The following is a 56,645-nucleotide window of genomic DNA, read 5'->3' as shown; positions in this document are numbered from 1 at the left end:
CCACCGCCGATTCCGAGACCATCCTGTCCTGGGAAGCGGGCGTGAAGAGCAGCCTGTGGGACAACCGCCTGCGCTTGAACGCGACCGCGTTCACCTACACCGTCAACGACATCCAGCTCAACGGCAACGATTCGGACGGCAACGGCGTGCTGTTCAACGCCGACAAGGCCAGGGCCTATGGTTTCGAAGCGGACATGGAGCTGCGCCCGATCCCGAACCTGACCCTGAGCGCCGGCCTGAGCCTGCTGCACAGCGAAATCAAGGACAAGCGCGTCTACGCGCAGGTCTGCGGCCTCAACGGCCAGGTGGTGTGCACGGTGAATGACCCGACCATCAAGGTCGGTGCCAACACCTTCGCGCAGATCGACGGCAACCCGCTGCCGAACGCGCCGAAGTACAACGTCAACCTGGCCGCCCGCTACGACTTCCCGGTCAGCGACGCCGGCACCATGTTCGTCTCCACCGACTGGAACAAGCAGGGCTACACCAGCTTCGTGCTGTACGACAGCAAGGAGTTCAACTCCAAGGGTGATTTCGAAGGCGGCCTGAAGATCGGCTACTCGGGCAACTACGGTGCCTACGAAGTGGCGCTGTTCGCGCGCAACATCACCAACGAGAAGAACCTCAAGGGTGTGATCGAGAACTACATGGCTGCGGTCTACAACGAACCGCGCACCGTCGGTGTCTCGCTGAACATGAACTGGTAAGGCGTTGCCACGGTGGCGGGTCTTCCCGCCATCGCACTGCTGGAATGAGAAGGGCGGCCCGGATTACCGGGCCGCCCTTTGCGTTGCTTCAGACCGCAGTGAGGTTGCCGTCCTGGCTGCGCTGGCCGAAGGTCAGGGCCCAGGTGGCGCTGTCCACCTGCTGCCGGTCCTGTTCCTGCTGCTTGCGTGCGCGGCTGGCACCGAACCAGCGGCCTTCGCCGCTGATCAGTGGTGCCATGCGTACCACGTCCACATACTCCGGATCGATCTCGCTGGCACGCTGCAGCCAGGTCAGGGCGAGGAATGCATTGGCCGGGACGCCGTTACCGAAGTGGTAGATGTCGGCCAGATAGCCGGCAGCCCACAGCTTGTCGTCGTCGTCGCCGCGCCACCACAGCGGAATCAAGGCGCGTTCGACCGCTTCGCGCTTGTGCGCGTCGTTCCGGCCATCGAATGCCAGGCAGGCCAGGTTGTGGCAGGTTGGGCCCCACACGCGCTCGCCTGCTTCGGCCTTATCCAGGCAGCGCAGGTACAGCTCGCGCGCACGCGCTTCATTCTCCGCGCCGCCTGCGGCGACGAGGCGCACGGCCAGGTTGTAGGTGGCGATCAGGTCGCCGCCTTCCACCGCACGCTCCTGCCAGTAGGCGGCCTTTTCCGCATCGGCGAACTGCGGTTGGTCGCGGCCGCCGAGGCGGCCCTTGTACAGGTCGCACAGTGCCGACATCGCGCCGGCGTCGCCATCGTCCGCCATGCGCTGCAGCAGCGACAGGCCCGCGGCTTGCGAAACATCACAGAACAGATTGGCGGCGAACGTCACCGCCGAGGTGTCGTCCTGCTGCGCAAGCTTTAACGCGCGCTGCAGCAGGACACTGGCGCGTGTCGGGTCGCTGGCCTGGCCGAGCAGGCCATGCTCGATGGCGGTGGCGGCCCACAGCAGGCCGCTCGCCGAATCGCCTTCGCGCGCGGCATAGTCCACCACCTGTGCGAACAGTGCTCCGGCGCCGTCGACATGGGCGAACCAGGCGCAGGCCTCCAGGTTGCCGAGCCCCTCATGCAGGACCACATCGCGGTCCAATGTCCATGCCTGCTGCAGATCTTCAAGCACCGCCTGCATGTGGTCCGGATCCCACTGCACGGCGTCTTCGCTGTCTTCAACGCGGCCAAGCCGGTAGCGCAGCCCGGCGCGCTGGGCCAGCACCTGCGCGCGCAGGTGGCGGTCCAGGTGCCAGTCGAGGATCTGCGTGTAGGCGCGCTCATGCGCGGCCACGGCGTCGGCATCCTCGCGGTGGGGCAGACCGCCCATCCAGTCCTGCTCCTTGTGCCACCGCAGCGCGTTGCTCTGCGCCAGTTCCAGGCCACGGCACCAGCTACCCTCGATGAAGTTCTCCATCGCCTCATGGCTGCCGCCCCAGCGCGGGTACAGGAAGTACAGGGTGTCTTCCAGCGTGGCCAGATCGTCCGGGCGCTGCTCCAGTACCAGGCGCGTCCAGTACGCCAATGGTGCGTCGAAATCGTCCTGGCTGCGCTCGCGCAGCAACGGGGGCAGCGTATCCGGCAGCGTCTGCAACGGCGTACCGAAGCGCGACAGCAGCTGCAATGCCTTTGGCCAGGCTTGAGGGTAGTGCTCGGCCAGCGTGGCGTCATCGGATGCGGCGGGCTGCCCGGCCTGCAGCGCACGCAGCCAGTTCGGTTCGCGCAGGTAGCTGGTGATGCGCTTGATGCCATCCAGCGCCAACGCAGGTCGTGGCGACAGCGGCATCGCCTGCAGGTAGGCGTGCACGGCATGGTCGCGGGCCAGCTGCGCCGCCAGCCACTGGCTGTCTTCGACCAGTGCGGCAACGTCGGCGCTGCGCAGTTCGCCGGCAGCGTCCTGCCAGCAGGCGCCCAGGCAAAGCCAGGCGTAGTAGCTGCCGGGGGCGGCCGAGGCCCACTGCTGGGCCTGTTGCAGGCGGGCTTCCAGCGTCAGCGTGGCGTCGTGCAGGTTGCGCAGCCGCCAGCGGAAGCCGGGCAGCGCATTCTCTCCCTGCAGCCAGGCCAGCTCATGTGGAGCAATCAACGCATCCAGTTCGGCATAGCGCCGTTCCTGCAGCGCAGTGCGCGCCTGCACGCGCCAGGCAAGGTCTTCGGGGGAAAGCCCGTCTTTTGCAAATCCGTTTGTCATTGCTGCAATCCAGCGAGTACGAGGCTGGACATTAGAAGCGCGGTCGTTAGCGGCGGCAAGCAGGACATGCGGCTGCCGTGTCGATGGCATTCAGCAGGAGGCTTGCTTGAGGCAGAGATTCAATCCGGCTGCGTCATCGTGCAAGGCTTCCCCGTGGACCTGGTAGCCCGCTGCACGCAGATGTTCCGGCCCGGGCGGCGTCGCCATTTCCTCCAGTGCCATCGACAGCCGCGAGGCGAGATGCAGGGGGGGGCGAATCCAGCCAGTCAAAACACGCATCGCTGTGGATGAGTGCGCGCAGCGCGGCGCGGTCGTGCCATTGGGAGGTCGGCAGCGAGGTGAATCCCGTCACCTGGAACAGGCGTTCGCGTTGCGGATCGTCCATGGGCAGCGGAAAGGCAAGCAGCAGCTCGGGCCGGTAGGCGAGTGTGCCGTGGCCCTCTCTCTACGCCTCGATTCCGGGAAATTGCCGTGCATCAGGGCGTGCGGATGCAGCCAGGGTTCGAGACTGTCTTGCGCTGGCAGCGGGGCCTGTTCGATCAGGCGTGCCGAAAGCGCGAGGTAGTGAGCCGAACGGGCCAGATCCAGCCCGCCGGTCAGTGCCGCGTAGGCGTTGAGCTGGCTGCTGGGATCCATGCAGGGGTGCTGCTGGCCAGAAGCAGCGAGCCGATCATCCCTCGTGACATGCCGGAAGAGGGCCATGCAGGCATGCAACAACGTCCTTGTCGAGCATTGGCAGGGCCGCCCGTGAGGCGGCCGATGCGGGTTGCTAGTTCGCCGGCAGCAGCGCCTGCAGTCGCGACTCCAGTTCCTGCTGGCGCCAGCCGGCCAGTGCGGCCGGCCATTGGCGGCGCTCCAGGTAGCTTTCCAGATGCTTGCGCGAGGCCAGCACGCCATCCGGCAGGCCCAGCTCGCGGCTGCGCTCGGCAACGGCGTCCTGCAGCCTCTTCAGTGCCTGCTTGTTGGTGTCGTTGGCGGGCAACGCCAGCGGTGCCTCGGCCTCATCGGCCAGCGGCGTGTCCAGCGCCTGCCACACCGCGCCGGCGAGCTTGCGCGGTGCCTTCGGGAACTGTTCAAACAGCGTGGCCAGCGCGGCGGCATCGGCCGGTGGCGTGCGTGCCAGCGTGGCGGCCAGTTCGTTGTCCAGGATCCAGCTGCGCGGGCGGTCGCTGCTGCGTGCCTGCACATCACGCCAGCGCAGCAGGCGCAGCAGGCGGCGCTGCGCGGGAGCATCGAGAAACTGCGCTGAGCGCATCGCCAGATGCGGCCAGCGGTCCTCGTCATTGGCGACGCTGGCCAGCAGGCGCTCGCCGTCGTCGTGCAGCCACTGCTGGCGGCCCAGCGCCTGCAACTTGGCATCAATGGCGTCATGCAGCGCGAACAGGTGCTCGACGTCGTCGGCGGCGTATTGCAGTTGCGACTCCGAGAGCGGACGGCGCATCCAGTCCGAGCGGGTTTCGCCCTTGGCCAGCGCCACGCCGGTGATTTCCGCGACCAGCTTCTGGTAGCCCATGCCGCCACCAATGCCGGCCAGCGAGGCGCCGATCTGTGTGTCGAACAGCGGTCGCGGCAACACGCCGCAGGTCCACTTGAAGGCAACGAGGTCTTCGCTGGCGCTGTGCATCACCTTGGTGATCGATTCATCGGCCAGCCACGGCGCCAGTGCCTCGGTCATGCCGGGAATCAGCGGATCGATCAGCAGGATGTCCTGCCCGACCGCCATCTGCACCAGAGCCAACTGCGGCCAGAAGGTGCGTTCACGGATGAATTCGGTGTCCAGGCCGATGCGGGCCGGACGCTGCTGGAAGTACGCATCCAGCTCGGCGGGGGTGGTGATCCAGGTTGCCACGGGTCAGGGCCTACTACTCGGGTTTGCTCAGGCAGGGGAGAATAGCCTAACGTCGGTCCGCGTCCGTGCCGAAGGAGATCCTGCTTGCGTTTTCCGCTGTCGTCCGTGCTCTGCACCGTTCTGGCCGTGGCCCTGGCCGGTTGCACACCGTCGCCCTCGGCGACACCGGAGCCGGGGCCGGCTGCTGGCGAGGATGCGCGGCCGCAGGAAGGTTCACTGGCGAAGCCGACACCGGGGACCGGGCAGGGCAGCGTCACCATTGCCGGTGAGGATGCCACCGAGGATGTGCAGCGGTGGACACCGCCACGGGTCGACCGGCAGGGCCGCAGCGTGGCCCAGCTGCGCCGCGCGGCCGAAAAGGCGTTCAGCGAAGGGCACCTGTACGAGGACGCCGACGCGGCGGTTCCGCTGTGGCTGGCGGTGCAGGAGGAAGACCCGGATGACCGCCTGGCCCGCAGCGGCCTGCAGCGTGCTCGCCAGCGCCTGCAGCAGCAGGCCGATGCCCTGCTGGTCCGGCCACTGCGGCAGCGCGAGGCGCTGGCCGAGGCGAGTCGCCAGGCGCTGGTGCTGCTGACCCTGGCGCCGAAGGATGAGAAGGTGCGCGCGCTGCAGGGCCGGGTGGAGCTCGCCCAGCGCGTGGTGGCCTACAACCGTGCCGGCGAGGAGGACCTGCGGTCGGGGCGGATCGGCGAGGACGGTGACGGTGCGATCGGCAACTTCCGTGAAGCGCTGGCTCTGGATGAACACAACAGCCGGGCGCGGCAGGGCCTGGCGGCGGCCGAGAGTGGCCTGATCCGCCGGGCCGAGGACGCGGCGCGCGTGCGCGACTTTGCCAGCGCGGGCACCTGGCTGGCCGAAGCCAGCAAGGTACGTGACTCGTCACCGACCATTGCCGATGCCTTCGAGCGCATCGAGCAGATCCGCGCCGCCGCGTTGCTGCAGCTGCGTGATGAGGGCCTGCGCGAGCTGGCTACGCCGCAGGGGCTGAAGCCGGCGCGCGAAAAGCTGGCCGAGGCCCTGCGCATCGCCTTGCCGGGGGATGTGGTGGTGGCCCAGTTGCGCGAACGCATCGATCTGGCCACCCATTACGGCAGCTTCCGCCCGGGTCAGGTGTTCAGCGACGCGATGCGTGATGGGGGGCGCGGTCCGCAGATGGTGGTGGTGCCGCATGGCGGCTTCCAGATGGGCGCGGGTGATACCGAGCCCGGCTCCACCGACGCCGAGCGCCCCTCCCATTACGTTCGCTTTGACCGCGGCTTCGCCATGGCGATCACCGAGATTACCGTCGGCGATTTCGAGCGCTATGTGAAGTCGACCAATGCACGACCACGTGCGACCCGACGCGGTCACTCGGTGGTCTATGACGAGCGCAGCGGCAATTTCATCCGCCGCAGCGGCGTCGACTGGCGTTCGGATTACGATGGCGCGCGCGCACTGGGCAACTCGCCGGTGATGCATGTCAGCGTGCGGGATGCCGAGAACTACGCGGCATGGCTGTCCGAGCAGACAGGACGCAGCTACCGGCTGCCGAGCGAGGCCGAATTCGAATATGCGCTGCGCGCCGGGAGCAGTGGCCGCTACCCCTGGGGAGACGCCGGTACGCCGCCGCCGGGCAGCGGCAATTTCACCGGCAGCAAGGACGTCTCGCCTTCGGGTCGGCACTGGCACAACGCTTTCATCGGCTATGGCGATGGCTGGTGGGGACCGGCGCCGGTGGCCAGTTTCCAGGCCAATGCTTTCGGCCTGCACGACATGGCCGGGAATCTGAGCGAATGGGTGGCCGACTGCTGGCACGCCAGCTACCGGCGTGCGCCGTCCGATGGTGTCGCCTGGTTCAACCCGGGCTGCCGGTCGCGGGTGATCCGGGGCGGCAACTGGGCCAATGCGCCCGAGCAGACCCGTGCGGCCTGGCGGCAATCGCAGGATTCGGACACCACCAATGCGCGCATCGGCTTCCGCCTGGTGCGCGGCATCTGAGCGGCATCGGGCTTCACCCGCCGCTGGCATCCGCGCACTAAGATTGCGTCGTGCCCGCCAGCCGGCGGGGTCTGCTGGAAGACCACCGATGCGCAACGATCCCTTCTCCCGCTCGCCCCAAGGTCCGCAGCGACGCGGCCTGTTCGGCAACATCCGCTGGTGGGTGCTGCTGCTGGCGGCGGGCTATGCGGTGTTCTACTGGTTCTCCAATCGCACCGTCGATCCCTACACCGGCGAGAAGGTGATGATCGACAGCAGCCTGGATGCGCGCCAGGAGACCGCGCTCGGTCTGCAGGCCTACCAGCAGATCCTCTCGCAGGAACGGCCGATGGATCCGAATGCGCCGATCGCGCGCGATGTGCGCGATATCGCACAGCGCCTGATCGCCAAGGTGGATGTGGTGGAGACCGCGCTGGCACAGGAGCACGGCGTGCAGCCGGCGCATTTCGCGCGGGATTTCCAGTGGGAAGTGAACGTGATCCCGTCCGAGCAGGCCAATGCGTTCTGCCTGCCTGGCGGCAAGATGGCGGTCTACACCGGCCTGGTGCCGGTGGCGCGTACGCGTGATGCGATGGCGGTGGTGATGGGCCATGAGATCGCCCACGCGCTGCTGCGCCATGGTGCGCAGCGGATGGCGCAGCAGAAGCTGACCCAGATCGGGCAGATGGCCGGTGCCGCCAGCGGCATGGATGCGCAGCAGCAACAGATGATGATGTCGGCGATGGGCTACGGGTATCTGCTGCCCTATGCGCGCAGCCACGAGACGCAGGCCGATGAAGTGGGGCTGATGCTGGCCGCAGCGGCGTGCTTCGATCCCCGCGAGGCGGTGCCATTGTGGCAGCGCATGGGCCAGGCCAGTGGCGGCCAGGCGCCGCCGGAGTTCGCCTCGACCCACCCGAACCCGGGTACCCGCATCCAGAACCTGCAGGCACTGATGCCGAAGGCGCTCGAGTACCGGCAGAAGTTCTGCGAGCAGGCAAAGTAGGGGAGGCGGCAGGGCTTGCAGCCCTGCACCCGCTGCGAACCAAGGCAACAGCAACAGCCGAAGCAGAAGCGGGTTTCCTGTGGGTAGGCGGGGTGGGGCCGGTTGCGGGAGACGCCGTAAACCCATCCATGGGGGCTTGGCCGCGGCATCCATGCCGCGGACACTCCCGCCACCGGACCCACCCCGCCTTCGACAGATTCTCGCGATCTGTCGGAATGGCGTGGGGTCAGATCCGTTTTCCTACGGAAAACGGATCTGACCCCGAATTGATTCGATATCTGACAGAGATTCATCCACGCATGGCGTGGATCTACCGATCCGTCGCCGGGAAACTGTCGGGGGGGGGCGGTGTGGCTGTGCAGGACCGTTGGCGCCATGGATGGCGCCATCGAGCCCCCAGGGATGGGTTTACGGCGTGTCCTGCACAGCCACACCGCCCCGCCAAACCATCAGCAATCCAGAGCCGCTTTGGCTGTTGCTTCGGCCGTTGCTTGAAGCGTCTGCAGGTGCAGGGCGCAGCCCTGCCGAACCCCTTTACTTGACCTGCACGTCGATCACGCCGTCGCCGACGCGGGCCCGCAGGGCGTCACCGGGCTGTACCTGATCAACCTTCCGCACCAGGGTGCCATCATCGCTGCGGGTCAGGATGCTGTAGCCACGCGCCACGGTCGCCAGCGGGCTGACTGCTTCAAGTGAACGTGCCAGCCCGCGCAGTCGCAGTGCATCGCGCTCCAGCAGACGCTGCATCGCTGCCTGCGGTCGTCCGCGCAGGGCGGCCAGGCGGCGTTGCATCGTGTCGAGCTGGCGCTGTGGATGATGCCCGCGCAGGACCGCCGCTGCATGGCGAAGGCGCGCAGCACGGCGCTCCTGCTGCTGGTTGAACGCGGTATGCAGGCGCCGGCCCAGATCGAGCTGGCGTCGACGCAGCAGGTCCAGTCGTGCCTGCGGGCTCTGGGCGTTCAGGCGCAACAGGGCGCGGTCGGCGCGCTGCATCGCCTGCTGCATCGCATGCCGTTGCAGCTGCACCATGCGGGCGGCCGTGCGGCGCAGGCGCAGGGCCAGTTCGCGCTGGTCCGGTACCAGCAGCTCGGCCGCCACCGAGGGCGTTGGTGCACGCAGGTCGGCGGCGAAGTCGCTCAGGCTGAAGTCGGTTTCGTGGCCCACCGCCGAGACCACCGGCGTGCTGCTGGCGGCGATGGCCCGGGCCAGTGTTTCATCGTTGAAGGCCCACAGGTCTTCCAGCGAACCACCACCGCGCGTCAGCAGGATCACGTCGTAGCGGCCGCTGGCATCGGCGGCCTGCAGCAGTCGGGTGATCTGCGCGGCGGCACTGCTGCCCTGTACCAGGGTCGGCAGCAGGTCAACTTCCAGCAGCGGGAAGCGTCGGCCGAGCACGCTCAGCACGTCGCGCACGGCAGCGCCGGTGGGCGAGGTGATCACGGCCAGGCGTTGCACGTGCGCCGGCAGCGGCCACTTGCGTGCCGGGTCGAACAGGCCTTCGGCCTCCAGCCGTGCCTTCAGTTCCTCGAAGGCGCGGCGCAGCGCGCCTTCGCCGGCTTCCTCCATGTGGTCCAGCACCATCTGGTACTCGCCACGGGCGTCGTACAGGGTCACCTTGCCGCGCACCAGCACGCGCATGCCTTCGCGCGGCACGAACTTCAGGTACTGCGCCTTCATCCGGAACATCGCCGCACGCAGCTGCGCACGCGCGTCCTTCAGGGTGAAATACAGATGCCCGGAGGCAGGACGCGCCACGCTGCCCAGTTCGGCCTCGACCCAGATCGCCGGGAAGCTGCCTTCCAGCAGGTCGCGGGCCAGGGTGTTGAGCTGGCTGGGGGTGAAAATGTCGTTGTTGCGTGGTTGCATGGAAACGGCGTGCTGCGGGCGGAACGGGGGCTTCAGGATCGCACGTCAGCGCGCCGTGTGCTGGCCCAGTGCCCACTGCACGTGTTCACGCACCAGCGGCGAGGGATCGTCGATGCGGGTCTGCAGGGCAGCCAGCGCTTCGGCCGAGGACGGGGCATTGCCCAGCGCCACGGCGATGTTGCGTAGCCAGCGCTCATGGCCGCTGCGCCTGATCGGGCTGCCTTCGGTGCGGCGCAGGAACTCGGCTTCGTCCCAGGCGAACAGCTGGTCCAGGCGCGCGGTATCGAGGTTGTTGCGCGCGCGGAAATCGGCTTCGTCGGTGCGCCTGGCGAACTTGTTCCAGGGGCAGACCAGCTGGCAGTCGTCGCAGCCATAGATGCGGTTGCCGATCAGCGGGCGCATCTGTTCGGGAATGGCGCCGTCGTGTTCGATGGTCAGGTAGGAAATGCAGCGCCGCGCGTCCAGCCGCTGCGGGCCGGTGATGGCCTGGGTCGGGCAGACATCGATGCAGCGCGTGCAGGTGCCGCAGTGCGCCGTGGCCGGCGTATCGATCGGCAACGGGATGTCGATGTAGATCTCGCCGATGAAGAACCAGGAACCGCCATGGCGGTCGATCAGGCAGGTGTGCTTGCCGATCCAGCCGAGCCCGGCGTTGCGGGCCAGTGCGCGCTCCAGGACGGGGGCGGAATCGACGAACACGCGGTAGCCCAGTGGCGCGACTTCATCGTTGATCTGCGTCGCCAGCTTCTGCAGGCGGTTGCGCATCAGCTTGTGGTAGTCGCGGCCCAGCGCATAGCGCGCCACGTAGGCGCGGCCCGGGTCGGCCAGCGTCGCCCAGGCTTCGGTGTCATCCTTGTGGCTGTAGTCCATGCCCACCGAGATCACGCGCACAGTGCCGGGCAACAGCTCGGCCGGTCGTGCGCGCAGGGTGCCGTGGCGCGCCATCCAGTCCATCGTGCCGTACAGGCCCTGGCCCAGCCAGTCGGCGAGGTGCGCCTCATCCTCGCCCAGCTCGATGCCGGCGATGCCGCAGCGCTGGAAGCCATGCGCACGGGCCAGTTCGCGGATGCGCTGCACGGCCTGGGCCGGATCGACAGGGGTGGGGGCAGGGAACATGTGCACCAGTATAAAATCCCTGCATGGCCAACCTTGCCGATCTGTTCGATTCCGCTGCCGCGCGTGCGCTGGATGCCCAGGCGTCCACCCTGGCGGGGGATGCTGGCTGGGGACTGATGGCGCAGGCGGGCCAGGCCGCCTGGCAGTGCCTGCTGCAGCATTGGCCGCAGGCGCAGCGCATCGGCGTGGTGGTCGGTGCGGGCAACAATGGCGGCGACGGCCTTGTGCTGGCTCGCCACGCGTTGCAGGCCGGGCGCGAGGTGAGGGTGATCGCCCTGCCGGGCAGGGCGCCATCGACTGCGCTGGCGCAGCGTGCAACATCGGAGTTCAGGTCCGACGGCGGCACCGTCACCGAGTTCGACGGCGCGCTGCCCGAGGCCGACATCTGGGTCGATGCCCTGTTCGGGCTGGGCTTTGATCGCGCGCCGGAGGGTGCGGCGCAGGCGCTGATCGTTGCGATCAATGCGCAGGCGGCACCTGTGCTGGCCCTGGATGTGCCCAGTGGCGTCGATGCCGACCGCGGTGCGGTACCCGGCGCGGCAGTACGTGCTGCGCTGACCCTGCAGTTCATCGTGGCCCATCGCGGGTTGTACACCGGCGACGCGCTGGATCATTGCGGGCACAAGGCCCTGGCACCCCTGCAGTTGCCCGCTGCCGCATGGCAAAGCGTGTCGCCTGCCGTGGAGTACTGGACGCAGACACGGTTGCCGGCCCTGTTGCCGCCGCGCCGCGCAAATACCCACAAGGGGGAATCCGGCCACGTGCTGTGCGTCGGCGGCAACCACGGCAGCGGCGGTGCCATCGCCATGGCAGCCGAGGCCGCCTTGCGCGCAGGGGCGGGGCTGTTGAGCCTGGGTACCCGCCGCGACCACGTCGGTCCACTGCTGGCTCGGCTGCCCGAGGCGATGACCCATGCACTGGAAGACGGCGATGTGCTGCCGGCGCTGCTGGACAAGGCGAAGGTGGTGGCGATCGGGCCCGGTCTGGGCCAGGACGAATGGGCACGCGCCTTGTTTGCGCGGGTGCTGGCCAGCGCCAAGCCATTGGTGGTCGATGCCGATGCCCTGAACCTGCTGGCGCAGGATCCGCGCGCGTTGCCCGATGCCATTCTCACACCGCACCCGGGCGAGGCCGCACGCCTGCTCGGCTGCAGCACGGCTGAAATCCAGGCCGACCGCTACACCTGTGCGCACATGCTGGCCGAGCGCTTCCACGCCGTGGTGGTGCTGAAGGGCGCTGGCAGCATCGTGGCGGCGCCTGGGCAAACGCCACGGTTGATCGCTGCCGGTAACCCAGGGATGGCCGTGGGAGGCATGGGCGACCTGCTCACCGGCATCATCGCCAGCCTGCGCGCGCAGGGCCTTGCGGCCTTCGATGCCGCGGCCGCGGGTGCGCTGCTGCATGCGCTGGCGGGCGATGCGGCTGCCGCCGATGGCGCGCGCGGCCTGCTTCCTACTGATCTGCTGGCGCCGCTGCGGCGACTGGCCAACCCGGACCTCTCCCCATGACCGAATTCTTCCTTGCCGACAGCGACGCCACCGAACTGCTCGGGCAGTGGCTGGCGGCCACCCGGCCCCCGCAGGCGCTGATCGAACTGCGCGGCGACCTGGGCGCCGGCAAGTCGACCACGGCCCGCGCGCTGCTGCGCGCGCTGGGCGTGCAGGGGGCGATCCGCAGCCCCACCTACACCCTGGTCGAGCGCTATCCGCTGGCCAGTGGCGGTGAGGCGTGGCACCTGGACCTGTACCGCATCGGCCAGGCCGGTGAGCTGGATTTCCTCGGCCTGGACGAAGGCAGCGCGGTCCTGTGGCTGGTCGAATGGCCGGAACGGGGCGCCGGCGCGCTGCCGCCGACCGATCTGGTAGTAGCGCTGGAGATCGAAGGACAGGGGCGCCGTGTCCGTCTCACCGCGGCCAGCGACGCTGGACAGGAATGGCTGAAACGGCTGCCCAAAGGGGGCGACTTGCAGGCCATTTCTGTCGGCTGACGAGAACAAAGATCGGCAGGTTACGGATTATTAAGGAAAAAGGTGTTGCATTCCGTTCAGCGCGGTGATTGAATCCTGAGCCATGCGCCCGGGGAACCGTCTCATCGCCATCTGTGCCGCCGTCGGACTGGGTCTGGCGAGCGTCAGTGCGTGGGCGGGTGAAGTGCGCCAGGTCCTGTTGAACACCGGCGCGACTGGCACCCGTGCCGAGATCTCGCTGGTCGGCAGTGGCGGCTACAAGACCCTGTCGTTGGCCGGCCCGAACCGCCTGGTGGTCGATTTCCCCGACTCCAGCGCCGTCCGCAACCTGAAGATGCCGGCCGCGCAGGGCGTGGTGACGGCGGTGCGTACCGGACAGCCGGTCCCGGGCACTTTCCGTGTCGTGTTCGACCTTGCCGAATCGGTGGCGCCGTTCCGCCCGCAGATGCAGCGCGAGGGCAATGAATCCAAGCTGGTGATCGAATGGCCGGGTGATGGCCCTGCCGTGGCCACCAGCCGCCCGGCGACGCCACCGGCCGTGCAGCCGCAGGCGGCCGCTGTGGGGGGCTCAGTCGCGCCCACGCCGGCCGAGAACGCGCAGTCACGCACCGATGCTGCGCGGGCCACGGCCCTGTTGACCGCACAGGTGCAGCAACAGGCCAGCGCCAGCGCCGCCGCACCCGCCACGCCGACCCCCGCACCGACCAGCGCGCCGGCCCAGGTTGCTGCGGCGGGCGTCGCGGCCAGCAGCACGCCTTCATCCTCGCCGGCTGCAATCCTCGCCGGCCAGCGCACCGCTGCGGTGGTGACCACGCCGCCGGCAACGGCCCCCACACCGGCGCCGACGCCGGCCGAGCCGCCGCGTCCGGCCATGCCCAGCGATGCATCGCGCATCCGCATGCAGCCCGGCATGCGCCACCTCGTGGTGGCGATCGATCCCGGTCATGGTGGCCAGGACCCGGGTGCGATCGGCCCGACCGGCAAGCGCGAGAAGGATGTCACCCTGGCGGTGGCGCGTGAGCTGGCCCGCCAGGTCAATGCCACGCCGGGCCTCAAGGCCTACCTGACGCGCGACAGCGACGTGTTCATTCCGCTGCCGATGCGTGCGCAGAAGGCGCGTGCGAACAAGGCGGACATCTTCATTTCGATCCATGCCGATGCGGCTGAAAACCGTTCCGCCACGGGTTCGTCGGTGTACGTTCTGTCGACCAAGGGTGCCTCTTCGCAGCGCGCCCGCTGGCTGGCGGACAAGGAAAACGCGGCCGACCTGGTCGGTGGCGTGCGCCTGCAGCAGACTGAAGGCACCCTGGCCAACGTGCTGCTGGACCTGGCCCAGAGCGGCTACATGAAGGCGTCCGAAGATGCGGCCGGCCACGTGCTGGGCGGCCTGAAGCGGATCGGCAACAACCACAAGCCGAACATCGAGCGCGCCAACTTCGCGGTGCTGCGCACGTCGGACATGCCGGCGATGCTGGTGGAAACGGCGTTCATCTCCAATCCGGATGAAGAGCGCCGCCTGACGGACCCGGCTTACCAGCGCAAGGTCGCGGGCGCCGTGCTGGATGGCGTGCACACCTTCTTCAGCCGCCAACCGCCGCCGGGCACCTTGTATGCCGCCCGCGCGCAGGCCGAGATCGACGCCGCAGCCACCATGGCCGGCGGCAGCAAGTAACCCGCCGAAGGCGGGTTACTGCTTTCTGTAGAGTCGAGCCGCGCTCGACTGGGCCTTGTCGGTAGCCCGTCAGTCGAGCATGGCTCGACTCTACCCTCTGCCGCTCCGTTATCATCCCCGCATGACGTCTGCTACCCATCCGCGCCCGATCCGGCCGTTGCCGGAGATCCTGATCAACCAGATCGCCGCCGGCGAAGTGGTCGAACGACCCGCGTCGGTGGTCAAGGAGCTGGTCGAGAACGCGATCGACGCCGGCGCCAGCCGCGTTGATATCGATCTTGAAGAGGGCGGCGTGCGCCTGATCCGCATCCGCGACAACGGCAGTGGCATCGCGCCCGAGCAGTTGCCCCTGGCGGTGTCGCGCCATGCCACCAGCAAGATCGCCGATCTCGACGACCTCGAATCGGTGGCCACCCTTGGTTTCCGGGGAGAAGCGCTGCCGTCGATCGCATCGGTCAGCCGCTTCACCCTGTGCTCGCGCCGCGCGCACGACGAGCACGGTTCGGCACTGCAGATCGAAGGCGGCAAGATCGGCGAGGTGACCCCGCGCGCGCATGCGCCGGGCACCACGGTGGAAGTGCGCGAGCTCTTCTACAACGTCCCGGCGCGGCGCAAGTTTCTGCGCGCCGAGCGTACCGAACTCGGCCATATCGAAGAGTGGCTGCGTTCGCTGGCGCTGGCGCGACCGGATGTCGAGCTGCGCGTGTCGCACAACGGCAAGGCCTCGCGGCGCTACAAGCCGGGCGATCTGTATTCCGATGCGCGCCTTGCCGAAACGCTGGGCGAGGATTTCGCCAACCAGGCCGTGCGCGTGGACCACAGCGGCGCCGGCCTGCGCCTGCATGGCTGGATTGCGCAGCCGCATTATTCGCGCGCGAGCGCCGACCAGCAGTACCTGTACGTCAACGGTCGCTCAGTGCGTGACCGCAGCGTCGCCCACGCGGTGAAGATGGCCTACGGCGACGTGCTGTATCACGGCCGCCAGCCGGCCTATGTGCTGTTCCTTGAACTGGATCCGACCCGCGTCGACGTCAACGTGCACCCGGCCAAGCATGAGGTGCGCTTCCGCGATTCGCGGCTGGTCCACGATTTCGTCTATCGCACGTTGAAGGATGCGCTGGCCGATACCCGTGCCGGCATGTCGGCGCAGGAAATCGGTGCCGGCTCCGCACATCCGGTGGACGCCGCCGCCGTCCCGATGGCATCGAGCGCCGGCGCGTCGGGGTTCGGGCTGGTGCGTGGGGCTGCGCCCGGCTCGGGAGGTGGTGGTGGCGGATTTTCTGGCTGGCGTCCGCAGCAGCCGCTGGGCCTGCAGGTGGCCGATGCACCGGCGGCCTACGCCGCGTTGTATGCCACGCCGGCCGCTGCCGAACGCGCAGCGGCGTTGCCGCCGATGCCGAGCGAGAACGGGTTGCCGGTGACCAGTGCCGACGCGGGTGTACCGCCGCTGGGCTATGCGATCGCGCAGCTGCATGGCATCTACATCCTGGCCGAGAACGCTGAAGGCCTGATCGTGGTCGACATGCATGCGGCCCACGAACGCATCGGCTACGAGCGCCTGAAGAATGCGCACGATGGCATCGGCCTGCAGTCGCAGCCGTTGCTGGTGCCGATCACGCTGGCGGTGGGCGAGCGCGAGGCCGACACCGCCGAAAGCGAAGCCGACACACTGGCGGCGCTCGGCTTCGAGGTGACCCGGGCCGGCCCCGGTTCGCTGCACGTGCGCAGCATTCCGGCACTGCTGGCGCATGCCGAACCGGAAGGACTGCTGCGCGACGTGCTGACCGACCTGCGCGAGCATGGCCAGAGCCGCCGCGTGGCCAGTGCACGCGACGAGCTGCTGTCGACCATGGCCTGCCATGGCGCGGTGCGTGCCAACCGGCGCCTGACCGTGCCGGAAATGAACGCGCTGCTGCGCGACATGGAAATCACCGAACGGTCCGGCCAGTGCAACCATGGCCGACCGACCTGGGCCCGTTTTTCGCTGGCGGAGATCGACCGCTGGTTCCTGCGCGGACGTTGAGGGGAGCATCGATGCGTTATCGGGGAATGGGCGGCCTGCTGGCCGCCGTGGTGTTGGCCGCCTGCAGCCCGGCAACACCGCCGGCGCCGATGGCCGCTGAAGATCCGGCCTACGCGGCCGCGCAGCAGCAGTGGCGGGTAGCGCGCTACCAGGACCTGACCCGGCCGGATGGCTGGACAGCGTTGGTCGGCCTGCACTGGCTGCAGAACAAATCGCACTTCGTCGGCAGCGGCGCGACCAACGGGATCCGCCTAGCGGTTGGACCGGACAAGCTGGGCCTGCTGCGCCGCGAAGGCAGCCAGTGGTGGTTCACGCCTGAAGCCGGTGTCGATGTCAGCCACGACGGCCAGCCGGTGCGTGGCCGCATCCGCGTCGACACCGACAAGGACGCGCAGCCGACGCTGCTGGCCTTCGATGGCGGCAAGGGCCAGCTCAGCATCATCCGCCGGGGGCCACGGGACGCGCTGCGGGTCAAGCATGCCGATGCGCCTGCGCGGCGTGATTTCGCCGGCCTGCAGTACTGGCCGGGCGGCGCGGGCTGGCAGGTGCAGGCGCGCTTCATCGCGCATCCGCCGGGCAAGACCTTGCCGATCGTCGACATCACTGGCCTGACCACCGAGATGCCCAATGCCGGTGCGGTGGAGTTCGAACTTGATGGCCGCAGCTGGCGCCTGGAGGCCATCGGTGCGCCCGGGCAGCCACTGTTCCTGATCTTTGCCGACCGCACCAGCGGCCGCGGCAGCTATCCGGCCGGGCGCTATCTGGATACCGATGCCCCCGCTGCAGACGGCACGGTGCGCATCGATTTCAACCATGCCTACAACCCACCGTGCGCGTTCACCGCCTACGCGACCTGCCCGCTGGCGCCGCCGGAAAACCGGTTGGACCTGCGCGTGGAAGCCGGCGAGAAGGCCTACCACCTGCCTGAAGGAGAAGGCTGACCATGCCGATCAAACACCTGTTCCGTACCGCGCTGTTGCTGGCGGCCTGCGCAGTGGCGCCACTGGCCACGGCCCGCGATGCCCAGGCCAGCCCTGCCGCGGCCGCAACCGCAACGGCAGCCAAGCCGCCGGTACCCCTGTTGTGGAAAGTCACCGGCCCAGGCGATGCACGCGTGTACCTGCTGGGATCGTTCCATCTGCTGAAGCCACAGGACTACCCGCTGTCGCCCGATGTCGAGCAGGCGTTCGAAGCCTCGCAGCGGGTGGTGTTCGAACTGTCGCCGGAAGACATGCAATCGCCCCAGCTGGCCAGCCGCATGGTGCAGGCTGCGACCCGCACCGATGGCAGCGAACTGAAGCGTGATCTGGATGCGGCCACCTGGCAGAAGCTGCAGGCCTTTGCTGCCCAGAACCAGTTGCCGCTGGCGCAGATGCAGGGCATGAAGCCCTGGTTCGTCGGCCTGAGCATTTCGATCGGGCAGATGCAGAAGCTGGGCCTGGACCCGGCGCTGGGCCTGGACCGCCACTTCATGGAGCGCGCGCAGAAGACCGGCCGCAAGACCGCGGGACTGGAAGATATCGATACCCAGATCGGCATGCTGGACGGGATGACGGTGCAGGAACAGCGGCAGATGCTGGCCGAAGCACTGGACCAGGCCGGCAAGGCCGATGAGCAGGCGCGGCTGCTGCATGATGCATGGCGTCGCGGCGACGAGCGCCTGCTGTGGACCAAGATGGCGGCAGAGATGCGCCAGCAGTATCCGCAGCTGTACCAGCGCATCAACACCGGGCGCAACGATGCCTGGGTGCCGAAGCTGCAGCCGTACCTGCAGGCCGGGCAGGGCGGTACGCTGGTGGTGGTCGGCACGCTGCACCTGCTGGGCAGTGACGGCGTGGTCGAGAAGCTGAGGGCGAAGGGCTACAAGGTCGAGCGCGTGTGCACGGGGTGCAAGGCCAAACGCTGACGCACCGTTGGCGCGATTGCAAACAAGACGGCGCGCCAGGGGCGCGCAGTTTTCGTATCAGCCGTTGCTGCAGCTCAGCGGCGGGTCTTGCCGCTGGTGCCGGCACCGGTGCCGGGTTCGCCGGGCTTGTTGCCGGTTCCCGTTCCGGTGCCGCCCGGGCGCGGGCCACCGAAGCCGCTGCCCATGCTGCGCTGGAATTCCTGCCACAGCTCCAGGTTGCGCTCGGTCAGCTGGTTCATCATCGCCCACGGGGTCTGGCCCAGCAGGTTGCCCATCTGCTGGCGGAACTGCTGCTGCTGGTCGAGGAAGACCTGCATGCTGCGCTCCAGGTAGTTGCCCATGAAGCCCTGCAGGGAATCGCCGTAGAAGCGGATCAGCTGGCTCAGCAGCTGGGTGGACAGCATCGGTTCGCCGTCCTGTTCCTGGTCGGCGATGATCTGCAGCAGGACCGAACGGGTGAGGTCGTCGCCGCTCTTGGCGTCGCGGACTTCGAAGTCTTCACCGTCCAGGATCAGCTGGCGCACGTCCTCGATGGTGATGTAGCTGGAGATCTCGGTGTCGTAGAGACGGCGGTTCGGATACTTCTTGATGATGCGGGTCGCAGCCATGAAGCGGTACTCGTCACAGTAGACGCGCAGCATGGCGCAGTGCAGCAGCGGTTGCAACCGCCCCAGGCCCCGCCAGGCTTGGCTTTCAGGAGCGATCATGTTGCGCAGCAAGGGTTTGCGTGCTGCGCAGCATGACCATCGGCAGGGGCCGTCAGCGCATGCCGCAGCGGCCCCTGCGCGACTTACCAGCCCATGTGGTGGCCGCCGTTGATGTCCAGGTTGCTGCCGGTGATCCATGAGGCTTCCTCGGCCACCAGGAAGGACACGCCATAGGCGATTTCCTCCGGCTTGCCGAGGCGCCCGGTGGGGATGTCGGCGATGATCTTGGCGCGCACGTCCTCCGGAACCGCCATCACCATGTCAGTGGCGACGTAGCCGGGCGAAATGGTGTTCACGGTGATGCCGAAGCCGGCGTTCTCGCGGGCCAGCGAAATGGTGAAGCCGTGCATGCCGGCCTTGGCCGCGGCGTAGTTGGCCTGGCCGTACTGGCCCTTCAGGCCGTTGATCGAGCTGATCTGGATCACCCGGCCCCAGCCGCGGCGGCGCATGCCTTCGATGACCGGGCGGGTGACGTTGAACACCGAATTGAGGTTGGTGTTGATCACATCGTGCCACTGGTCCGCGCGCATGCGGTGGAACGTCGTGTCGCGGGTGATGCCGGCGTTGTTGACCAGGATCTCCACCGGGCCCAGCTCGGCCTCGACCGCACGCACCAGCGCCTCGGCGCTGCCCGGATCGGAGACATCGCCCGGGAAGATCGACACGTTGTGGCCGCGCTCGGTCATCGCCTGCTGCCATGCGCGGGCCTTGTCCTCGTCGCGGTAATTGGTGGCGACCCGGTGGCCCTGGTCGGCCAGGCGTTGGCAGATGGCGGTACCGATGCCGCCGGTTCCGCCGGTGACCAGTGCGACGCGAGATGTCATGGAATGCTGTCCGGGAATCAGGTGGGGAAAGGGGGATTCTGCAACATCGGCGCGGAAAGTGCGCCGGCCGGCAACAGGATGTCGGTCCGCGGCAGTCGAGCCGGGTCGAATGCCCGTTGCGCAGCGTGCAGCAGCGCATCCCGGTCATCGGCGCCGCCCAGTGCGGCAGGGGCCTGGCCCAGCAGCTGCCAGAGCGCGCGCAGTACCGGCACCGGCCGTGTACTGTCCACCGGCAGCGACGCCAGCGACTTGGACAGTTTGTGGCCGGGGGCGTCGAGCAGCAGCGGCAGGTGCCAGTAGCGCGGCACGGCCAGGCCCAGCGCCTGCTGCAGCAGGATCTGCCGCGCGGTGGAATCGAGCAGATCGGCGCCGCGCACCACTTCGGTCACCCTCTGCGCGGCGTCATCGACCACCACCGCCAGCTGGTAGGCCCAGCAGCCGTCGGCACGGCGCAGCACGAAGTCGCCGACTTCGGCATGCACGTCCTGCTGCTGCGGGCCACGCAGGCCATCGTCGAAGTGCACGACGCTGCCCGGTGGCACGCGAAAGCGGACGGCAGGGTCCGGTCGCGGTTGCCGCGCAACGCAGCGGTGATGGATGCCGCCGCTGGCAGCCAGTTCGCTGCGGCTGCAGTGGCAGATGAAGGCCTGGTCGCTGGCCAGCAACATATCCAGCGCGGCCTGGTAGGCCTCGCCTCGCGCGCTCTGCCACAGGACCGGGCCGTCGTGGACCAGGCCGAACGCAGCCAGTGCCTGCAGCTGTGACTGCGCGGCGCCGGGCACGGTACGCGGCGGGTCAACGTCTTCGATGCGCAGCCGCCACAGGCCGCCGTGGTGGCGGGCCAGCAGCCAGCTGCCGAAGGCGGCAAGCAGGGATCCGGGGTGGAGCAGGCCGGTCGGCGAGGGCGCGAAGCGGCCGCAGGGAACAATGGCGGTCATGCAGGCTGAATCGTCGGTCAGGTTGGCGCTTGAATTCAAGCTGAGCGCACCGCAAATTGACGGATATCGACCCCTTCCGAGCCGGATTTTCCCATGTTCACCCGTATTGCCCTGTTCCTGGCGACCAACCTCGCGGTCCTGATCCTGGCCGGCATCGTCATGTCGATCCTGGGCGTGGACGCGCGTTCGATGAGCGGCCTGCTGGTGATGGCCGGCATCTTCGGTTTCGGTGGCTCCTTCATCTCGCTGCTGCTGTCCAAGTGGATGGCCAAGCGCTCCACCGGTGCGGTGGTGATCACCGAGCCGCGCAACCAGACCGAGCGCTGGCTGCTGGCCACGGTCGAGCGCCAGGCCAAGGCCGCCGGCATCGGCATGCCGGAAGTGGCGGTCTATGACGGCCCGGAGATCAACGCCTTCGCCACCGGTGCCAACCGCAACAACGCGCTGGTGGCGGTGTCCACCGGCCTGCTGCACAACATGAGCGAAGACGAGGCTGAAGCGGTGCTGGGCCACGAGATCGCCCACGTCGCCAACGGTGACATGATCACCATGGCGCTGCTGCAGGGCGTGTTGAACACCTTCGTGATCGTGCTGGCCCGCGTGGTCGGTGGCATCATCGACAGCGCGCTGTCGGGCAACCGCGAAGGCGGCGGCCGTGGCTTCGCCTACTACATCATCGTGTTCGTGCTGGAGATGGTGTTCGGCCTGTTCGCCACGATGATCTCGATGTGGTTCTCGCGCCACCGCGAGTTCCGTGCCGATGCGGGGGGTGCCTCGCTGGCGGGCCGCCAGAAGATGATCGCCGCGCTGGAGCGCCTGCAGCTCAACCACGGCCAGAGCACGCTGCCGACCCAGATTGCCGCCTTCGGCATTTCCGGATCGACGGCGAAGAAGCTGTTCATGAGCCATCCGCCGCTGGAAGAGCGCATCGCCGCGCTGCGGGCGTCGACGGTGGCGTAAGCCTCCGCGCTTCCACGGTAGTGCAGGAACGCCTGGCCCCGCGCCGGGCGTTTTTGTTTGAATCCGTCGCCGTGTAGATGTGCTCTTGGTTTTTGTCGCAAATGGCACTTCTTGCCCGGCTGGAATGCCGTACTTGGATCCATTGTCCCCTTGCACTGCAAGGGATCGGGTGAGGTGCCTGTCCGTGTGCATTGAACCGCAAACGAGGACCTGGCTTAGTCTGGAGTTGTTTCGCAGAGCGAATGGGAATGCCCGACGTGAATCGAGGAGACAATGAGGCGTTCGATGACCTCAAGGCTGAGTTCCTTGAGGAATTCAATGAGCATACGGTGACCGAGCTGGAGATGTTCAGCGATGCGCTCGAAAGGCGGGGGCATGCCGCACTTCCTGATCCCGAGCATGGCTGGGAGGGGCTCGATCTCACGCTCTACAGGCTCATCGCACTTCTGGATGAAGCTGGCGAGGAAGAAGAGCTGATGCAGTACTCGAGCGCTCGATATCTAGGTGAGGTTGTCAGGCACCGCTTCGGTGGCGAATGGTCGTGTGTCGAACTGAACGAGAATGGCGTGCCCGAGCCCATGTTGGTTGGTCATGAGATGGAATCGAAGGTGCCGTTCAATCCATTTGCTGCGCTGGCTTGTCTTCGAGTAAGCAAAGAAGGGTCCGATATCAGGTCGTTCATCGAGCAACGCCTTAAACGCTGAGCCTTCGTGATGAAAATGGCTGGCAACAGCATCCACGCGTGGCGTGGATCTACTGGGTACAGCTGTGGCGTTTGACCTTGGGTCCGCCTTGAGCGAGCCGAGCACCGCAGGGCACCGGCGCGCAGCGACGGCTCGCGGCTGGCGGAGCGTTTCTTTGGTTACTTTCTTTGCGCGCAAAGAACGTGACACCCCTCCGCAGTCGCGGAAATGACTCTCCGTTCGCACAAACGAAAACGGCACCTTCGCAGATGCCGTCCCCATGAACCGCTTTACGCGAAACCTCAGAACTTCGCGTCGAACTCGGCGGCGTAGCCGGTGTTCACCAGCACCTTCTGCAGCGACTCGGCCACCTTCAGGTTGCCGGCTACGATCTGGTGGGTCTCCGGGCCACGGTTGTCCATGCGGCCCAGGGTCGCGCCCTTGAAGTCACAGACCTTGCCGCCCGCCTCGCGGACCAGCAGCAGGCCGGCGGCGATGTCCCACGCCTTCACGCCGGCTTCGAAGTAGGCGTCGGCGCGGCCGCAGGCCACGTAGGCCAGGTCCAGTGCCGCCGAACCGGTGCGGCGGATGTCCTCACCGTGCACCAGCAGGGCGTCGACCGCCTTCAGCTGGGCGCTGGCACGGCTGCGCTCGCGCGGGGCGAAACCGGTGTGGATCATGGTGCCGTCCAGGTCCTTGCGATCGGCCACGCGGATGCGGCGGTCGTTGAGCACCGCGCCGGCGCCGCGGCTGGCAGTGAACAGTTCATTGCGCAGCGGGTCGAAGATGACCGCGTCGGTCGGCTCGCCGTTCTCGACCAGCGCGATCGACACGCAGTAGTGCGGCACGCCACGCAGGTAGTTGCTGGTGCCGTCCAGCGGGTCGATGACCCACATCTGGCGGCGCTCGCCCTGCACGCCACCTTCTTCACCGAAGATGCCGTAGTCCGGGTAAGCGCGCTTGAGTTCCTTGACGATGACCTTTTCCGCGTCCGCATCCACTTCGCTGGCGTAGTCCATCCGGCCCTTCTGCACCACGTTCAGTGCCTCGAGCTTGTTGATGTTGCGCAACAGGACGTTGCCGGCGAGGCGGGCGGCCTTGACCATGACGGTGACGGCGGGTTTCTGCATGGCGTGGGCTCCCGGAAAGGCAGAAGAGATGGACTGGCGGGGGAAAAGAGCGGGTCCGGCGCAGTGGCCGGCCGCACAGTTTACCATTGGTCATCGTCCAGCTCGACCTTTTCCCTGTTCATGTCCCAGTTTCCCGCCGCCACCCGCCTCCGATTCGTCCTGGTCGGTACCCAGCACCCCGGCAACATGGGGGCCGCCGCCCGTGCCCTGAAGACCATGGGCCTGGCCCGCCTGGTGCTGGTCGCTCCCGAAAAGCCTCTGGACGAGGAGGCCTTCCGCCGCTCGGCCGGGGCCGAAGATGTGCTGGGGGACGCCCCGGTGGTCGCCACCCTGGCCGAGGCCGTGGCCGATTGCCGCCTGGTGCTGGGCTGCACCGCGCGTGCCCGCCGCGTCCAGCTGGAGGAGTACCTGCCGGCCGATGCCGCCGCTCGTGCGGTGGCCAAGGCGGGCGAGGGCGCCGAGGTGGCGCTGGTGTTCGGCCGTGAGCGCACTGGCCTGACCAACGAAGAACTGCAGCTCTGCCATGCAGCGGTGCACATCCCGTCCGATCCGGCGTTCAGCTCGCTCAATCTGGCTGCCGCCGTGCAGGTGCTGGCCTATGAAACACGCATGCAGCTGCTGGGCGCGCAGCCGGCCGTGGACGCCGAGCCCGGTTTCCGCGAACAGGCAGCAAGCCATGAGCAGATGGAGAGCTTTTTCGCCCAGCTTGGCGACACCCTGGATGAGATCGATTTCCACAAGGGCCGCGCGCCGGAATCGGCGATGCGCAAGCTGCGCCGGCTGTTCCTGCGCAGCGAGCCCAGCGAGCAGGAAGTGCGCCTGTTGCGTGGCATCCTCGCCGACACCCAGCGGATGGCGCGGCTGGCACAGGCGGGCAACAAGAACAGCTGACGACGTTCTCATTTTTTCGGGTAGTCTGTCCGGATACCCAGGGGGGATGAAGCCTGTGTCGGGTCTGCGGAGGGCAGTGCAGAGGGGACTGCTGAGCCTGGTCATGATCCTGCTGGCCGGGACGGTGCATGCAGCACCGGACCGGGTGCTGGTGCTGGGCCGGATCAGCGATGATCCCAAGGCCCATTACGAGCAGCTGCAACCGTTGCTGGACTATGTAGTGGCACGCATGCAAGACGTCGGCATCAAGGAAGGGCGGATCCTGATGGCACGCGACCCGCAGCAGATGGCCAGCTATCTGCGGCGGGGGCGGGTCGACTGGGTCACGGAAACGTCGGGTACGGCGGTGGCACTGGGCCAGCGCAGTGGCGCGCGGCCGCTGCTGCTGACCGAGCGCAATGGCGTGCGTGAGTACCAGACCGTGTTCTTCGTGCGTCGCGACAGTCCGATCCAGCGGATCCAGGACCTGCGCGGGCATCGCCTGGCGCTGCAGAACACGGCGTCCACCAGTGCCTACCTGGTGCCGGTGATGACGCTGCTGCAGGAGGGGCTGGCGCCGCAGATCCTGGCCGGTGTGTGGGACGTGCCGGGCCGGGACAGCGTGGGGTACGTGTTCGCGCGTAGCGAGTTGAACATCGCCACGTTCGTGCACAAGGGCATGGTCGAAGTGGGGGCGGTGAGCAGCGTGGACTGGAATGACGAGCGACGGATGCCGACAGCATTCCGGCGCGACTTCCGCGAACTGCTGCGCACCGAACCCTACCCACGGGCGGTGGAAATGGTTCGCGCCGACCTTGACCCGCGGGTACGTGACCGGCTGCAGGACGTCCTGCTGCAGGCGGCCAGCGACCCGCAGGCACAGGGGGCGCTGCATCGGTTTTTCGGCACTTCCGGTTTCCACCGCGTCGATGCGCATGCGCAGCAGCGGCTGGATGAATTGAAACAAGGATTGACGCGCGTGCGGATGGAAGTGGAATGAAGTGGCTCGGCTCGGGAATGCAGGCCCGGTTCCTGCTCGCGATGGGCGGGGCGATGGTCGTGGTGGTGGCGATCCTGGCGGTGTTGCTGGGGCGGCAGGCGGCGATGCAGGGCGAGGTGCGCAACCTCAGTGGTGGCGTCATCCATGAACTGTTCGACCGCAGCGTGCGCAGCCGCGGCGAAGCGATGGCGCGCGAGCTGTCCGACGCGCTGGCCAACCCGCTGTACTACCGCGACCTGGACCAGGTCGGTGCGCTGGTGCGCAGCACCGCACGGCAACCGGTCGTGCGCTATGTGCTGGTGTTCGACGAACGCGGCCGGCTGGTGCATGACGGCTCGATCGAGGTGTCCGGCTTCGGCCAGCCGATGACCGACCCGCTGGCCCCCAAGGCCGCGGTGGCGCAGGCGCTGGTGGTGCAGGAATCGCCCAAGGTGCTCGACAACACCATGCCGATCATGGTCGGCAACCAGCGCATCGGCGGGGTCCGCGTCGGCATGGCGCTGGACGAGGTGCAGCAGCGCGAACAGGCCGCCAATGCCACGCTCGGCGAGCGCCTGCAGCAGGTAGGCAGCCGCCACCTGGGCTGGCTGCTGCTGATGCTGGGCCTGCTGGTGGTGATCGGCGTGGTGGTGATCCTGTACGTGCAGCGCACCCTGGTTGCGCCGATCCGGGACCTGGCCGCTGCGGCGCGCCGCATCGAGGCCGGCGACTACCAGGCGCCGCTGGCCGAGAACACCCGCGACGACGAGGTTGGCGAGCTGGTGCGCGGCTTCGCCCGCATGCGCGATGCCATCGCCCGGCATGACCGCGAGGTGCGGCGCATGGCCTATACCGATGCGCTGACCGGGCTGACCAACCGGCTGGCATTCCGGGAAGCACTGGACCATCGCCTGATGGCCGCGCGCGCATCCAATCATCGGCTGGGCCTGCTGTTTGCCGATATCGACGATTTCAAGCGCGTCAACGACACCCTGGGCCATGAGGCCGGTGACGAAGCGCTGTTGCAGTTCGCGCAGCGCATCGGCAGTGCGGTTACCGAGGCCGGTGGCGATGAAGCTCTGCTGGCCCGCTTCGGCGGCGACGAGTTCGTGATCCTGGTCGGTGATGGCGACGTGGCGGCCAACGCACGGCTGCTGGCCGAAGTGCTGGTGCGCGAGCTGGGCAAGCCGCTGGTGGTGCAGGGCCGGGAACTGTTCCTGGGTACTTCGATCGGCGTGACCCTGTTCCCGGACGATGCCGCTGATGCGACAACGCTGCTGAAGAACGGCGACATCGCCATGTACCAGGCCAAGATGGCCGGCAAGAACTGCTACCGCTATTACAGCCGTGCGATGGACCACGCGGTCGAGCGCCGGGTGCACATGGAGCAGGAGCTGCGCGGGGCCTGGGAGCGCGGCGAGCTGCGCCTGGCCTACCAGCCGATCTTCCGCATGCGCGACCGGCGCATGGTCGGCGTGGAAGTGCTGCTGCGCTGGCAGCATCCGACCCTGGGCACGATTCCGCCGTCGGTGTTCATCGAAGTGGCCGAGCAGAGCGGGCTGATCGAGCTCATCGGCCCGAAGGTGCTGCGTGCGGCCTGCATGGAAGCGTCACAGTGGCCACGCGGGGCGGGCGGCGATGATCTGTTCGTGTCGGTGAATGTGTCGCCGCGGCAGCTGCGCGGCGGTGAACTGCCGGCATTGGTCGCGCAGTGCCTGCATGAGTCCGGGCTGCCGGCGTCGCGCCTGCATCTGGAGCTGACCGAAACCGCGGTGATCGGTGACGAGATGGTCGCCGCGCAGCTGCTGGACAAGCTGCACCGCACCGGCGTGAAGGTCTGGCTGGACGATTTCGGCACCGGCTTCTCCGGGCTCAGTCACCTGCGCCAGGTTCCCGTTGATGGCGTGAAGATCGACAAGAGCTTCGTGGCCGACATGCAGCGCGATCCCGACGACCTGGCCCTGACCACGGCGATCATCGCCATGGCCCACGCACTGGGCATCACGGTGGTGGCCGAGGGCATCGAGCAGCAGGCGCAGTTCGAACTGCTGGTGCAGCGCGGCTGCGATCTTGGCCAGGGCTACTGGCTGAGCCACCCGGTGACCGCCACCGAAGTGGTGCGGATGATCGAATCGGGCCTCTGACCCACACAAAAAGGGGACGGAGGGAATTAAGTCGCCTATGCATTTGCGACTTAATCCCCTCCGTCCCCTTTTTGTTACAGCGGGCGCTTGCTCGGGTCGCCGGGCAGTTCGCGCACCAGCTTCGGAATCAGATAGCCGGACAGGCGTGCGGTCAGGCCGGCAATCAGCGCCTTGGCCTGGGCATCGTCCACTTCGAAGTGGGCCACGCCTTCGACCCGGTCCAGCTGGTGCAGGTAGTAGGGCAGCACGCCGGCGGCGAAGCTGCGCTCGCTCAGGTCCTGCAGGGCCTGCACGCTGTCGTTGACCCCGCGCAGCAGTACCGCCTGGTTCAGCAGCTGGGCGCCGACGCCGCGCAGGCGGGCCATCGCCGCGTCCACGCTGGCGTCGAATTCATTGGCGTGATTGGCGTGGACCACGACCGCCAGCGGCCATGGCAGGCTGCCCAGCCAGCACGCCAGTTCATCGTCCACGCGTTCCGGCAGCACGACCGGCAGCCGGGTATGGATGCGCAGGCGGCGGATATGCGGAATCGCGCGCAGGGCGTCGGTCAGCTCGACCAGCTTGTGCGTGGCCAGTGACAACGGGTCACCGCCGGACAGGATCACCTCGTCGATGTCCGGGTCGGCCGCGATGGCGGCTACGGCCTCCTGCCAGCCGCCCTTGGCAGCGTTTTCCGCGCCATAGTCGAAGTGGCGGCGGAAGCAGTAGCGGCAGTTGACCGCGCAGCTGCCGGTGGCGACCAGCAGGGCACGGCCACGATACTTCTGGATCACCCCGGTAGCCTTCCTGGCGGCACCATCGCCCACCGCGTCGAAGCTGAACCCGGGCGCCGGACGCATTTCCTCGTCGATCGGCAGCACCTGGCGCAGCAGCGGGTCGGCCGCATCGCCCACGCGCATGCGGGCTACGAAGCCCTCGGGCACGCGCAATGCGAACTGGGCCATGGCCGCCTCCGAGACACCCAGCGCCGCCGGGTCCAACTGCAGCCGGGCCAGCAGGGCGCGCGGGTCGCGCAGCGCCTGGCGCCAGAGCTGCTGCCAGCGCGCGGGCGCGCCTGGCGACTGGGGCCGGGGGAAGGCGGAAAGCTGCATGGAGAGGGGGCCTGCGGTTATCATGGGGGCAGAAAAACAGTCGCCCACCGGCATCCGGTGGGCTTTCCATTCTAACGGCTCGCCGCACCCGCGGCGTTTCTGCCACTCAGGAGTTTACGCATGGCCAGCTACGGCATGAACGACGTCAAGAACGGGATGAAGATCCTGGTCAACAACCAACCGGCCGTCATCATCGACACCGAATACGTCAAGCCGGGCAAGGGCCAGGCCTTCACCCGCGTTAAGTACCGCCTGATCAAGGACGGGCGTACCCAGGAAGTCACCATGAAGTCGACCGACTCGCTGGATGCAGCCGACGTCGTCGATACCGACATGAACTTCATGTACAGCGACGGCGAGTACTGGCACTTCATGGATCCGGAGTCCTTCGAGCAGGTCCAGGCCACCAAGGCTGGCATGGGCGGCGCCGAGAAGTGGCTGAAGGGCGAAGAGTCCTGCGTGGTCACCCTGTGGAATGGCGAGCCGATCTTCGTTCAGCCGCCGAACTTCGTCGAACTGAAGATCACCGAAACCGATCCGGGCGTCCGTGGCGACACCTCGGGTGGCGGCGGCAAGCCGGCGACCCTGGAAACCGGCGCCGTGGTCCGCGTGCCGCTGTTCGTCAATCAGGACGAAGTGATCCGCGTCGACACCCGTTCGGGCGAATACTCCGCACGCGTCAAATAAGGTTGCGGCCGCAGGCCGACCTTACTGTAGAGCCGAGCCATGCTCGGATACGCGCCAGCGCATTCGCGCTGGCGCTCCCATGATCTGCTTCGGCAGATCATGGGCCCCGCTTCACGGGTCTCCAGACCCCGCCGCTTCGCGGCAGCCCCTGACTCAGGGGCGTGTTCCCCAGAAGTATCTCGCCGCCCCACAGCCAGTGAGCCCGCATGAGCGATAGCCCGCACCTCCCCGAAGCTTGCGACCTGCTCATCGAAGCCGGTCATGTCGTTCCGATCGAGCCGCATGCGGTGGTGCTGGAAGACCATGCCGTTGCCGTGCGTGGCAGCGAGATCGTGGCCATCCTGCCGCGTGCCGAGGCGCGCGCACGCTTCCGTGCCGCGCAGGTGGTCAGCCGCCCCGAGTCGGCGCTGATGCCGGGCCTGGTCAACGCGCATACGCACAACCCGATGACCCTGCTGCGCGGCGTCGCCGACGACCTGCCGCTGATGACCTGGCTGCAGCAGCACATCTGGCCGGTGGAAGCGGCGGTGATCGGTCCCGAGTTCGTCGCCGACGGCACCACCCTGGCCATCGCCGAGATGCTGCGCGGCGGCACCACCTGTGCCAACGAGAACTACTTCTTCGGCGACGTGCAGGCCGCGGTCTACAAGAAGCACGGTTTCCGCGCGCTGGTTGGCGCGGTCATCATCGATTTCCCCACCGCCTGGGCCAGGACCGACGACGAGTACTTCGCCAAGGCCGGTGAACTGCACGACCAGTGGCGCACCGATCCGCTGATCGGCACCGCGTTCGCGCCGCATGCGCCGTACACGGTCAACGATGCCAACTTCGAGCGGGTGCGGATGCTGTCCGACCAGCTCGACATGCAGGTGCACCTGCACACCCACGAGACCGCGCAGGAGATCAACGATTCGATCAAGCTGCACGGCCAGCGCCCGCTGGCGCGGCTGGATCGGCTCGGCCTGGTCAACGACCGCCTGATCGCGGTGCACATGACCCAGCTGACCGATGCGGAAATCCACCTGTGCGCCGAACGCGGCGTCAGCGTGGTGCACTGCCCGGAATCGAACCTGAAGCTGGCCTCCGGTTTCTGCCCCGCCTGCGCCCTGCAGCGTGCCGGAGTGAACCTGGCGATCGGCACCGACGGCTGCGCCAGCAACAACGACCTGGACATGTTCAGCGAGAACCGTACCGCAGCGATCCTGGCCAAGGCCGTGGCCGATGATGCCACCGCGCTCGACGCGGCGACCACGCTGCGCGCGTCCACGCTGGGCGGCGCACGCGCGCTGGGCTTCGGTGACCGCATCGGTTCGATCGAAGTCGGCAAGCAGGCCGACCTGGTCTGCGTCGACCTGTCGGCGCTGGAAACCCAGCCGCTGCACAACGTGCTGTCGCAGCTGGTGTATGCCACCGGCCGCCAGCAGGTCAGCGACGTCTGGATCGCCGGCAAGCCGAAGCTGGTGCAGCGCGAGCTGGTCGGCATGGACCTGCCGGGCATCATCGCCAACGCGCGCCAGTGGCGCGAGCGCATCCGTCATATCCGCGCCTGATCCCTGGCGCCGCAAGGACCCCTCATGACTGCCCCTCACGCTTCCTCCAATTTCGATCAGGCCGAGCTGGACAAGTTCGCCGCGCTGGCCAACCGCTGGTGGGACGCTGACGGCCCGCAGAAGCCGCTGCATGCGCTGAACCCGGTGCGCCTGAAGTACGTGGCCGACCGCGTGCCGTTGCGTGGCGCGCGCGTGCTCGACATCGGCTGCGGTGGCGGGCTGCTGAGCGAAGCGCTGGCGCAGGCCGGTGCCGACGTCACCGCCATCGACCTGGCCCCGGAGCTGGTCAAGGTCGCGCGCCTGCATGCGCTGGAAAGCGGCGCCAAGGTCGACTACCGCGTGCAGGCCGCCGAGGATCTGGCCGCCGAGCAGCCGGGCAGTTTCGATGTGGTCACCTGCATGGAAATGCTTGAGCACGTGCCGGACCCGGGCGCGATCATCGACGCCTGCAAGCGCCTGCTGAAGCCGGGCGGCCACCTGTTCCTGTCGACCATCAACCGCACCGCGGCCGCCTTCGCGGTGGCGATTGTCGGCGCCGAGTACGTGGCGCGGCTGCTGCCCAGGGGCACCCACCACTACCAGGAATTCATCAAGCCGGCCGAACTGGCGCGCTGGCTGCGCGAGGCCGACCTGCAGCTGGTGGATGTCAGCGGCATGGCCTACGAGCCGTGGCGCAACCATGCCCGCCTGAGCAGCCGCACCGACATCAACTACCTGGCCTACGCGGTCAAGCCGGCATGACCTCCGCCCGCTTCCCGCGTGCGGTGCTGTTCGACCTGGATGGCACGTTGCTGGACAGCGCACCGGACTTCGTCGCCACCTGCAATGCGATGCTGGCCGAGCGGGGTCGTGCACCCATCGATCCGGCCGCACTGCGCCCGGTGGTGTCGAAGGGCTCGCGGGCGATGGTCTCGGCCGCCTTCCCGGACCTGGATGCCGCTGCGCGCGATGCACTGATCCCGGAATTCCTGCAGCGCTATGAAGCGTTGATCGGCCAGCACGCAGTGCTGTTCGACGGCGTGGCCGGCATGCTCGCCGCGCTGGATGAGGCCGGTACGGTGTGGGGCATCGTCACCAACAAGCCGGAGTACCTGGCGCGCCTGATCTTGCCGCAGCACGGCTGGCAGCAGCGCTGCGCGGTGCTGGTCGGCGGTGACAGCCTGGCCGAGCGCAAGCCGCATCCGCTGCCGCTGCTGCACGCCGCGCGAGCCGTCGGAATGGCCGCCGAAGACTGCGTGTACGTGGGCGATGACGAGCGCGACATCATCGCTGCACGTGCCGCCGCGATGCCGTCGGTCGCGGCGCTGTGGGGCTACCGCCTGCACAGCGACGATCCGCTGGCCTGGCAGGCCGACGTGCTGGTCGAGAACGCCGAACTTCTGCAACTGGCCAGTCTCTGGCCGACCCGGCCGGCAGCCCCGGCCCAGCCGTAAGGAATCCCGTAGTGAGCAGTACCGCGCTGGACAGTTTCCTCGACAAGTGGCGCAGCCGTTGGCCGGAATGGTCGGTGGCCGCCCCGTTCGTGGCCGAACCGCAACGCGAGCTCGCAGTGGCGTGGTTTGCGCTGCTGCAGGAGTTCGACGACATGCTCAATACCAGCGGCGATCCGCTGCCGGCCGATGCCAAGCTGGCGTGGTGGGGCGAGGAACTGCGCAGCTGGGCAGGGCATCGTTCGCGCCATCCACTGGGCCGTCTGCTGGAGCCGGTGCGTGCGCCGTGGGTGCAATTGGCCGAAGCGCTGCCGGACCTCGTTGAAGCGCGTACCGTTGCGCTGGATGCAGCCGGTGCCGAGCGTGCGCTGGCCAATTACGCCGAGGCCGTGGCCGCAGTGGAAGCGGCCTTGTTTGCCGACAAGCCGCGCACCGGCGCCGGTCGTGCGGTGCAGCTGCAGACCCTGGCCCAGCGCCTGCAGGACGCCGGCGTGGCCGGTGTGCCGCGCAGCCTGTTGGACGGTGATGCCAGCACTGCCGCGCAGCGCTGGGCGCAGCATCTGTTGAAGGGGTGGGGTACCCGCGTGCCCGGCCCGCGCCCGCGGCGCGTGTGGTCGAGCCTGGCGCGCGCCCGCGTTGCCGCGCAGGCCGCAGGCAAGCCAATCGAAGCCACCCCGGTGCGCACGTTGCTGCGCGTGTGGTGGGCCGCGCGCGGCTGATCCAACTGCCTGGTAGTGCCGGCCGCCGGCCGCTGGCCGGCAGCTCGGGCACTGCAGAATTCGTGCGGTTGCCGGCCAGCGGCCGGCACTACCGTTATTTGCGCTCCAGCACCAGCAACGGGTCGATGCGGGTGTCGAACCAGTTCATGCCCCAGTGCAGGTGCGGGCCGGTGGCACGGCCGGTGGCGCCGACGGCAGCGATCACCTGGCCCTGCTCCACACGGTCGCCAACTTTTACGTCGATGCGCGACAGATGCAGGAAGTTGGAACTGACCCCGAAGCCGTGGTCGAGCAGCAGCGTGCCACCGGTCAGGTACAGGTCCGGGCCAGCGAAGGTCACGATGCCGGCCGCCGGCGCCTTCACCGGGGTGCCGGTCGGCACCGCGATGTCCATGCCGGAGTGACCGGCTCCCGGCTGCCCGTTGTAGACGCGCGCATTGCCGAAGCGGCCGCTGATGCGGCCCTGTACCGGCCAGATGAAGGTCTGGGTGAAGTCGGTGCGGTCGTCATCGCGGGCACGTGCGGCGGTCACCTGCGCCTGTTCGCGCTTGATCCGCTCGGCAATCGCCGCCGGCGGATTGACCGTCTTCGGTGGCACCCCATTGACCCGCTCGGTGGGCCAGTCGCGCGGCGTTACCGCAATGGTCGCCGTCTCGCTGCCACCATCGGGGCGTTGCACCTGTACCCGCAGCGGACCCTTTTCGTCGCGGCCGATGCCGAACACCACGCTGCCGTAGCCGCTCACCCGCAGCTGGCGGCCGGCGTACTGCACGCGACTGCCGGCGGGCACCTTGCCGATCACCAGCGCGCCCTGCGACGCACTGGCCGGGAACACCACGCGGCTGTCGATCAGGCTGCCGATGCCGTCCTGCGCCTGCGCCGGGGAAGAGGAAAACAGGGGCGCGGCCAGCAGCAGCGCCCCGATCATCAGTGCCGAACGCATCAGCGGTCGTAGGTCATGCGCTGGCCGGCGGGTTCACCCACCAGCTTGCTGCCGTCCCACACCAGCTGGCCGTTGACCCAGGTGGACGCCACGCGGGAACGGAAGGTGGTGCCTTCAAACGGCGACCAGCCGCACTTGGACAGCACGTCCTCGCGCTTGACGGTGAACGGCACGTCCTCCACCAGCACCAGGTCGGCAAAATAGCCTTCGCGCAGGAAGCCGCGTTCTTCCACGTCGAACAGCTGCGCCGGCGCATGTGCGAATTTCTGCACCACCTGCTCGCGGGTCAGCTTGCCTTCGTGCACCCGCTCCAGCGCGGCCACCAGCGCGTACTGCACCAGCGGCAGGCCCGACGGCGCCTGCGCGTAGGGCTTCTGCTTCTCCTCCCAGGTGTGCGGCGCGTGGTCAGTGGCCAGCACGTCCAGCACGTCATCGGCCAGCGCAGCGGTGATTGCCTCGCGGTCGGACACTTCCTTGATCGCCGGGTTGCACTTGATCAGGTTGCCCTTGGTCGCGTAGTCCGGGCGCGCGAAGTGCAGGAAGTGCACGCAGGTTTCGGCGGTGATCTGCTTGCGGCTGCCATCGGCGCGGATCAGCGGGCCCTTCTCGAACAGCGCCAGCTCGTCGGCGGTGGAGATGTGCAGTACGTGCAGGCGGGTGCCGTGCTTGCGTGCCAGCGACATCGCCAGGCGGGTCGACTTGATGCAGGCTTCGCGCGAACGGATGTCCGGGTGCATGTCCGGGGTCAGCGCATCGCCGTACTTTTCCTGGAAGGCCTTGAGGTTGGCATCGATCATCGGCGTGTCTTCGCAGTGCGTGATGATCGGGGTCGGGCATTCGCGGAAGATCGCGTCCAGCGTTTCCGGGTTGTCGACCAGCATGTTGCCGGTCGAAGCACCCATGAACACCTTCACGCCCGGGGCTTTCTTCGGGTCCAGCGCACGGATCGCGTCCAGGTTGTCATTGCTGGCGCCGTGGTAGAAGCCGTAGTTGGCCCAGGCGCGGCCGCGCGCGAGCTCGTACTTGGCTTCCAGGATGGTTGAATCCAGCGTCGGCGGGTTGGTGTTGGGCATGTCCATGAAGCTGGTCAGGCCACCGGCCACGGCGGCCGCCGATTCGCTGGCGATGTCGCCCTTGTGGGTCAGGCCCGGTTCGCGGAAGTGCACCTGGTCATCGATCATGCCGGGCAGCAGCCAGCGCCCGGCCGCGTCCACCACCTGCTCGCCGTTGCGCGGCGCCAGCCCGGCGCCGATCTGCGCAATGCGGCCGTTCTCGATGCGCAGGTCGCCGTCGAAGGTGCGGCCTTCGTTGACCATCCGGGCGTTGGTGATGAGGGTGGAGGACATGTCAGTGTTTTCCTGTGCAACGGCAAGAGGGGGCGTGGGTGGATTCGGGCACCGGATCGAAGCCGCCGGGGTGGAACGGATGGCAACGGCCCAGCCTGCGCGCAGCCAGCCAGCTGCCGCGCAGCGGCCCGTGCCGGGAGATGGCATCCATCGCGTATTCAGAACAGCTCGGCACGAAACGGCAGCGCGGCCCCAGCAGGGGGCTGATGAAGCGCTTGTAGAAGCGCAGCAGGGCAATGAGCAGGCGCGAGATCACCCAGTCATCTTATGCCAGTTGGCATGAAGGCCGCATTTGTGCAGGATGGGGCGTTGGTCGCATGTCGCCGATGGCCTGCGACCGGTACCAGCACCGTCGGGTGCTGGCCAGGTTCCGTACCGCGCAAGGCGGTCCGTGTTCGTCGGACTGCCCATTGGGCGCCTTGGCTCCAGGACTGAATGGAGCAGGGTGCCGAGGTTGCTGCTGCGGGTCGGGTAGGCTATAAAGGCCCGCTTTCCCGGGCCCCGGGGAATCCAAGGAAGAGCGTTTCGTGGCTGCTAAAAAAACTGCAAAGAAGGCCGCAACGGCCGCCAAGAAAACCGCCAAGCCTGTTGTGAAGAAGTTGGCGGCAAAGCCCGTTGCCAAGAAGCCGGCCAGCAAGCCGGCGACCAAGGCAGCGTCCTCGCAACCGGCGGCCAGGAAGGCCACCGCAAAGAAAACGCCGGTCAAGGCAACCAAGCCGGTGGCGAAGAAGGCCGCTGCGCCCGCCAAGGCCAAGCCAGCCGCTGCCAGCAAGAAGGCGCCGGTGAAGAAAGCCGCCGCCAAGCCGGTGGCCAAGAAGGCCGCCGCCAAGCCAGCGCCGAAGGCGGTGGTGAAGAAGGCTGCAGCCAAGCCGGTCGCCAAGCCCGTGGCAAAGAAGGTCGCTGCGGCTAAACCGGCCGCCACGCCTGCCGCTGTAAAGAAGGTTGCCAAGAACGTTGCCGCGCCGGCCGCAAAGCCGACCCCGGCGCCAGTAGTGAAGTCCGCACCGAAGCCTGCTGCCAAGCCGGCTCCGGCCAAGCCTGTCCCGGCCAAGACCGTGGCAGTGGCGGCAGCCCAACCGGCCTCAACGCCGGCCCCGGCCGCCGCTCCTGTCGCTTCGAAGGCCCCGCAATCCAAGAATCCCGTGCCCGTTTCGAAATCGCCTGCCAAAACCGCCGTGAAATCCGATTCCGCCCCGAAGACCGTGTCGCGCCCTGTCGGCAAGGTTGCCGTGGCCGTCGCCGCCCGCTCGGCAGCACCGGCCCCGCGCAGCAAGTACAAGGTGGTCGAGTACAAGACCGACGAGGCCACTGGCCGCCCGATCCTGCCGGCTGGCTACAAGCCGTCCTCGGAAGAGGAATACATGAGCCCGCTGCAGCAGGAGTATTTCCGCCAGCGCCTGCAGAACTGGCGCGCGGACCTGGTGGAAGAGTCCAAGCAGACCATCGAGAACCTGCGCGAGGAAGTGCGTGACATCGGCGACGAAGCCGAGCGTGCGACCCGCGAGACCGAGAACTCGCTGGAACTGCGTACCCGCGACCGCTACCGCAAGCTGATCGGCAAGATCGACAGCACCCTGAAGCGCCTGGAAGCCGGCGACTACGGGTACTGCGTCGACACCGGCGAAGAAATCGGCCTGGAGCGCCTGGAGGCGCGCCTGACCGCCGAACGCACCATCGACGCCCAGGAGCGTTGGGAGCACCTGCAGAAGCAGCAGGGCGACTGATTCCAGTTCGTTGTCTGGTCATGCGAAAAACCCGGCCTCGGCCGGGTTTTTTGTTGGGGGATCGTTGGTGCGCGATCGTGGCTGGCACGGGCAGTTGTGGCCGTTGACTTGGGTCCGCCTTGTAGCGAGCCGAGCACCGCAGGGGAATCGGGGGCGAAGAGGCGCCGCTGTTTGAGCGCAGCGAGTTCGGCGCCGTCCCCTAATTCACCGAGGAGCGCAGGGCACCGGTGCGCAGCACCGGCTCGCGGATGGCGGCGCGTTTCTTTGGTTACTTTCTTTGCGCGCGCAAAGAAAGTGACAAACCCATTCATCGAGGGAAAGTGACGTGGCCAGTCAAACGCCCGGCGCCGCCGAACGCGCTCTCCGCGGGGTCACTGCAGATCACGCAAATTCAGTTTCCGCAGCGTCGGGTTCTTCCACGCGGTGATCCCGGCCACGCTCAGCACTGCAAACCCACCCAGCACCACTGCAGGCACCAGCCCCAGCAGACGGGCCATCGTGCCGGCATAGAACGCGCCCAGCTCGTTGGACGAACTGATGAAGATGCCGTTGATCGACGACACCCGTCCGCGCATTTCTTCCGGCGTGGCCAACTGCAGGATGGTCGAGCGGATCACCACCGAGACGCCATCGAACGCGCCGTAGAACAGCAGGATCAGCGCCGACAGCCAGAAGTGCTGCGACAACCCGAAGCTGATCACGCACAGGCCGAAGCCGGCGACCGCAAACAGCAGCACGCGGCCGGCATTGCGGTGCAGCGGGTGGCGCGCCAGCCACAGGCCCACGCACACCGAGCCCAGCGCCGGCATCGCGCGCAGGATGCCGAGGCCTTCCGGGCCGTGGTGCAGGATCTCGTGCAGGAATGCCGGCAGCATCGCCACCACGCCGCCCAGCAGCACCGAGAACATGTCCAGCGCCATCGCGCCGACCATGATCCGGTTGCCGACCACGAAGCGCGCGCCTTCAGCGATGCTCTTGAAGATCGGGGCGGCCGGACCGGTATGCACCGGTTCTTCCACCTTCAGCGTGGCCAGGCAGGCCATGGCCACCAGCGCGAAAGCGGTGGCCACTGCGTAGGACAGGCCCTTGCCACCGACGCCGACCAGCACGCCACCCAGTGCCGGGCCGGCGATCATGCCGGCCTGGAACACCACCGCGCCCAGGCCGGCGCCACGGGCAAACTGGTCACGGGCCAGCACGCGGGCGAACAAGGCGTTGTAGATCGGCGACAGGAAGGCGCGGACCATGCCGGTCAGCGCGATGGCCGCATAGATCGGCCACACGCCGTCAATCGGCAGCCAGCCCATGGCAACGCTGGTCAATACCAGTGCAGTGGCGATCAGCCCGCAACAGGCGACCATGCCCAGCCGACGGCGCGGCAGGTGATCCACCAGGTAACCGGCGAACGGAGCCACGCAGAAGAACGGCACGACCTCGGCCAGGCCGATCAGGCCCAGCGAGAACGGATTTCGGGTGACTTCGTAGATGTGCCAGCCGACGGTGACCGCGACCACCTGGTAGGACAGCATCGCGAAGATGCGGTAGGCCAGCAGCCTGGCGAAACCGGGGCGGGACAGCAGGCCCAGTGCACTGTCTTCGGCTGTGGCGGGTTCGCTCACGGCGGGTCGCGCTGCAGCTGCGCCTGCGCCGTCTCACGGATGAAGGCCAGCATCGCCGCCACACCATTGCTGCGGGTGGGCGAGAGGTGGCGGGCCAGGCCGATGTCCTGGATGTAGCTCGGTTCGGTGGCCAGAATCTCCTGCGCCGAGCGCCCGGAGTACACGCGCAGGGCCAGGAAGATCAGGCCGGAGACAATCGCCGAATCGCTGATGGCATGGAAGCGCAGCGACTGCGCGTTGCCTTCGGGCACGATCCAGACCATCGACTGGCAGCCGAGCAGGCGATGCTCTTCGGTCTTCCATTCTTCCGGGAAGGGCGGCAGCTTGCGGCCGAGGTCGATCAGGTACTGGTAGCGCTCGGACCAGTCGCCGAAGAAGCCGAATTCCTCGGCGATGGCGGCCTGGGCCTCGGCGGCGGTGGGTTCAAGCGGGAACGGGGAGTCGGTCACAACAGTCTCTACGGTGGGGCGTGGCCGGCGGACCGGCCACGGGGCAGGGCAGGTCAGCTGCGCTTGCGCGACCAGCGAACGCCCTGCGGGGTGTCATCCAGCACGATACCTTCGGCGGCCAGCTGGTCGCGGATGGCGTCGGCACGGGCGAAGTCGCGTGCCTTCTTGGCCGCGGCGCGCTCGTCGATCAGGCCCTGGACGCGGGCATCGTCGTCCTCGTCGCCCGCTGCGGTGCCGAACCACTGCGCCGGGTCGGCCTGCAGCAGGCCCAGCACCAGGCCCGCACCGAGCAGCTCGCCCTTCAGCCGCGCCTGTTCGGCCGGGTCGGTGGCACGACGCGCGTCGGCGGCGATGCGGGCCACTTCGGCCAGCGCCTGGGGTGTGTTGAGATCGTCGTCCAGGGTCGCTTCGACGCTGGCGGGGATCACTGCCGTGGCCTCGATCGACGCCAGTTCGCGCAGGGTGCCGTACAGGCGGTCCAGGGTGCGCACCGATTGTTCGATCAGCGCATCAGACCAGTCCAGTGGCTGCCGGTAGTGGGCCGACAGCAGGGCCAGGCGCAGCGCTTCCGGCGGATGCTGGCGCACCAGGTCGTGCACGCGCTCGATGTTGCCCAGCGACTTGCTCATCTTGGCGCCGCCGAAGTTGAGCATGCCGTTGTGCAGCCAGAAGCGGGCGAAGATCTTGCCGCCGTGGGCGCATTCGCTCTGCGCAAGCTCGTTCTCGTGGTGCGGGAACTGCAGGTCGACGCCGCCGGCATGGATGTCGATGGTCTCACCCAGGTGAGCCGCCGCCATCGCCGAGCACTCGATGTGCCAGCCCGGGCGGCCACGGCCCCAGGGCGATTCCCAGCCGGGCAGGTCGTCGCTGGACGGCTTCCACAGCACGAAATCACCCGGGTCGCGCTTGTACGGGGCCACGTCGACGCGGGCGCCGGCCAGCATTTCGTCGGGGTCGCGGCGCGAGAGCTTGCCGTAGCCGTCGAAGCTGGCCACCGCGAACAGCACGTGACCCTCGGCGGCGTAGGCATGACCATTGGCGATCAGCTGCTCGATCATGGTGATGATCTGCGGAATGTGCGCGGTCACCTCCGGCTCGATGTCCGGCGGCACCACGCCCAGCGCGGCCATGTCTTCACGGTAGGCGGCGGCGAACTTGCCGGTGATGGTGCTGATCGGCACGCCCTGCTCGCGCGCGGCGGTGTTGATCTTGTCGTCCACGTCGGTGATGTTGCGGGCGTAGCGCAGCGCGCCGAAACGGCGCCGCAGCAGATCGGCCAGCACCCCGAACACCACCGGGCCACGGGCGTTGCCGATGTGCACGTAGTTGTAGACCGTGGGGCCGCACACATACAGGGTCGGACAGGCCGGGTCGAGCGGAGTGAACGGTTCGAGCTGGCGAGTCAGGTTGTTGTGCAGGCGCAGGGTCATGGGGCTGTGGCTGGGGGACAAGCCTGTGATTTTAGAACGTGTCGGACCCCTTTGGGGGCACTGGCTGCCACCGGTGGACGCCGGGTCCGTCCAGGGTGGGGTGGGCAGGAGCGGCGTGGACGGGTAATGTTCAGCCCCTTGCGCTCGCCACTGCCTACACTATTGCCGTGTCCTTGCTCCCGTCGCCAATGAAATCCACCGCGTTGCTGACCCTGGCCTGCCTGTCGGCGCTGCCCGCCGTGGTGCTGGCCCAGGAGGCCGAGCCCCGCAACCGGGTGGTGATCGTGGAGAACGTGAAGTTCGACTACGCCCAGGTGCTGAACGTCGAGCCGGTGTTCCAGACCCTGCGCGCGACCCGTACCGAGGAGCACTGCGAGCCGGTGTCGACCCGGACCCTGGCCCCGGTGAACGTGACCGGCGAGGAGCCGGTCGAGGACAAGGGCCGGATCAGCCGCTTCTGGGATTCGGTGCGCTCGATGTTCAAGCGCAGCGACGAGGAGGCCGTTGAGGAGGTCGGAACCGAGTCGCCGGCCCCGGCGCCGGCCAACAACGGCCCCATGCTGACCCGCGACTGCCGCATCGTGCCGGTGGGGCGTGAATTCCGCCGGCCCATCGCCTACGACGTGGATTACGTCTACAAGGGCACCAAGTACCGCTCGCGGCTGCCGGAAGACCCCGGCAACCGGCTCAAGATCCGGGTGTCGATCACGCCCTGGGTCGGCCCCGAGCAGGGTTCGGCCGGCAATCCCTGATTCTGCGCCCCCAACCCCTTGCGCCGGCCCCGGCCGCATGCAAAGATGGTTGACCATGAAGCTCACCGACTTCCAGCACGACAGCAGCGCAGCCCGACAGGCGTCTGGCATGACCTCGCGTGCGCGTCGACCGGAACCCCACATTCTCGCTGGGTAACCGGAGCTTTTTGCTGTTCGTCCGAAAAAAACCCAGCCCGCCGGCTGGGTTTTTTCGTTTTCGCGCTTCAAGAATGCATGTCCTGAAAGCTGCAACTGCAACCTTTTCGTTTCACCTTTGCTTCCTGTTTTCCCTTCCACCGCGTCGAACCCGGCGCCGCCTCGCAAGGAAAGATGATGTCCCCCAAGCACTTCCTGAACACCCAGGACTGGAGCCGCAGCGATCTCGACGCGCTGCTCACCCAGGCCGCGCTGTTCAAGCGCAACAAGCTCGGCGACCAGCTCAAGGGCAAGTCGATCGCGCTGGTGTTCTTCAACCCGTCCATGCGCACCCGCACCAGCTTCGAGCTCGGCGCATTCCAGCTCGGCGCCCACGCGGTGGTGCTGCAGCCGGGCAAGGACGCGTGGCCGATCGAGTTCAACCTCGGCACGGTGATGGACGGCGACACCGAAGAGCACATCGCTGAAGTGGCCAAGGTGCTGGGCCGCTACTGCGACATCATCGCCGTGCGCGCGTTTCCCAAGTTCATCGACTGGGCCTACGACCGCCAGGACATCGTCCTCAACAGCTTCGCCAGGTACTCGCCGGTGCCGGTCATCAACATGGAGACCATCACCCACCCGTGCCAGGAGCTGGCCCACATCATGGCCCTGCAGGAGCACTTCGGCACCCAGGACCTGCGTGGCAAGAAGTACGTGCTGACCTGGACCTACCACCCCAAGCCGCTGAACACCGCCGTGGCCAATTCGGCGCTGACCATCGCCACCCGCATGGGCATGGACGTGACCCTGCTGTGCCCGACCGCCGACTACATCCTCGACGACCGCTACATGGGCTGGGCCGAGCAGAACGTGGCCGAGAGCGGTGGTTCGCTGAAGATCAGCCATGACATCGACAGCGCCTATGCCGGCGCCGACGTGGTCTACGCCAAGAGCTGGGGCGCGCTGCCGTTCTTCGGCAACTGGGAACCGGAAAAGCCGATCCGCGATCAGTTCAAGCACTTCATCGTCGACGAACGCAAGATGGCGCTGACCAACAACGGTGTGTTCAGCCACTGCCTCCCGCTGCGCCGCAACGTGAAAGCCACCGATGCGGTGATGGATTCGCCGCAGTGCATCGCCATCAACGAAGCCGAGAACCGCCTGCACGTGCAGAAGGCGATCATGGCCGCGGTTGCCGGGCGCTGATTTTCTTGATCGAGCATCAGTCGAGCATGGCTCGACTCTACATAACCTGATTGGACCTGACCCCCATGAGCAACAAAGACGTCGTTCTCGCCTTCTCCGGCGGCCTGGATACCAGCTTCTGCGTGCCCTACCTGCAGGAGCGCGGCTACAACGTGCACACCGTGTTCGCCGACACCGGCGGCGTGGATGATGAGGAGCGCGATTTCATCGAGAAGCGTGCCGCCGAGCTGGGCGTGACCAGCCATGTCACCGTCAATGGTGGCCCGGCCATCTGGGAAGGCTTCGTCAAGCCGTTCGTGTGGGCCGGCGAAGGCTACCAGGGCCAGTACCCGCTGCTGGTCTCGGACCGCTACCTGATCGTCGATGCCGCGCTGAAGCGTGCTGCCGAGCTGGGTACCAACATCATCGCCCACGGCTGCACCGGCATGGGCAACGACCAGGTCCGCTTCGACCTGGCCGTGAAAGCACTGGGCGACTACCAGATCATCGCGCCGATCCGCGAGATCCAGAAGGAACACACCCAGACCCGCGCCTACGAGCAGAAGTACCTGGAAGCGCGTGGCTTCGGCGTGCGCGCCAAGCAGCAGGCCTACACCATCAACGAGAACCTGCTGGGCGTGACCATGTCCGGCGGCGAGATCGACCGTTGGGAAGCCCCGGGCGAGGGCGCCCGTGGCTGGTGCGCACCGCGCAGCGAGTGGCCGGAGCAGGCGCTGACCGTCACCCTGAAGTTCGTTGAAGGCGAAGCGGTTGAACTGAACGGCAAGGCGCTGCCGGGCGACCAGATCCTGGCCCAGCTCAACAAGCTGTTTGCCCCGTACGGTGTTGGCCGCGGCGTCTACACCGGCGACACCGTGATCGGCCTGAAGGGTCGCATCGTGTTCGAGGCCCCGGGCCTGGTCTCGCTGCTGGCCGCGCACCGCGCGCTGGAAGATGCGGTGCTGACCAAGCAGCAGAACCGCTTCAAGCCGGACGTGGCACGCAAGTGGGTGGAGCTGGTGTACGAAGGCTTCTACCACGACCCGCTGAAGACCGACATCGAAGCGTTCCTGAAGTCCTCGCAGGCCAAGGTCAACGGCGAAGTGGTGCTGGAAACCCGCGGTGGCCGCGTCGACGCGGTGGCGGTGAAGTCGCCGCACCTGCTCAACACCAAGGGTGCCACCTACGCGCAGTCGGCCGACTGGGGCGTGGAGGAGGCCGAAGGCTTCATCAAGCTGTTCGGCATGAGCTCCACCGTTTACGCGCAGGTCAACCGCGGTTGACCTGTGACGGTAGTGCCGGCCGCTGGCCGGCTCGTGGCACGGCTGGATCATTGCGCAGCCGGCCAGCGGCCGGCACTACCGATTTCGAACCCTACGGATATTCAGACACATGCTTGAACAGACGCTCGATCACCTGCAGGCGCTGGTGTCCTTCGACACCCGCAACCCGCCGCGTGCGATCACCACCGGTGGCATCTTCGATTACCTGCGCGCGAACCTGCCCGGCTTCAACGTCGAGGTGATCGACCATGGCGCCGGTGCGGTCAGCCTGTACGCCGTGCGTGGGACGCCGAAGTACCTGTTCAACGTGCACCTGGATACCGTGCCGGACTCGCCGCACTGGAGTGCCGATCCGCATGTGATGCGCCGCCTGGACGACCGCGTGGTCGGCCTGGGCGTGTGTGACATCAAGGGCGCCGCCGCTGCGCTGGTGGCGGCGGCCAATGCCAGCGATGGCGATGCCGCGTTCCTGTTCTCCAGCGACGAGGAAGCCAACGACCCGCGCTGCATCGCTGCATTCCTGGCGCGTGGCCTGCCGTATGAAGCCGTACTCGTTGCCGAACCGACCATGAGCGAAGCGGTGCTGGCGCACCGTGGCATCAGTTCGGTGCTGATGCAGTTCGCCGGCCGTGCCGGCCATGCGTCGGGCAAGCAGGATGCGGCTGCCAGCGCATTGCACCAGGCCATGCGCTGGGGCAATCGCGCGCTGGATCATGTGGAATCGCTGGCCTCGGCCCGCTTCGGTGGGCTGACCGGTCTGCGCTTCAACATCGGTCGCGTCGAAGGCGGTATCAAGGCCAACATGATCGCACCGGCTGCTGAGGTGCGCTTCGGGTTCCGCCCGCTGCCGTCGATGGACATCGATGGCCTGCTGGCGACCTTCGCCGGTTTCGCCGAGCCGGAAGCCGCCGTGTTCACCGAGACGTTCCGTGGTCCCAGCCTGCCCGCCGGTGACATCGCCGAAGCTGAGAACCGCCGCCTGCTGGCGCGCGACGTGGCCGATGCGCTGGAGCTGCCGATCGGCAATGCCGTGGATTTCTGGACCGAGGCGTCGCTGTTCTCGGCCGCTGGCTACACCACACTGGTATTCGGCCCGGGTGACATCGCCCAGGCCCACACCGCCGATGAGTTCGTGACGCTGGACCAGTTGCAGCGCTATACCCACGCCGTGCACCGGATCATCGCCGCCGGCGCCTGATCGACCCCACAACGCCGCCATGCCCCGGGCGTGGCGGAACTGCAACGCGGCGACCGCCGCCTGTGACGAAACCGAAATGTCTCCTGCCCTCCAGCCCCACCGCCAGACCCGCCAGACCATCGTGCGCCTGCTTTCCAGCATGGCCAGCGCGAAGGAGATCAGCCAGTACCTCAAGCGCTTCTCGCAGCTGGATGCCAAGCGCTTCGCCGTGGTCAAGGTCGGCGGCGCGGTGCTGCGCGACGATCTCGACGCGCTGACCTCTTCGCTGTCGTTCCTGCAGGAAGTCGGGCTGACCCCGATCGTGCTGCACGGCGCCGGCCCGCAGCTGGATGCCGAGCTGTCGGCGGCCGGCATCGAGAAGCAGACCGTGAACGGCCTGCGCGTGACGTCGCCGGAAGCATTGGCGATCGTGCGCCGGGTGTTCCAGCAGTCCAACCTGCGCCTGGTCGAGGCGCTGCAGCAGAACGGCGCACGTGCCACCTCGATCACCGGTGGCGTGTTCGAGGCCGAGTACCTGGACGTGGACACCTACGGCCTGGTCGGCGAGGTGAAGAAGGTCAACCTGGCACCGATCGAGGCCAGCCTGCGTGCCGGCTCGATCCCGGTCATCACCAGCCTGGGTGAAACCGCCGGTGGCCAGATCCTCAACGTCAACGCCGACTTTGCCGCCAACGAGCTGGTGCAGGAACTGCAGCCGTACAAGATCATCTTCCTGACCGGCACCGGTGGCCTGCTGGACGAGGCGGGCAACGTGATCGATTCGATCAACCTGTCCACCGAATACGATCACCTGATCGCGCAGCCGTGGATCCACGGCGGCATGAAGGTGAAGATCGAACAGATCAAGGACCTGCTCGACCGCCTGCCGCTGGAGTCGTCGGTGTCGATCACGCGTCCGGCCGACCTGGCCAAGGAACTGTTCACCCACAAGGGCTCGGGCACGCTGGTGCGCAAGGGTGAGAAAGTGCTGCGCGCCACCGCCTGGAACGAGCTTGACCTGCCGCGGCTGAAGGGCCTGATCGAATCCAGCTTCGGCCGCACCCTGGTGCCGGACTACTTCGAAAAGACCAAGCTGCTGCGCGCCTATGTCAGCGAGAACTACCGCACTGCGGTGATCCTCACCGACGAGGCCGAAGGCGTGTACCTGGACAAGTTCGCTGTGCTCGACGACGCGCAGGGTGAAGGCCTGGGGCGTGCGGTCTGGAACGTGATGCTGGAGGAGACCCCGCAGCTGTTCTGGCGCTCGCGCCACGGCAACCCGATCAACCACTTCTACTACGCCGAGTCCGATGGCTGCTACAAGCAGGACCATTGGAAAGTGTTCTGGTTCGGCGCCGATGGCATCGACCGGATCAAGACCTATGTCGATCATTGCGCGCAGCGCGCACCGAGCCTGCAGGGCTGAGCGATGACCAATCTTGACGCTTGGAATACGGTGCCTACCCTGCGCGGCCAGCATGTGACGCTGCAGCCGCTTCAGCTTGAGCATGTCCCCGGCCTGCGCGCTGCCCTCGAAGGCAGTGGCCTGGACCAGCTCTGGTACACCCAGGTGCCGTCACCGGAGCGGGCCGAGGCCTATGTGCAGGCCGCGCTGCAGGCACAGGCCGAAGGAAAGGTGCTGCCCTTCGTGATCCGCGATGCAGCGGGTGAGATCATCGGCAGTACGCGCTTCTACGACATGGATGCCAGCGTGCCCAGGCTCAGCCTCGGCTACACTTGGTACACGCCGCGCGTACAGCGCACCGGCGCCAACACCGAAGCCAAGCTGTTGCTGCTGCAGCACGCCTTCGAGGCCATGGGCTGCATCAGCGTGGTGCTGGAAACCAGCTGGTTCAACGTCACCTCGCGCACCGCGATCGCGCGCCTGGGCGCCAAGCAGGATGGCGTGCTGCGTAACCACAAGCGGCATGCCGATGGCACGCCGCGGGACACCGTCATCTTCTCCATCATCGATGCGGAATGGCAGGGCGTGAAGCGCCACCTGCAGTACCGCCTGGACAGTCACGCATGAACGATTCGACTTTTACCCTGGGCATCGTCGGTGCCCGCGGCCATACCGGCGCCGAGCTGATCAAGCTGGTGGCCGCCCACCCGCGGCTGAAGCTGGCCTTCGTCTCTTCGCGCGAGCGCGCCGGGCAGCGCCTGTCCGACCACCACCCGGAATTCCAGGGCGAGCTGCAGTACGAAAACCTGGACGCCGATGCAGTGGCGGCCAAGGGGGTGGACGCGGTGATCCTGGCCCTGCCCAACGGCCTGGCCGCGCCGTTCGTGGCCGCGCTGGAGGCGGCGAAGGCGGACACCGTCATCGTCGACCTCTCGGCCGACTACCGCTTCGACAACAGCTGGTACTACGGCCTGCCGGAGCTGACCCGCGGCCGCTACAACGGCCAGACGCACATCAGCAACCCGGGCTGCTATGCCACGGCGATGCAGCTGGCGGTGCATCCGCTGCTGGACCTGCTGGCCGGTCCGCCGCAGTGCTTCGGTGTGTCCGGATACTCCGGCGCCGGTACTACGCCGTCGGACAAGAACAACGTCGAACTGCTGGCCGACAATCTGATGCCGTATGCGCTGACCAACCACGTGCACGAGCGCGAGGTGTCGGTGCAGCTGGGCGTGGCCGTGGAATTCATGCCGCACGTCGCGCCGCACTTCCGGGGCATCACGCTGACCGCCAACCTGTGGCTGAACCGCGTGCAGACCCGCGAGCAGATCGTCGAACGCTTCCAGCAGGCCTATGCCGGCGAACCGCTGATCGAGGTGGTGGACGAGGCGCCGTGGGTCAGCCGCATCGCCGGCCGCCACGGTGCCCAGGTCGGTGGCTTCACGCTCGCGCCGGGCGGCAAGCGCGTGGTCGTGGTGGCAACCCTGGACAACCTGCTGAAGGGCGCAGCCACCCAGGCCATGCAGAACCTCAACCTCGCCCTGGGCATCGACGAACTGACGTCGATCCCGCACTGAACCCGCCTTCCGGAGCCCCCATGGCAGACCTTCTTTGGCAGAAGCCCGGCGTCGCCGTCGACGCCCAGATCCAGACCTTTCTCGCCGGCGACGATGTGATCCTCGACCGCGAGTTCTTCCTGCACGACATTGCCGCCAGCGCCGCGCATGCGCAGGGCCTGCAGCACATCGGCATCCTCAGCGCCGATGAGCTGGCCGGCCTGCTGCGCGAACTGGACGTGCTGGCGCAGGACTTCCGCGAAGGCCGCTTCGTGCTGGACACGCAGTACGAAGATGGCCACTCGGCCATCGAAGCACGCCTGACCGAACGCCTCGGCGATGCCGGCCGCAAGATCCACACAGGCCGCAGCCGCAACGACCAGATCCTGGTGGCCACCCGCCTGTGGCTGAAGGAGAAGCTGCAGCGCGTGGCGCAGCTCAGCGCCGAGGTGGCCAAGGTCGCGCTGGACCGTGCGCAGGCCGAGAAGGACCTGCCGATTCCCGGCTACACCCACATCCAGCGTGCCGTGGTGTCTTCGGCCGGCATGTGGTGGGCCGGCTGGGCCGAGGCCTTCATCGACAACGCCATCCGCGCCCGCGACACCCATGCGCTGGTCGACGCCAATCCGTTGGGTACCGCTGCCGGCTACGGCGTGAACCTGCCGCTGGACCGCGAGCACACCACGGCGGCGCTCGGTTTCGCGCGCATGCAGATCTCGCCGATCTACGCACAGCTGTCGCGCGGCAAGTTCGAGCTGGCTGCACTGGAAGCGCTCGGTGGCGCCACGCTGGACCTGCGCCGCATCGCCTGGGACCTGTCGCTGTTCACCAGCGCCGAGTTCGGCTTCGTCGCGCTGCCGGCGCAGTACACCACCGGCAGTTCGATCATGCCCAACAAGCGCAATCCGGATGTGATCGAGCTGATGCGCGCCACCCACGCCAGCGTCGCCGCCGCGCGCACCGAGATCGAGCAGCTGCTGTCGCTGCCTTCCGGCTACCATCGCGACCTGCAGTCGTCCAAGGGTGCCATCTTCCACGGCTTCGGCCGTGGCCTGGCCGCGCTGGAACTGCTGCCGGCGCTGCTGGCCAATCTGGAATGGCGTGACGACAGGCTGCGCGCGGCGATTGATTCGGGCATGTATGCCACCGACGTCGCCGTGGAGGCGGCCGTGGCTGGCGTACCGTTCCGCGAGGCCTACAAGGCCGCTGCGGCCGGTGCCGACAGTGCAGGGCAGGGACGCACGCCGGAGGGCAGCCTGGCCGCGCGTGTATCGCCGGGCGCGGCCGCTGACCTGCGCCTGGACGAACTGCGCGCGCGCTGGCAGGCGTTGTCCTGATGGCGGCCACGGTGTATCTGGTGCTGGCGATGCGCCGGCCGGGCTTCAACGATGCAGCGGTGCAGCCGCATCGCGATTTCCTCGATGCGTTGCAGGCGCAGGGCAAGCTGCAGCTGACCGGTGGCTTCGCCGATGGCAGCGGTGGCGCCTACGTGCTGTGCAACGTGGACAGCCTGGCGCAGGCACAGGCCATCGTCGCCACCGACCCGCTGGTGACGATGCAGGCCTCCGACCTGACCGTGCACGAATGGAACACCCGCTGAGAGCCTGACCGATGATCCAGCACGCTGCCCACGTCGCCTCGCCGTTCCCCGAACAAGCGCTGCCGCCGTGGCGGCGTGCGGTGCTCAAGGTTGGCAGCAGCCTGCTGGCAGCTGATGGCGGCGGCCTGTCGCCACGCCACGCGCTGGGCCTGGCCCAGTTCGTCTCGGCCAATCTCCTGGCTGGGCGCGAGGTGGTGATCGTCTCCTCCGGCGCGGTCGCTGCCGGGCGCGCGATCCTGCCGCGCGCCGATGAACCGGGCGCAGCGATGGCGGCGCGGCAGGCCCTGGCGGCACTTGGCCAGGCCCAGCTGATCGGGCTCTGGCAGCGCTTCTTCGAGCGCCCGGTGGCGCAGGTGCTGCTGACCCATGACGACCTGCGCAACCGCCGCCGCTACCTCAATGCACGCGCCACGTTGAGTGAACTGTTGCGCCTGGGCGCATTGCCGGTGGTCAACGAGAACGACACCGTGTCGGTGGATGAGCTCAAGCTCGGCGACAACGACAACCTGGCTGCTACCGTGGCGGCGCTGGTCGACGCCGATGCGCTGTTCATCGCCACCGACATCGATGGCCTGTACAGCGCCGACCCGCGCACCGTGGCCGATGCGCGGCCGTTGCACGACGTGCCGGAACTGAGTGACGAGGTGCTGGCGATGGCGGGCGGCGCCGGCTCGCGCGCCGGTACCGGCGGCATGCGTACCAAGCTGGAGGCGGCGGCGAAGGCCGGGCGCCTGGGCATCGAAACCTATCTGTTCAATGGCCGCAGCGGTGACGTGGTGCGCGCGTTGGCGCAGGACCGCCTGTTCGGCACCCGCATCCATGCCGCACGCAGCCGCGAGGCCGCCCGCAAGCACTGGCTGCGGCATGCACCGCTGGCCGAGGGCGTGATCGTCATCGATGCCGGTGCGGCACAGGCGATGCGCGAGAAGGGCGCCTCGCTGCTGCCCGGTGGCATCACCGGTGCAGAGGGCGTGTTCCGCCGCGGCGACATGGTACAGGTGTGCTGGAACGCGCCGCAGGGCCGTGTCTGCGTGGCCCGCGGCGTCAGCCAGTATGCTGCCGACGACGTACGCCGGATTGCCGGCCACCATTCGCGCGACATCCAGGCCGTGCTCGGCTACAACTACGGCGGCAGCGTCGTCCATCGCGACGACCTGGTGCTGCCATGACCGGATTGAAGGACACCCCGATGAGCGAGATCGAAGCGCAGGCGCGTGCCTGCCGTGATGCGGCGCAGATCGTTGCCGGCCTCGACGGCGCGGCGCGATGCACGCTGCTGCTGGCGATGGCACAGGCGCTGGAAGTGAATGCCGGGTTGATCCTGGCCGGCAATGCACGTGACCTCGCCGCCGCGCGCGCGAAGGGCGTGGGCAGCGCCATGCTCGATCGTCTGGCACTGGACCCGCCGCGCCTGTTCGCGATGGCCGAAGCCGTGCGCGAAGTGGCCGGATTGCCAGATCCTGTCGGCGAGGTCACCCGCGATGACGTGCGCCCGAACGGCATCCGCGTGCAGAAGGTGCGCGTGCCGCTGGGCGTGATCGCGATGATCTACGAGGCGCGCCCGAACGTGACCGCCGAAGCCGCGGCGCTGTGCCTGAAGGCGGGTAACGGCGTGATCCTGCGCGGTGGTTCCGAGGCAATTCACTCCAACACCGCGATCGCGCAGGCACTCGCCGGTGCGTTGAAGGCCAACGGCGTACCGCCGGCCGCCGTGACCGTGCTGACCGACCTGCGCCGTGAGGCGATGCTGGAACTGCTGCAGCTGCATGAGCTGATCGACCTGGCGATCCCGCGCGGTGGCGAAGGCCTGATCCGTTTCGTTGCCGAGCATGCGCGGGTACCGGTGATCAAGCACTACAAGGGTGTTTGCCATCTGTTCGTGGACGCCAGCGCCGACCTGGGCAAGGCCATCGACCTGCTGGTGGATGGCAAGTGCAGCCGGCCAGCCGCCTGCAATTCGCTGGAGACACTGCTGGTACACCGTGACGTAGCCGATTCGTTCCTGCCGCGCGTGGCGCAGGCGCTCGGCCAGCGTGGCGTGCAGTTGCGCGCCGATGCGCAGGCGCAGCCGCTGCTGCCGGGCAGCACGGCGGCGACCGAGGAGGACTACGCTGCCGAGTTCCTCGACCTTGTGCTGGCCGTGCGCGTGGTGGACGACCTCGATGCGGCCATCGCGCACATCCGCCGCTATACCTCCGACCACACCGAAGTGATCGCGACCGCAGACGCCGGCCATGCCGAGCGTTTCGTTACTGCGCTGCGTTCGGCGGTGGTGATGGTCAATGCCTCATCGCGCTTCTCCGATGGTGGCCAGCTGGGCCTGGGCAGCGAAATCGGCATTTCCACCACGCGCCTGCATGCCTATGGCCCGATGGGTCTGGAAGCGCTCACTGTCGAACGTTTCGTGGTGCGTGGCGAAGGACAGACGCGCACATAAGTGGATCCACGCCATGCGTGGATGTTCTTCGCAGCAGACCCCGGTGCCGACCAAGGTCGGCACCCACCAGGCACAAGCGCCGATCAGGGGGGCGGCACCCACCGGGCTGTCGGGCTACACCACCTCGCGGCGGATGCCGACCGGGCGTGCGTGATCATCCATGTGCAGCGTGGCGGCCTTGCAGCCCATCAGGCGTTCGGCCAGCCCGGTGCTGGCCCCCAGATCGGCGGCCACTTCGTTGAGGCTGGCCAGTGGCCGCGGCAGGCGGCGCTCGCGGCCACGGAAGCGGGCACGGTTGTACTCGGCCCAGCCGATCAGCAGCACGCTGGCGCACAACAGCATCAGCGGCAATGCCACCAGCACGTAGGGATCGAACTGGCTTTGCCGTTCGTACAGCTGCTGCCAGGCCAGCTGGCCGCCAACCAACCACGAGAACAGGGTCACCAGGGGCGCCCACAGGTAGAAGTAGAAGCCCCAGAACGCCAGGGTCACGAATCCCCAGGCGGTGCGCTGGAAGCGCGGCTGGCGGTGTGGCTTGCGGATCATCCGTGAGTCGAAGCGATTGGACGGGCGTTGCGCGTTCATCGGATCCCCCGGTCAGGGCTGGTCCAGGTGGCGCGCTTGCTGCGACGGCGCAGCAGTGTCTTCGGCAGCGCCACCAGGGTGGTGGAAAGGCTGATCAGCCAGTACGCCATCGGGTACCAGATGACCCAGAAATAGTTGCGTCCAATCTGTGTTTCGTAACGCCGGTCGATGATCAGGCTGCTGGCGAACTGCAGCAGGCAGACCAGCGCCAGGATCACGCCATGCCACTGCGGCAGCAGGCTGGCGATGTGCAGCTGCGGCGGCAGCTCGATGAACTTGCCCAGTGCCCACAGCAGCACGATGAACAACATGGTGTAGGCCCAGATCACGCTCAGCACGTACTCCAGCAGCACGCCCCACATGCGCCGCTCTTTCCAGTGCAGCAGCGAGCGCGCGTGACGCAGCATCACCTCCACGCCGCCCTGGGCCCAGCGCAGGCGCTGCCGCCACAGGCCCTTGAGGGTCTCCGGCATCAGGATGAAGCACAGCGCGTTGGGTTCGTAGCGGATGTCCCAGTGCGCGCGTTGCAGGCGCCAGCTGATGTCGATGTCCTCGGTCACCATGTCATCCGACCACCAGCCCACCTGGTGCAGGGCGGTACGGCGGAAGCCGGCGATCACCCCGGAGATGGTGAAGATGCGCCCGTATACGCGCTGCGCGCGCTTGATCATGCCGATGATCGAGGAAAACTCGGCCACCTGCAGGCGGCCGAGCAGGGTGGACCGGTTGCGGATGCGCGGGTTGCCGGTGACTGCACCGACCCGGTTGCCGCTGACCAGGTGCCAGACCATCCAGTGCAGCGCATGTTCCTCCAGCATTGCATCGCCGTCGATGCACACCAGGTACTCCGAGCGAGCGGCCAGTGCGCCCATGCGCAGCGCATTGGCCTTGCCCAGGTTACGGTCCAGGTGCAATACGCGCAGCCGCGGGTGCTTTGCCGCCAGCACGTCCAGCCGCGCGCCGGTGTCATCGCTGCTGCCATCATCGATGGCGATCACTTCGTAGTCGGCGGGGTAACGCTGGGCCAGCGCCGCAGTGAGTGTGTCATCCAGGTTGTCTGCTTCGTTGTGGCAGGGCACCAGCAGGCTCGCGAAGGGGGGATCGACCATCAATGGAGGGTCGTTGCGCGGCCGCGAGTGGCGTTCGCGCCGATAGTAGTAATAGAGGCCGCCCGACATCCAGAAGAACGCCATCACCATCGGGTAGTAGAAGGCGAACTGGAACAGGACCTGCAGCAGCGGATGCATGTCCATATCACTTCTCCGGGTACGGGAAGGTGCCGGCGGACATCGCCGCGCGGGCATCGCGGGTGGAGGGCTGGTCGGCGATGAAGTCGTCGGGGTACCAGGCGAAGTGGTGCACGCCCTGTGCCTGCAATTGGCGGATCTGTGCGCGCAGGCGCTCGGCGGGAATCGGTTGCCCGTTGCGCCAATCGACGGTCTGCAGCTCGAACAGGGTGTGCTGCAGCTGCGGGTCGTGTGCGCGTACTGCGGCCAGCAGCTGATCCAGCCAGCGCTCGGGGTGCTTGCTGCCTTCCATCCACGGCATCGCCATCAGCGCGGTCTGGTCATAGGCCTTGTTGAACAGATCCAGGCGCTGCGCGAACCAGGCCTCGCTCTGCGGGCGGAGTACCGGCTCGGCGTACAGGTTGCGCACGGTGGCCAGTTTCGGGCGCCAGCGTTGCGCGCTGTCGCGCAGCGCCAGGGTGAAGCTGATCAGCGCCTGCGTGCGCGCGCTGCCATCGCCGCCGGCTGCCAGTGCCGGCAGCTCGGTGTCGCGCAGGTAGCCGTCGTCATGGAACAGCAGGCCTTCAAAGTAGGAATTGACCGCCAGGTCCTCGTAGATGTCGAGCATGATCTGGCGGGCCTTCGGGGTGGTGAAGTCCAACCGGTACATGCCATCGGGATCGCCGTTGCGGATCGCCAGCGCCTTGCGCTGCGCCGGGTCGGGCAGCTCGAAGCCAAGCACCGGCAGCCATGCGTAGACCTTCACGCCGGCGCGGGATTTCAGCTGCCAGGCAACGCGGCTGAACAGGTCCGCACGCATCGGCATGTGCCGGTTTGGGAAGTACAGCGCATCGGCAGTGTTGTTGCCGTCGGGATCGGCGAAGGCCTGCAGGTAGACGTGCGTCGGCGCGATGCGCTTGACCCGTTCGACCAGCGCATCGAGGTTGCGTGCCTGCTGCGCCGGGTCTGCGTCGTAGACATCATCCAGGTCGATCTGCAGGGCACGGATGCCATCGAGCGCGACATCGCGGCGCAGCTCGTAGGTCAGCCCTTCCACGGTCGGGTTGTCGCTGACCAGGAAGCGCGCCAGGCCATGCAGGTCGCTGGCCACCGGCGTGCTGCGGCCCTCCAGATCGAAGGACACCGGCATGCCCAGCTGTTCGGCGATGTCGTTGCTCAACTGGTTGTAGGCGGCGTACGGCCAGACGATGGCGCGCGGGCGCACGCCCAGGTGCTGCTCGATGCGCTGCACGCTGCGCGAGAGATCGGCGCGCAGGCGCTGCTCATACTGCGTTTCAGTCTCGTACCTGTGCGTGGCCGGGCTGTAGATGCGGGTGACCACGGCGGGCGTTGAATTGCCCTGTGGATTGGCCAGCACGCCGTGGTGCAGGTCGTCGGTGTGGCTGGCCACTTCGATCAGGCCGCTGTCGTGCATCTGCTTCAGCTGCGCCCAGGTGACGAAGTCATCGCGGCCGAACGGGCGGTAGCCGTAGTCGATGGTGCGGCCCGGAGCCATGTCCACGTAATCGGTGATCACCGCCACCAGCGCCGGGTAGCGGTAGGCCTGCAGCAATGGGAACGCCTTGTCGTAGACGCTGCGCAGGCCATCATCGAAGGTCAGCAGCACAGGCTTGGGCGGCAGCGTGGCCCGCCCCTGCGAGGCATCGATCACCTGCGACAGCGAGACCGGGTGATAACCATGCGCACCGAGCCAGTCCAGGTGTGCGGCGAAGTTCTGCGTGCTCACCGCATAGGTATCGGCATCGCCCTTGGCCGCGACCTGGTCGCGGATGTCGTGGTAACTGAGGATCAGCAGGCCATTGTCGATTGCATCGAGATGCGCGGCCTGCTGCGCCAAGGCCGGTGGCGTAATGGCCAGCAGCAGGAGCACGATCAGTCGCAGGAAGCAGGCCATGTCAGTCTCCCCAGCGCAGTGCGGCTTCGAAGCCGATATGACGTTCGCGATGCCCGTCGTAGACCGGTCGCGACCAGCGCACGCCGTATTCGAGCACGCGGCCCGGACCCAGCTGCCACTCGTGCATGTAGGACACCGTCGGCACCAGCGCACTGCCGAAACCGTCCTGCCAGTAGTCACCCAGCGAGACGGTCAGGCGATGCCGGAAGTGGCGCTCGTAGTGCCGCCACAGCTGCTGGTCGATGCGCAGCCCGATCTCGACCATGCGGTCGCGCTTCGGGTTGAAGTAGGGGGCATCGTCGCGGCTGCCGCGGCTGGTGTAGGCACTGCCCAGGCCATCGATCAGCCAGCGCGGGCGGGTCAGCAGGCGTTGTTCAATGCTGATGCTGAACAGTTCGCGGTGGTTGCCATCGTCGTAACGGAAGCGGCTGGCGCCGAACGCCCAGTGGGTGAGCTCGCTGCGCCGGTAGTCCACCTGTGCGCTCACGCTGTCGGCGGTGATGCCGGCCGCGCGCGCCTGCATCGAGGCTTCCGGATCATTGCGCGTGGCCACCAGCCCGGCGTGCCAGTAATCGTTGAACTGCCAGCCGACGCCGACCCGCAGGCCGGTATCGCCGATGTGGTCGTTGGCGCGCAGGACGGCCGCTTCCGCATCCAGCTGCCCGAAGCGGTAGCGCACGCCCGCACCCAGCCACAGGGGATCGATGCGCTGGTCCTGGAAATCGGTCGAGCGCCGGTCGGCCAGGGCGAACAACCGCCAGCGGTCATCAAGGATCGGTGTCTCCACTTCCACACCGTAGTGGCGATCGTTGTTGCCCAGTGGCGAGGTGCCACCGCCACCGGAGCTGCGGCCGATGTCGGTCCATGCCTTCAGCTGCCAGCCGCGATGCGCACGCCACGCCTGGTCCATGCGTTCGACTGCCGGTTGGGTGGGA

General features: G+C 67.5%; 51 protein-coding genes (2 of these 51 only partly in view). 31 read left to right on the top strand and 20 right to left on the bottom strand.

Translation table 11 applies throughout. The annotated features are described in order from the left end of the window. Window positions 1–707, top strand: the final stretch of a protein-coding gene (locus tag ACMGRF_RS11725) for a TonB-dependent receptor (protein WP_049416646.1). Its footprint begins 1,624 nt before the window's first position; the window shows 707 of its 2,331 coding nt (coding positions 1,625–2,331); the start codon falls outside the window, past its left edge; the stop codon is at window positions 705–707. Window positions 708–795: 88 nt separating this feature from the next. Here ACMGRF_RS11725 and ACMGRF_RS11720 read toward each other — a convergent pair whose 3' ends face one another. From ACMGRF_RS11720 to rnd, 3 genes are all read right to left on the bottom strand, one after another. Further along, window positions 796–2,868: a DUF4034 domain-containing protein gene (locus tag ACMGRF_RS11720; RefSeq protein WP_414485233.1), complete on the bottom strand. Its 2,073-nt coding sequence runs from the start codon at window positions 2,866–2,868 to the stop codon at window positions 796–798. Between the two features lie 348 nt (window positions 2,869–3,216). Then, the gene (locus tag ACMGRF_RS11715) at window positions 3,217–3,504 is read right to left on the bottom strand and encodes a hypothetical protein (RefSeq protein ID WP_414485232.1); all 288 of its coding nucleotides are present in this window, start codon (window positions 3,502–3,504) and stop codon (window positions 3,217–3,219) included. A 133-nt stretch (window positions 3,505–3,637) separates the two neighbouring features. Continuing rightward, window positions 3,638–4,717, bottom strand: coding sequence for a ribonuclease D (gene rnd / locus ACMGRF_RS11710; RefSeq protein ID WP_312548394.1), 1,080 nt, complete (start codon window positions 4,715–4,717; stop codon window positions 3,638–3,640). Between the two features lie 84 nt (window positions 4,718–4,801). Between rnd and ACMGRF_RS11705 the strand changes: the two genes are divergently transcribed. Then, window positions 4,802–6,694 carry a formylglycine-generating enzyme family protein gene (locus tag ACMGRF_RS11705; RefSeq protein ID WP_414485231.1) on the top strand — a complete coding sequence of 631 codons (1,893 nt, stop codon included), beginning with the start codon at window positions 4,802–4,804 and terminating at the stop codon, window positions 6,692–6,694. Window positions 6,695–6,782: 88 nt separating this feature from the next. Beyond that, a complete protein-coding gene (locus ACMGRF_RS11700; protein ID WP_005417787.1) occupies window positions 6,783–7,679 on the top strand; it encodes a M48 family metallopeptidase in 897 nt (298 codons plus the stop codon). A gap of 534 nt (window positions 7,680–8,213) precedes the next feature. On the opposite strand, the gene xseA is transcribed toward ACMGRF_RS11700, so the two are convergent. Both xseA and queG read right to left on the bottom strand, forming a co-directional pair. Next, window positions 8,214–9,545 carry an exodeoxyribonuclease VII large subunit gene (gene xseA / locus ACMGRF_RS11695; protein WP_414485230.1) on the bottom strand — a complete coding sequence of 444 codons (1,332 nt, stop codon included), beginning with the start codon at window positions 9,543–9,545 and terminating at the stop codon, window positions 8,214–8,216. 45 nt (window positions 9,546–9,590) lie between these two features. Then, window positions 9,591–10,661 carry a tRNA epoxyqueuosine(34) reductase QueG gene (gene queG / locus ACMGRF_RS11690; protein ID WP_049415844.1) on the bottom strand — a complete coding sequence of 357 codons (1,071 nt, stop codon included), beginning with the start codon at window positions 10,659–10,661 and terminating at the stop codon, window positions 9,591–9,593. Between the two features lie 23 nt (window positions 10,662–10,684). Between queG and ACMGRF_RS11685 the strand changes: the two genes are divergently transcribed. The 6 genes from ACMGRF_RS11685 (at window position 10,685) to ACMGRF_RS11660 (ending at window position 18,228) form a co-directional block, all read left to right on the top strand. After that, window positions 10,685–12,169, top strand: coding sequence for an NAD(P)H-hydrate dehydratase (locus tag ACMGRF_RS11685; RefSeq protein WP_099487301.1), 1,485 nt, complete (start codon window positions 10,685–10,687; stop codon window positions 12,167–12,169). Next, window positions 12,166–12,648: a tRNA (adenosine(37)-N6)-threonylcarbamoyltransferase complex ATPase subunit type 1 TsaE gene (gene tsaE / locus ACMGRF_RS11680; RefSeq protein ID WP_049440789.1), complete on the top strand. Its 483-nt coding sequence runs from the start codon at window positions 12,166–12,168 to the stop codon at window positions 12,646–12,648. Before ACMGRF_RS11685 ends, tsaE begins: the two co-directional genes overlap by 4 nt. Before the next feature lie 82 nt (window positions 12,649–12,730). Next, window positions 12,731–14,299 carry an N-acetylmuramoyl-L-alanine amidase gene (locus ACMGRF_RS11675; RefSeq protein WP_049440792.1) on the top strand — a complete coding sequence of 523 codons (1,569 nt, stop codon included), beginning with the start codon at window positions 12,731–12,733 and terminating at the stop codon, window positions 14,297–14,299. Window positions 14,300–14,420: 121 nt separating this feature from the next. After that, window positions 14,421–16,322, top strand: a complete 1,902-nt coding sequence (gene mutL / locus ACMGRF_RS11670; RefSeq protein WP_100478494.1) for a DNA mismatch repair endonuclease MutL — start codon at window positions 14,421–14,423, stop codon at window positions 16,320–16,322. 11 nt (window positions 16,323–16,333) lie between these two features. Next, complete coding sequence (locus tag ACMGRF_RS11665; RefSeq protein ID WP_180879244.1) at window positions 16,334–17,263, top strand: DUF1684 domain-containing protein; 930 nt, start codon at window positions 16,334–16,336, stop codon at window positions 17,261–17,263. Window positions 17,264–17,265: 2 nt separating this feature from the next. Further along, entirely contained in the window at window positions 17,266–18,228 is a 963-nt protein-coding gene (locus ACMGRF_RS11660; protein WP_049415833.1) for a TraB/GumN family protein, read from the top strand. 74 nt (window positions 18,229–18,302) lie between these two features. On the opposite strand, the gene phaR is transcribed toward ACMGRF_RS11660, so the two are convergent. The 3 genes from phaR to gluQRS all read right to left on the bottom strand — a co-directional run bounded on the left by phaR (window position 18,303) and on the right by gluQRS (window position 20,697). Continuing rightward, window positions 18,303–18,836 carry a polyhydroxyalkanoate synthesis repressor PhaR gene (phaR, locus tag ACMGRF_RS11655; protein ID WP_049415851.1) on the bottom strand — a complete coding sequence of 178 codons (534 nt, stop codon included), beginning with the start codon at window positions 18,834–18,836 and terminating at the stop codon, window positions 18,303–18,305. A gap of 182 nt (window positions 18,837–19,018) precedes the next feature. Beyond that, complete coding sequence (gene phbB, locus ACMGRF_RS11650; protein WP_049415831.1) at window positions 19,019–19,759, bottom strand: acetoacetyl-CoA reductase; 741 nt, start codon at window positions 19,757–19,759, stop codon at window positions 19,019–19,021. Window positions 19,760–19,776: 17 nt separating this feature from the next. Then, on the bottom strand, window positions 19,777–20,697 hold the full coding sequence (gene gluQRS, locus ACMGRF_RS11645; protein WP_049440799.1) for a tRNA glutamyl-Q(34) synthetase GluQRS: 921 nt from the start codon (window positions 20,695–20,697) through the stop codon (window positions 19,777–19,779). Window positions 20,698–20,790: 93 nt separating this feature from the next. Between gluQRS and htpX the strand changes: the two genes are divergently transcribed. Both htpX and ACMGRF_RS11635 read left to right on the top strand, forming a co-directional pair. Then, window positions 20,791–21,657, top strand: coding sequence for a protease HtpX (gene htpX / locus ACMGRF_RS11640; protein WP_049415827.1), 867 nt, complete (start codon window positions 20,791–20,793; stop codon window positions 21,655–21,657). Between the two features lie 248 nt (window positions 21,658–21,905). Continuing rightward, window positions 21,906–22,361, top strand: a complete 456-nt coding sequence (locus ACMGRF_RS11635; protein ID WP_099487297.1) for a hypothetical protein — start codon at window positions 21,906–21,908, stop codon at window positions 22,359–22,361. A 281-nt stretch (window positions 22,362–22,642) separates the two neighbouring features. Here the strand turns inward: ACMGRF_RS11635 and ACMGRF_RS11630 are convergent, their stop codons facing one another. Beyond that, a complete protein-coding gene (locus ACMGRF_RS11630) occupies window positions 22,643–23,470 on the bottom strand; it encodes an inositol monophosphatase family protein (protein ID WP_049440396.1) in 828 nt (275 codons plus the stop codon). Window positions 23,471–23,590: 120 nt separating this feature from the next. Here ACMGRF_RS11630 and ACMGRF_RS11625 point away from each other — a divergent pair, with 120 nt between their 5' ends. From ACMGRF_RS11625 to ACMGRF_RS11615, 3 genes are all read left to right on the top strand, one after another. After that, entirely contained in the window at window positions 23,591–24,361 is a 771-nt protein-coding gene (locus ACMGRF_RS11625; protein WP_049412676.1) for an RNA methyltransferase, read from the top strand. Between the two features lie 103 nt (window positions 24,362–24,464). Continuing rightward, a complete protein-coding gene (locus ACMGRF_RS11620; protein WP_049412674.1) occupies window positions 24,465–25,340 on the top strand; it encodes a phosphate/phosphite/phosphonate ABC transporter substrate-binding protein in 876 nt (291 codons plus the stop codon). Further along, on the top strand, window positions 25,337–27,463 hold the full coding sequence (locus ACMGRF_RS11615; protein WP_005417742.1) for a putative bifunctional diguanylate cyclase/phosphodiesterase: 2,127 nt from the start codon (window positions 25,337–25,339) through the stop codon (window positions 27,461–27,463). The genes ACMGRF_RS11620 and ACMGRF_RS11615 overlap by 4 nt, the downstream gene beginning before the upstream one ends. Before the next feature lie 74 nt (window positions 27,464–27,537). Here the strand turns inward: ACMGRF_RS11615 and epmB are convergent, their stop codons facing one another. Then, window positions 27,538–28,578 carry an EF-P beta-lysylation protein EpmB gene (epmB, locus tag ACMGRF_RS11610; RefSeq protein WP_262257152.1) on the bottom strand — a complete coding sequence of 347 codons (1,041 nt, stop codon included), beginning with the start codon at window positions 28,576–28,578 and terminating at the stop codon, window positions 27,538–27,540. 96 nt (window positions 28,579–28,674) lie between these two features. On the opposite strand from epmB, the gene efp reads away from it, so the two are divergent. The 5 genes from efp (at window position 28,675) to ACMGRF_RS11585 (ending at window position 32,940) form a co-directional block, all read left to right on the top strand. Further along, window positions 28,675–29,241: an elongation factor P gene (gene efp / locus ACMGRF_RS11605; RefSeq protein ID WP_005410381.1), complete on the top strand. Its 567-nt coding sequence runs from the start codon at window positions 28,675–28,677 to the stop codon at window positions 29,239–29,241. Window positions 29,242–29,447: 206 nt separating this feature from the next. Then, window positions 29,448–30,791, top strand: a complete 1,344-nt coding sequence (locus tag ACMGRF_RS11600) for a TRZ/ATZ family hydrolase (protein WP_049412668.1) — start codon at window positions 29,448–29,450, stop codon at window positions 30,789–30,791. A 24-nt stretch (window positions 30,792–30,815) separates the two neighbouring features. After that, window positions 30,816–31,532 (top strand): bifunctional 2-polyprenyl-6-hydroxyphenol methylase/3-demethylubiquinol 3-O-methyltransferase UbiG, encoded by a 717-nt coding sequence (gene ubiG / locus ACMGRF_RS11595; RefSeq protein WP_049412667.1) that lies wholly within the window; start codon window positions 30,816–30,818, stop codon window positions 31,530–31,532. Continuing rightward, window positions 31,529–32,224: a phosphoglycolate phosphatase gene (locus tag ACMGRF_RS11590; protein WP_049412665.1), complete on the top strand. Its 696-nt coding sequence runs from the start codon at window positions 31,529–31,531 to the stop codon at window positions 32,222–32,224. Before ubiG ends, ACMGRF_RS11590 begins: the two co-directional genes overlap by 4 nt. Before the next feature lie 11 nt (window positions 32,225–32,235). Further along, window positions 32,236–32,940, top strand: a complete 705-nt coding sequence (locus ACMGRF_RS11585; RefSeq protein WP_164283465.1) for a squalene/phytoene synthase family protein — start codon at window positions 32,236–32,238, stop codon at window positions 32,938–32,940. A 94-nt stretch (window positions 32,941–33,034) separates the two neighbouring features. Here ACMGRF_RS11585 and ACMGRF_RS11580 read toward each other — a convergent pair whose 3' ends face one another. From ACMGRF_RS11580 to yidD, 3 genes are read right to left on the bottom strand one after another with little or no spacing between them, the layout of a single operon-like run. After that, window positions 33,035–33,883 carry a M23 family metallopeptidase gene (locus ACMGRF_RS11580; protein ID WP_005417727.1) on the bottom strand — a complete coding sequence of 283 codons (849 nt, stop codon included), beginning with the start codon at window positions 33,881–33,883 and terminating at the stop codon, window positions 33,035–33,037. Further along, window positions 33,883–35,229 (bottom strand): dihydroorotase, encoded by a 1,347-nt coding sequence (locus ACMGRF_RS11575; RefSeq protein WP_049440389.1) that lies wholly within the window; start codon window positions 35,227–35,229, stop codon window positions 33,883–33,885. Before ACMGRF_RS11575 ends, ACMGRF_RS11580 begins: the two co-directional genes overlap by 1 nt. Window position 35,230: 1 nt before the next feature. Beyond that, complete coding sequence (gene yidD / locus ACMGRF_RS11570) at window positions 35,231–35,485, bottom strand: membrane protein insertion efficiency factor YidD (protein WP_005417723.1); 255 nt, start codon at window positions 35,483–35,485, stop codon at window positions 35,231–35,233. 271 nt (window positions 35,486–35,756) lie between these two features. On the opposite strand from yidD, the gene dksA reads away from it, so the two are divergent. Further along, complete coding sequence (dksA, locus tag ACMGRF_RS11565) at window positions 35,757–36,953, top strand: RNA polymerase-binding protein DksA (RefSeq protein ID WP_414485229.1); 1,197 nt, start codon at window positions 35,757–35,759, stop codon at window positions 36,951–36,953. Window positions 36,954–37,324: 371 nt separating this feature from the next. Here the strand turns inward: dksA and ACMGRF_RS11560 are convergent, their stop codons facing one another. From ACMGRF_RS11560 to cysS, 3 genes are read right to left on the bottom strand one after another with little or no spacing between them, the layout of a single operon-like run. Next, entirely contained in the window at window positions 37,325–38,572 is a 1,248-nt protein-coding gene (locus ACMGRF_RS11560; protein ID WP_049412656.1) for an MFS transporter, read from the bottom strand. Further along, window positions 38,569–39,021 (bottom strand): SufE family protein, encoded by a 453-nt coding sequence (locus ACMGRF_RS11555; RefSeq protein WP_049412655.1) that lies wholly within the window; start codon window positions 39,019–39,021, stop codon window positions 38,569–38,571. Before ACMGRF_RS11555 ends, ACMGRF_RS11560 begins: the two co-directional genes overlap by 4 nt. Before the next feature lie 53 nt (window positions 39,022–39,074). Beyond that, entirely contained in the window at window positions 39,075–40,451 is a 1,377-nt protein-coding gene (gene cysS, locus ACMGRF_RS11550; protein ID WP_049440384.1) for a cysteine--tRNA ligase, read from the bottom strand. 188 nt (window positions 40,452–40,639) lie between these two features. Here cysS and ACMGRF_RS11545 point away from each other — a divergent pair, with 188 nt between their 5' ends. From ACMGRF_RS11545 to ACMGRF_RS11495, 11 genes are all read left to right on the top strand, one after another. Then, on the top strand, window positions 40,640–41,203 hold the full coding sequence (locus ACMGRF_RS11545; RefSeq protein ID WP_049412649.1) for a hypothetical protein: 564 nt from the start codon (window positions 40,640–40,642) through the stop codon (window positions 41,201–41,203). A gap of 333 nt (window positions 41,204–41,536) precedes the next feature. Next, the gene (locus ACMGRF_RS11540; protein WP_049412647.1) at window positions 41,537–42,547 is read left to right on the top strand and encodes an N-acetylornithine carbamoyltransferase; all 1,011 of its coding nucleotides are present in this window, start codon (window positions 41,537–41,539) and stop codon (window positions 42,545–42,547) included. A 65-nt stretch (window positions 42,548–42,612) separates the two neighbouring features. Beyond that, on the top strand, window positions 42,613–43,809 hold the full coding sequence (locus tag ACMGRF_RS11535) for an argininosuccinate synthase (RefSeq protein ID WP_049412645.1): 1,197 nt from the start codon (window positions 42,613–42,615) through the stop codon (window positions 43,807–43,809). A gap of 109 nt (window positions 43,810–43,918) precedes the next feature. Beyond that, window positions 43,919–45,007: an acetylornithine deacetylase gene (locus ACMGRF_RS11530; protein WP_049412643.1), complete on the top strand. Its 1,089-nt coding sequence runs from the start codon at window positions 43,919–43,921 to the stop codon at window positions 45,005–45,007. Window positions 45,008–45,083: 76 nt separating this feature from the next. Continuing rightward, window positions 45,084–46,412, top strand: a complete 1,329-nt coding sequence (locus ACMGRF_RS11525) for an acetylglutamate kinase (protein ID WP_099487286.1) — start codon at window positions 45,084–45,086, stop codon at window positions 46,410–46,412. Between the two features lie 3 nt (window positions 46,413–46,415). Beyond that, window positions 46,416–47,018, top strand: a complete 603-nt coding sequence (locus ACMGRF_RS11520; RefSeq protein WP_049412639.1) for a GNAT family N-acetyltransferase — start codon at window positions 46,416–46,418, stop codon at window positions 47,016–47,018. Then, on the top strand, window positions 47,015–47,968 hold the full coding sequence (gene argC, locus ACMGRF_RS11515; protein WP_049412636.1) for an N-acetyl-gamma-glutamyl-phosphate reductase: 954 nt from the start codon (window positions 47,015–47,017) through the stop codon (window positions 47,966–47,968). Before ACMGRF_RS11520 ends, argC begins: the two co-directional genes overlap by 4 nt. 20 nt (window positions 47,969–47,988) lie before the next feature. Beyond that, window positions 47,989–49,284: an argininosuccinate lyase gene (gene argH, locus ACMGRF_RS11510; protein WP_049412634.1), complete on the top strand. Its 1,296-nt coding sequence runs from the start codon at window positions 47,989–47,991 to the stop codon at window positions 49,282–49,284. Further along, entirely contained in the window at window positions 49,284–49,547 is a 264-nt protein-coding gene (locus ACMGRF_RS11505; RefSeq protein WP_049412632.1) for a YciI family protein, read from the top strand. The genes argH and ACMGRF_RS11505 overlap by 1 nt, the downstream gene beginning before the upstream one ends. Before the next feature lie 11 nt (window positions 49,548–49,558). Further along, window positions 49,559–50,716: a glutamate 5-kinase gene (gene proB / locus ACMGRF_RS11500; protein ID WP_049412630.1), complete on the top strand. Its 1,158-nt coding sequence runs from the start codon at window positions 49,559–49,561 to the stop codon at window positions 50,714–50,716. Beyond that, on the top strand, window positions 50,713–51,984 hold the full coding sequence (locus tag ACMGRF_RS11495) for a glutamate-5-semialdehyde dehydrogenase (RefSeq protein WP_099487284.1): 1,272 nt from the start codon (window positions 50,713–50,715) through the stop codon (window positions 51,982–51,984). The genes proB and ACMGRF_RS11495 overlap by 4 nt, the downstream gene beginning before the upstream one ends. Window positions 51,985–52,098: 114 nt before the next feature. On the opposite strand, the gene pgaD is transcribed toward ACMGRF_RS11495, so the two are convergent. The 4 genes in view from pgaD to pgaA are tightly spaced (at most 1 nt apart) and all read right to left on the bottom strand, a layout consistent with a single transcriptional unit that may run on beyond the window. Continuing rightward, window positions 52,099–52,569 carry a poly-beta-1,6-N-acetyl-D-glucosamine biosynthesis protein PgaD gene (pgaD, locus tag ACMGRF_RS11490; protein WP_005417686.1) on the bottom strand — a complete coding sequence of 157 codons (471 nt, stop codon included), beginning with the start codon at window positions 52,567–52,569 and terminating at the stop codon, window positions 52,099–52,101. Continuing rightward, window positions 52,566–53,822, bottom strand: a complete 1,257-nt coding sequence (gene pgaC / locus ACMGRF_RS11485) for a poly-beta-1,6-N-acetyl-D-glucosamine synthase (RefSeq protein WP_099495874.1) — start codon at window positions 53,820–53,822, stop codon at window positions 52,566–52,568. The genes pgaD and pgaC overlap by 4 nt, the downstream gene beginning before the upstream one ends. A gap of 1 nt (window position 53,823) precedes the next feature. Continuing rightward, on the bottom strand, window positions 53,824–55,710 hold the full coding sequence (gene pgaB / locus ACMGRF_RS11480; RefSeq protein WP_414485228.1) for a poly-beta-1,6-N-acetyl-D-glucosamine N-deacetylase PgaB: 1,887 nt from the start codon (window positions 55,708–55,710) through the stop codon (window positions 53,824–53,826). A 1-nt stretch (window position 55,711) separates the two neighbouring features. Next, window positions 55,712–56,645 carry the end of a poly-beta-1,6 N-acetyl-D-glucosamine export porin PgaA gene (gene pgaA, locus ACMGRF_RS11475; RefSeq protein WP_180879242.1) on the bottom strand. The gene runs 1,094 nt beyond the window's last position, so only the last 934 of its 2,028 coding nucleotides appear in the window; its start codon lies beyond the right edge, outside the window; it ends in the stop codon at window positions 55,712–55,714.

It is taken from the genome of Stenotrophomonas sp. EMP41 (assembly GCF_047495535.1).
Classification (GTDB): domain Bacteria; phylum Pseudomonadota; class Gammaproteobacteria; order Xanthomonadales; family Xanthomonadaceae; genus Stenotrophomonas; species Stenotrophomonas sepilia.
This window is presented reverse-complemented; position numbering and strand designations above follow the sequence as displayed.

Coding starts and splice junctions, on each gene's coding strand:
- tsaE (WP_049440789.1), top strand. CDS start 12,166: ATGACCGAATTCTTCCTTGCCGACAGCGACGCCACCGAACTGCTCGGG.
- phbB (WP_049415831.1), bottom strand. CDS start 19,759: ATGACATCTCGCGTCGCACTGGTCACCGGCGGAACCGGCGGCATCGGT.
- pgaD (WP_005417686.1), bottom strand. CDS start 52,569: ATGAACGCGCAACGCCCGTCCAATCGCTTCGACTCACGGATGATCCGC.
- ACMGRF_RS11495 (WP_099487284.1), top strand. CDS start 50,713: ATGACCGGATTGAAGGACACCCCGATGAGCGAGATCGAAGCGCAGGCG.
- argC (WP_049412636.1), top strand. CDS start 47,015: ATGAACGATTCGACTTTTACCCTGGGCATCGTCGGTGCCCGCGGCCAT.
- gluQRS (WP_049440799.1), bottom strand. CDS start 20,697: ATGACCGCCATTGTTCCCTGCGGCCGCTTCGCGCCCTCGCCGACCGGC.
- argH (WP_049412634.1), top strand. CDS start 47,989: ATGGCAGACCTTCTTTGGCAGAAGCCCGGCGTCGCCGTCGACGCCCAG.
- ACMGRF_RS11600 (WP_049412668.1), top strand. CDS start 29,448: ATGAGCGATAGCCCGCACCTCCCCGAAGCTTGCGACCTGCTCATCGAA.
- ACMGRF_RS11520 (WP_049412639.1), top strand. CDS start 46,416: ATGACCAATCTTGACGCTTGGAATACGGTGCCTACCCTGCGCGGCCAG.
- ACMGRF_RS11545 (WP_049412649.1), top strand. CDS start 40,640: ATGAAATCCACCGCGTTGCTGACCCTGGCCTGCCTGTCGGCGCTGCCC.
- ACMGRF_RS11530 (WP_049412643.1), top strand. CDS start 43,919: ATGCTTGAACAGACGCTCGATCACCTGCAGGCGCTGGTGTCCTTCGAC.
- ACMGRF_RS11580 (WP_005417727.1), bottom strand. CDS start 33,883: ATGCGTTCGGCACTGATGATCGGGGCGCTGCTGCTGGCCGCGCCCCTG.
- ACMGRF_RS11675 (WP_049440792.1), top strand. CDS start 12,731: ATGCGCCCGGGGAACCGTCTCATCGCCATCTGTGCCGCCGTCGGACTG.
- htpX (WP_049415827.1), top strand. CDS start 20,791: ATGTTCACCCGTATTGCCCTGTTCCTGGCGACCAACCTCGCGGTCCTG.
- ACMGRF_RS11505 (WP_049412632.1), top strand. CDS start 49,284: ATGGCGGCCACGGTGTATCTGGTGCTGGCGATGCGCCGGCCGGGCTTC.
- ACMGRF_RS11660 (WP_049415833.1), top strand. CDS start 17,266: ATGCCGATCAAACACCTGTTCCGTACCGCGCTGTTGCTGGCGGCCTGC.
- ACMGRF_RS11715 (WP_414485232.1), bottom strand. CDS start 3,504: ATGGATCCCAGCAGCCAGCTCAACGCCTACGCGGCACTGACCGGCGGG.
- ACMGRF_RS11665 (WP_180879244.1), top strand. CDS start 16,334: ATGCGTTATCGGGGAATGGGCGGCCTGCTGGCCGCCGTGGTGTTGGCC.
- ACMGRF_RS11575 (WP_049440389.1), bottom strand. CDS start 35,229: ATGTCCTCCACCCTCATCACCAACGCCCGGATGGTCAACGAAGGCCGC.
- ACMGRF_RS11620 (WP_049412674.1), top strand. CDS start 24,465: ATGATCCTGCTGGCCGGGACGGTGCATGCAGCACCGGACCGGGTGCTG.
- ACMGRF_RS11540 (WP_049412647.1), top strand. CDS start 41,537: ATGTCCCCCAAGCACTTCCTGAACACCCAGGACTGGAGCCGCAGCGAT.
- mutL (WP_100478494.1), top strand. CDS start 14,421: ATGACGTCTGCTACCCATCCGCGCCCGATCCGGCCGTTGCCGGAGATC.
- ACMGRF_RS11685 (WP_099487301.1), top strand. CDS start 10,685: ATGGCCAACCTTGCCGATCTGTTCGATTCCGCTGCCGCGCGTGCGCTG.
- proB (WP_049412630.1), top strand. CDS start 49,559: ATGATCCAGCACGCTGCCCACGTCGCCTCGCCGTTCCCCGAACAAGCG.
- ACMGRF_RS11535 (WP_049412645.1), top strand. CDS start 42,613: ATGAGCAACAAAGACGTCGTTCTCGCCTTCTCCGGCGGCCTGGATACC.
- efp (WP_005410381.1), top strand. CDS start 28,675: ATGGCCAGCTACGGCATGAACGACGTCAAGAACGGGATGAAGATCCTG.
- ACMGRF_RS11635 (WP_099487297.1), top strand. CDS start 21,906: ATGCCCGACGTGAATCGAGGAGACAATGAGGCGTTCGATGACCTCAAG.
- ACMGRF_RS11625 (WP_049412676.1), top strand. CDS start 23,591: ATGTCCCAGTTTCCCGCCGCCACCCGCCTCCGATTCGTCCTGGTCGGT.
- cysS (WP_049440384.1), bottom strand. CDS start 40,451: ATGACCCTGCGCCTGCACAACAACCTGACTCGCCAGCTCGAACCGTTC.
- ACMGRF_RS11700 (WP_005417787.1), top strand. CDS start 6,783: ATGCGCAACGATCCCTTCTCCCGCTCGCCCCAAGGTCCGCAGCGACGC.
- ubiG (WP_049412667.1), top strand. CDS start 30,816: ATGACTGCCCCTCACGCTTCCTCCAATTTCGATCAGGCCGAGCTGGAC.
- ACMGRF_RS11525 (WP_099487286.1), top strand. CDS start 45,084: ATGTCTCCTGCCCTCCAGCCCCACCGCCAGACCCGCCAGACCATCGTG.
- epmB (WP_262257152.1), bottom strand. CDS start 28,578: ATGATAACCGCAGGCCCCCTCTCCATGCAGCTTTCCGCCTTCCCCCGG.
- xseA (WP_414485230.1), bottom strand. CDS start 9,545: ATGCAACCACGCAACAACGACATTTTCACCCCCAGCCAGCTCAACACC.
- queG (WP_049415844.1), bottom strand. CDS start 10,661: ATGTTCCCTGCCCCCACCCCTGTCGATCCGGCCCAGGCCGTGCAGCGC.
- ACMGRF_RS11590 (WP_049412665.1), top strand. CDS start 31,529: ATGACCTCCGCCCGCTTCCCGCGTGCGGTGCTGTTCGACCTGGATGGC.
- ACMGRF_RS11630 (WP_049440396.1), bottom strand. CDS start 23,470: ATGCAGAAACCCGCCGTCACCGTCATGGTCAAGGCCGCCCGCCTCGCC.
- ACMGRF_RS11720 (WP_414485233.1), bottom strand. CDS start 2,868: ATGACAAACGGATTTGCAAAAGACGGGCTTTCCCCCGAAGACCTTGCC.
- pgaB (WP_414485228.1), bottom strand. CDS start 55,710: ATGGCCTGCTTCCTGCGACTGATCGTGCTCCTGCTGCTGGCCATTACG.
- pgaC (WP_099495874.1), bottom strand. CDS start 53,822: ATGGACATGCATCCGCTGCTGCAGGTCCTGTTCCAGTTCGCCTTCTAC.
- phaR (WP_049415851.1), bottom strand. CDS start 18,836: ATGGCTGCGACCCGCATCATCAAGAAGTATCCGAACCGCCGTCTCTAC.
- ACMGRF_RS11615 (WP_005417742.1), top strand. CDS start 25,337: ATGAAGTGGCTCGGCTCGGGAATGCAGGCCCGGTTCCTGCTCGCGATG.